The 55,601-nt window shown below is 72.5% G+C and carries 55 protein-coding genes (1 of these 55 cut by a window edge); 31 read left to right on the top strand and 24 right to left on the bottom strand.

The annotated features are described in order from the left end of the window. The first annotated feature begins 55 nt into the window (after positions 1-55). Positions 56-1,087, top strand: coding sequence for a terpene synthase family protein (locus ACZ51I_RS06930; protein ID WP_468872074.1), 1,032 nt, complete (start codon positions 56-58; stop codon positions 1,085-1,087). Positions 1,088-1,114: 27 nt separating this feature from the next. On the opposite strand, the gene ACZ51I_RS06935 is transcribed toward ACZ51I_RS06930, so the two are convergent. The 6 genes from ACZ51I_RS06935 to ACZ51I_RS06960 all read right to left on the bottom strand — a co-directional run bounded on the left by ACZ51I_RS06935 (position 1,115) and on the right by ACZ51I_RS06960 (position 6,439). After that, on the bottom strand, positions 1,115-2,563 hold the full coding sequence (locus ACZ51I_RS06935) for a cytochrome P450 (RefSeq protein ID WP_468872075.1): 1,449 nt from the start codon (positions 2,561-2,563) through the stop codon (positions 1,115-1,117). Continuing rightward, positions 2,560-3,183 (bottom strand): GTP-binding protein, encoded by a 624-nt coding sequence (locus ACZ51I_RS06940; RefSeq protein ID WP_468872076.1) that lies wholly within the window; start codon positions 3,181-3,183, stop codon positions 2,560-2,562. The genes ACZ51I_RS06935 and ACZ51I_RS06940 overlap by 4 nt, the downstream gene beginning before the upstream one ends. After that, on the bottom strand, positions 3,164-3,520 hold the full coding sequence (locus ACZ51I_RS06945; protein WP_468872077.1) for a DUF742 domain-containing protein: 357 nt from the start codon (positions 3,518-3,520) through the stop codon (positions 3,164-3,166). The genes ACZ51I_RS06940 and ACZ51I_RS06945 overlap by 20 nt, the downstream gene beginning before the upstream one ends. Then, a complete protein-coding gene (locus ACZ51I_RS06950) occupies positions 3,517-3,924 on the bottom strand; it encodes a roadblock/LC7 domain-containing protein (RefSeq protein WP_468872079.1) in 408 nt (135 codons plus the stop codon). Before ACZ51I_RS06950 ends, ACZ51I_RS06945 begins: the two co-directional genes overlap by 4 nt. Position 3,925: 1 nt before the next feature. Next, positions 3,926-5,422 carry an ATP-binding protein gene (locus ACZ51I_RS06955; protein ID WP_468872080.1) on the bottom strand — a complete coding sequence of 499 codons (1,497 nt, stop codon included), beginning with the start codon at positions 5,420-5,422 and terminating at the stop codon, positions 3,926-3,928. A 411-nt stretch (positions 5,423-5,833) separates the two neighbouring features. Then, entirely contained in the window at positions 5,834-6,439 is a 606-nt protein-coding gene (locus ACZ51I_RS06960) for a sortase (RefSeq protein ID WP_468872081.1), read from the bottom strand. A 321-nt stretch (positions 6,440-6,760) separates the two neighbouring features. Here ACZ51I_RS06960 and ACZ51I_RS06965 point away from each other — a divergent pair, with 321 nt between their 5' ends. Continuing rightward, on the top strand, positions 6,761-7,825 hold the full coding sequence (locus ACZ51I_RS06965) for a right-handed parallel beta-helix repeat-containing protein (protein WP_468872082.1): 1,065 nt from the start codon (positions 6,761-6,763) through the stop codon (positions 7,823-7,825). A gap of 50 nt (positions 7,826-7,875) precedes the next feature. Continuing rightward, positions 7,876-8,904: a methyltransferase gene (locus ACZ51I_RS06970; protein WP_468872084.1), complete on the top strand. Its 1,029-nt coding sequence runs from the start codon at positions 7,876-7,878 to the stop codon at positions 8,902-8,904. Positions 8,905-8,986: 82 nt separating this feature from the next. On the opposite strand, the gene ACZ51I_RS06975 is transcribed toward ACZ51I_RS06970, so the two are convergent. The 7 genes from ACZ51I_RS06975 to ACZ51I_RS07005 form a co-directional block, all read right to left on the bottom strand. Next, positions 8,987-9,319 carry a TcmI family type II polyketide cyclase gene (locus ACZ51I_RS06975; RefSeq protein ID WP_468872086.1) on the bottom strand — a complete coding sequence of 111 codons (333 nt, stop codon included), beginning with the start codon at positions 9,317-9,319 and terminating at the stop codon, positions 8,987-8,989. Positions 9,320-9,356: 37 nt separating this feature from the next. Beyond that, entirely contained in the window at positions 9,357-9,836 is a 480-nt protein-coding gene (locus ACZ51I_RS06980) for an SRPBCC family protein (RefSeq protein ID WP_468872087.1), read from the bottom strand. A gap of 1 nt (position 9,837) precedes the next feature. Continuing rightward, positions 9,838-10,095, bottom strand: a complete 258-nt coding sequence (locus ACZ51I_RS06985; RefSeq protein WP_468872089.1) for an acyl carrier protein — start codon at positions 10,093-10,095, stop codon at positions 9,838-9,840. Between the two features lie 25 nt (positions 10,096-10,120). After that, a complete protein-coding gene (locus tag ACZ51I_RS06990) occupies positions 10,121-11,374 on the bottom strand; it encodes a ketosynthase chain-length factor (RefSeq protein WP_468872090.1) in 1,254 nt (417 codons plus the stop codon). Then, positions 11,371-12,639: a beta-ketoacyl-[acyl-carrier-protein] synthase family protein gene (locus ACZ51I_RS06995; RefSeq protein WP_468872092.1), complete on the bottom strand. Its 1,269-nt coding sequence runs from the start codon at positions 12,637-12,639 to the stop codon at positions 11,371-11,373. Before ACZ51I_RS06995 ends, ACZ51I_RS06990 begins: the two co-directional genes overlap by 4 nt. Next, positions 12,636-13,061, bottom strand: coding sequence for a cupin domain-containing protein (locus tag ACZ51I_RS07000; RefSeq protein ID WP_468872094.1), 426 nt, complete (start codon positions 13,059-13,061; stop codon positions 12,636-12,638). Before ACZ51I_RS07000 ends, ACZ51I_RS06995 begins: the two co-directional genes overlap by 4 nt. Before the next feature lie 140 nt (positions 13,062-13,201). Beyond that, complete coding sequence (locus ACZ51I_RS07005; RefSeq protein ID WP_468872096.1) at positions 13,202-14,323, bottom strand: SchA/CurD-like domain-containing protein; 1,122 nt, start codon at positions 14,321-14,323, stop codon at positions 13,202-13,204. Between the two features lie 231 nt (positions 14,324-14,554). Between ACZ51I_RS07005 and ACZ51I_RS07010 the strand changes: the two genes are divergently transcribed. Next, on the top strand, positions 14,555-16,246 hold the full coding sequence (locus tag ACZ51I_RS07010) for an FAD-dependent oxidoreductase (RefSeq protein ID WP_468872097.1): 1,692 nt from the start codon (positions 14,555-14,557) through the stop codon (positions 16,244-16,246). 135 nt (positions 16,247-16,381) lie between these two features. Here ACZ51I_RS07010 and ACZ51I_RS07015 read toward each other — a convergent pair whose 3' ends face one another. Together ACZ51I_RS07015 and ACZ51I_RS07020 are read right to left on the bottom strand one after the other, a co-directional pair. Next, positions 16,382-17,029: an alpha/beta fold hydrolase gene (locus tag ACZ51I_RS07015; RefSeq protein ID WP_468872099.1), complete on the bottom strand. Its 648-nt coding sequence runs from the start codon at positions 17,027-17,029 to the stop codon at positions 16,382-16,384. Between the two features lie 214 nt (positions 17,030-17,243). Continuing rightward, entirely contained in the window at positions 17,244-18,614 is a 1,371-nt protein-coding gene (locus ACZ51I_RS07020; RefSeq protein WP_468872100.1) for a cryptochrome/photolyase family protein, read from the bottom strand. A gap of 270 nt (positions 18,615-18,884) precedes the next feature. Between ACZ51I_RS07020 and ACZ51I_RS07025 the strand changes: the two genes are divergently transcribed. The 4 genes from ACZ51I_RS07025 to ACZ51I_RS07040 all read left to right on the top strand — a co-directional run bounded on the left by ACZ51I_RS07025 (position 18,885) and on the right by ACZ51I_RS07040 (position 26,139). After that, positions 18,885-21,107: an alpha-N-acetylglucosaminidase gene (locus tag ACZ51I_RS07025; protein WP_468872102.1), complete on the top strand. Its 2,223-nt coding sequence runs from the start codon at positions 18,885-18,887 to the stop codon at positions 21,105-21,107. Positions 21,108-21,151: 44 nt separating this feature from the next. Next, positions 21,152-23,227: a DUF4139 domain-containing protein gene (locus ACZ51I_RS07030; RefSeq protein ID WP_468872103.1), complete on the top strand. Its 2,076-nt coding sequence runs from the start codon at positions 21,152-21,154 to the stop codon at positions 23,225-23,227. An 8-nt stretch (positions 23,228-23,235) separates the two neighbouring features. Beyond that, positions 23,236-24,798 carry a DUF4139 domain-containing protein gene (locus ACZ51I_RS07035; RefSeq protein ID WP_468872105.1) on the top strand — a complete coding sequence of 521 codons (1,563 nt, stop codon included), beginning with the start codon at positions 23,236-23,238 and terminating at the stop codon, positions 24,796-24,798. A 159-nt stretch (positions 24,799-24,957) separates the two neighbouring features. Further along, positions 24,958-26,139, top strand: coding sequence for a nitric oxide synthase oxygenase (locus ACZ51I_RS07040; protein ID WP_468873788.1), 1,182 nt, complete (start codon positions 24,958-24,960; stop codon positions 26,137-26,139). A 49-nt stretch (positions 26,140-26,188) separates the two neighbouring features. Here ACZ51I_RS07040 and ACZ51I_RS07045 read toward each other — a convergent pair whose 3' ends face one another. Continuing rightward, a complete protein-coding gene (locus ACZ51I_RS07045; RefSeq protein WP_468872107.1) occupies positions 26,189-26,767 on the bottom strand; it encodes a helix-turn-helix domain-containing protein in 579 nt (192 codons plus the stop codon). A 116-nt stretch (positions 26,768-26,883) separates the two neighbouring features. Between ACZ51I_RS07045 and ACZ51I_RS07050 the strand changes: the two genes are divergently transcribed. From ACZ51I_RS07050 to ACZ51I_RS07060, 3 genes are all read left to right on the top strand, one after another. Beyond that, complete coding sequence (locus ACZ51I_RS07050) at positions 26,884-27,720, top strand: EamA family transporter (protein ID WP_468872109.1); 837 nt, start codon at positions 26,884-26,886, stop codon at positions 27,718-27,720. 49 nt (positions 27,721-27,769) lie between these two features. Then, the gene (locus tag ACZ51I_RS07055) at positions 27,770-28,480 is read left to right on the top strand and encodes a B3/B4 domain-containing protein (RefSeq protein WP_468872110.1); all 711 of its coding nucleotides are present in this window, start codon (positions 27,770-27,772) and stop codon (positions 28,478-28,480) included. Positions 28,481-28,628: 148 nt separating this feature from the next. Next, positions 28,629-28,919 (top strand): hypothetical protein, encoded by a 291-nt coding sequence (locus tag ACZ51I_RS07060; RefSeq protein ID WP_468872111.1) that lies wholly within the window; start codon positions 28,629-28,631, stop codon positions 28,917-28,919. An 89-nt stretch (positions 28,920-29,008) separates the two neighbouring features. Here the strand turns inward: ACZ51I_RS07060 and ACZ51I_RS07065 are convergent, their stop codons facing one another. The 3 genes from ACZ51I_RS07065 to ACZ51I_RS07075 all read right to left on the bottom strand — a co-directional run bounded on the left by ACZ51I_RS07065 (position 29,009) and on the right by ACZ51I_RS07075 (position 29,907). Beyond that, positions 29,009-29,224 carry a hypothetical protein gene (locus ACZ51I_RS07065; RefSeq protein ID WP_468872112.1) on the bottom strand — a complete coding sequence of 72 codons (216 nt, stop codon included), beginning with the start codon at positions 29,222-29,224 and terminating at the stop codon, positions 29,009-29,011. Between the two features lie 80 nt (positions 29,225-29,304). Further along, on the bottom strand, positions 29,305-29,508 hold the full coding sequence (locus ACZ51I_RS07070) for a hypothetical protein (protein ID WP_468872113.1): 204 nt from the start codon (positions 29,506-29,508) through the stop codon (positions 29,305-29,307). A gap of 51 nt (positions 29,509-29,559) precedes the next feature. Beyond that, the gene (locus ACZ51I_RS07075) at positions 29,560-29,907 is read right to left on the bottom strand and encodes a DUF190 domain-containing protein (RefSeq protein WP_468872115.1); all 348 of its coding nucleotides are present in this window, start codon (positions 29,905-29,907) and stop codon (positions 29,560-29,562) included. A 482-nt stretch (positions 29,908-30,389) separates the two neighbouring features. Between ACZ51I_RS07075 and ACZ51I_RS07080 the strand changes: the two genes are divergently transcribed. The 7 genes from ACZ51I_RS07080 to trpS all read left to right on the top strand — a co-directional run bounded on the left by ACZ51I_RS07080 (position 30,390) and on the right by trpS (position 37,222). Further along, complete coding sequence (locus ACZ51I_RS07080; protein WP_468872116.1) at positions 30,390-32,081, top strand: sensor histidine kinase; 1,692 nt, start codon at positions 30,390-30,392, stop codon at positions 32,079-32,081. Then, positions 32,078-32,479, top strand: coding sequence for a roadblock/LC7 domain-containing protein (locus ACZ51I_RS07085; protein WP_356905399.1), 402 nt, complete (start codon positions 32,078-32,080; stop codon positions 32,477-32,479). Before ACZ51I_RS07080 ends, ACZ51I_RS07085 begins: the two co-directional genes overlap by 4 nt. Further along, positions 32,476-32,829 (top strand): DUF742 domain-containing protein, encoded by a 354-nt coding sequence (locus tag ACZ51I_RS07090; protein ID WP_468872118.1) that lies wholly within the window; start codon positions 32,476-32,478, stop codon positions 32,827-32,829. Before ACZ51I_RS07085 ends, ACZ51I_RS07090 begins: the two co-directional genes overlap by 4 nt. Next, positions 32,810-33,436 (top strand): GTP-binding protein, encoded by a 627-nt coding sequence (locus ACZ51I_RS07095; protein WP_468872119.1) that lies wholly within the window; start codon positions 32,810-32,812, stop codon positions 33,434-33,436. The genes ACZ51I_RS07090 and ACZ51I_RS07095 overlap by 20 nt, the downstream gene beginning before the upstream one ends. Further along, positions 33,433-34,662 carry a cytochrome P450 gene (locus ACZ51I_RS07100; RefSeq protein WP_468872121.1) on the top strand — a complete coding sequence of 410 codons (1,230 nt, stop codon included), beginning with the start codon at positions 33,433-33,435 and terminating at the stop codon, positions 34,660-34,662. The genes ACZ51I_RS07095 and ACZ51I_RS07100 overlap by 4 nt, the downstream gene beginning before the upstream one ends. Further along, positions 34,659-35,903, top strand: coding sequence for a cytochrome P450 family protein (locus tag ACZ51I_RS07105; protein ID WP_468872123.1), 1,245 nt, complete (start codon positions 34,659-34,661; stop codon positions 35,901-35,903). Before ACZ51I_RS07100 ends, ACZ51I_RS07105 begins: the two co-directional genes overlap by 4 nt. A 230-nt stretch (positions 35,904-36,133) precedes the next feature. Further along, a complete protein-coding gene (gene trpS, locus ACZ51I_RS07110) occupies positions 36,134-37,222 on the top strand; it encodes a tryptophan--tRNA ligase (protein ID WP_468872124.1) in 1,089 nt (362 codons plus the stop codon). A 136-nt stretch (positions 37,223-37,358) separates the two neighbouring features. Here the strand turns inward: trpS and ACZ51I_RS07115 are convergent, their stop codons facing one another. Next, positions 37,359-37,811, bottom strand: a complete 453-nt coding sequence (locus ACZ51I_RS07115; protein WP_468872126.1) for an SRPBCC family protein — start codon at positions 37,809-37,811, stop codon at positions 37,359-37,361. 296 nt (positions 37,812-38,107) lie between these two features. Here ACZ51I_RS07115 and ACZ51I_RS07120 point away from each other — a divergent pair, with 296 nt between their 5' ends. From ACZ51I_RS07120 to ACZ51I_RS07135, 4 genes are read left to right on the top strand one after another with little or no spacing between them, the layout of a single operon-like run. Further along, complete coding sequence (locus ACZ51I_RS07120) at positions 38,108-39,196, top strand: substrate-binding domain-containing protein (protein ID WP_468872128.1); 1,089 nt, start codon at positions 38,108-38,110, stop codon at positions 39,194-39,196. 59 nt (positions 39,197-39,255) lie between these two features. Then, positions 39,256-40,032, top strand: coding sequence for an ATP-binding cassette domain-containing protein (locus tag ACZ51I_RS07125; RefSeq protein ID WP_468872130.1), 777 nt, complete (start codon positions 39,256-39,258; stop codon positions 40,030-40,032). After that, positions 40,029-41,306, top strand: a complete 1,278-nt coding sequence (locus ACZ51I_RS07130; RefSeq protein WP_468872131.1) for a sugar ABC transporter permease — start codon at positions 40,029-40,031, stop codon at positions 41,304-41,306. The genes ACZ51I_RS07125 and ACZ51I_RS07130 overlap by 4 nt, the downstream gene beginning before the upstream one ends. A gap of 27 nt (positions 41,307-41,333) precedes the next feature. After that, on the top strand, positions 41,334-41,837 hold the full coding sequence (locus ACZ51I_RS07135; protein ID WP_468872133.1) for a DUF6328 family protein: 504 nt from the start codon (positions 41,334-41,336) through the stop codon (positions 41,835-41,837). A gap of 18 nt (positions 41,838-41,855) precedes the next feature. On the opposite strand, the gene ACZ51I_RS07140 is transcribed toward ACZ51I_RS07135, so the two are convergent. The 3 genes from ACZ51I_RS07140 to ACZ51I_RS07150 all read right to left on the bottom strand — a co-directional run bounded on the left by ACZ51I_RS07140 (position 41,856) and on the right by ACZ51I_RS07150 (position 45,513). Continuing rightward, positions 41,856-43,592, bottom strand: coding sequence for a BCCT family transporter (locus ACZ51I_RS07140; RefSeq protein ID WP_468872135.1), 1,737 nt, complete (start codon positions 43,590-43,592; stop codon positions 41,856-41,858). 134 nt (positions 43,593-43,726) lie between these two features. Then, positions 43,727-44,734 (bottom strand): aminoglycoside phosphotransferase family protein, encoded by a 1,008-nt coding sequence (locus tag ACZ51I_RS07145; RefSeq protein ID WP_468872136.1) that lies wholly within the window; start codon positions 44,732-44,734, stop codon positions 43,727-43,729. A 404-nt stretch (positions 44,735-45,138) separates the two neighbouring features. Then, positions 45,139-45,513, bottom strand: a complete 375-nt coding sequence (locus ACZ51I_RS07150; protein ID WP_468872137.1) for a VOC family protein — start codon at positions 45,511-45,513, stop codon at positions 45,139-45,141. A 407-nt stretch (positions 45,514-45,920) separates the two neighbouring features. Between ACZ51I_RS07150 and ACZ51I_RS07155 the strand changes: the two genes are divergently transcribed. The 7 genes from ACZ51I_RS07155 to ACZ51I_RS07185 all read left to right on the top strand — a co-directional run bounded on the left by ACZ51I_RS07155 (position 45,921) and on the right by ACZ51I_RS07185 (position 53,793). Then, a complete protein-coding gene (locus tag ACZ51I_RS07155; RefSeq protein ID WP_468872139.1) occupies positions 45,921-47,483 on the top strand; it encodes a pectate lyase family protein in 1,563 nt (520 codons plus the stop codon). A 398-nt stretch (positions 47,484-47,881) separates the two neighbouring features. Further along, complete coding sequence (locus ACZ51I_RS07160) at positions 47,882-48,598, top strand: DUF6882 domain-containing protein (protein WP_468872140.1); 717 nt, start codon at positions 47,882-47,884, stop codon at positions 48,596-48,598. A gap of 242 nt (positions 48,599-48,840) precedes the next feature. After that, positions 48,841-49,566 (top strand): beta-glucanase, encoded by a 726-nt coding sequence (locus ACZ51I_RS07165; RefSeq protein WP_468872141.1) that lies wholly within the window; start codon positions 48,841-48,843, stop codon positions 49,564-49,566. Between the two features lie 136 nt (positions 49,567-49,702). Then, positions 49,703-50,434 (top strand): hypothetical protein, encoded by a 732-nt coding sequence (locus ACZ51I_RS07170; RefSeq protein WP_468872142.1) that lies wholly within the window; start codon positions 49,703-49,705, stop codon positions 50,432-50,434. Between the two features lie 171 nt (positions 50,435-50,605). After that, on the top strand, positions 50,606-51,658 hold the full coding sequence (locus tag ACZ51I_RS07175) for an iron-siderophore ABC transporter substrate-binding protein (protein WP_468872144.1): 1,053 nt from the start codon (positions 50,606-50,608) through the stop codon (positions 51,656-51,658). 15 nt (positions 51,659-51,673) lie between these two features. After that, on the top strand, positions 51,674-52,708 hold the full coding sequence (locus ACZ51I_RS07180; RefSeq protein WP_468872146.1) for a FecCD family ABC transporter permease: 1,035 nt from the start codon (positions 51,674-51,676) through the stop codon (positions 52,706-52,708). Then, complete coding sequence (locus ACZ51I_RS07185; RefSeq protein WP_468872148.1) at positions 52,705-53,793, top strand: FecCD family ABC transporter permease; 1,089 nt, start codon at positions 52,705-52,707, stop codon at positions 53,791-53,793. The genes ACZ51I_RS07180 and ACZ51I_RS07185 overlap by 4 nt, the downstream gene beginning before the upstream one ends. 54 nt (positions 53,794-53,847) lie before the next feature. On the opposite strand, the gene ACZ51I_RS07190 is transcribed toward ACZ51I_RS07185, so the two are convergent. Further along, on the bottom strand, positions 53,848-54,423 hold the full coding sequence (locus ACZ51I_RS07190) for a histidine phosphatase family protein (protein WP_468872149.1): 576 nt from the start codon (positions 54,421-54,423) through the stop codon (positions 53,848-53,850). A 317-nt stretch (positions 54,424-54,740) separates the two neighbouring features. Here ACZ51I_RS07190 and ACZ51I_RS07195 point away from each other — a divergent pair, with 317 nt between their 5' ends. Together ACZ51I_RS07195 and ACZ51I_RS07200 are read left to right on the top strand one after the other, a co-directional pair. Further along, entirely contained in the window at positions 54,741-54,968 is a 228-nt protein-coding gene (locus ACZ51I_RS07195) for a CbtB domain-containing protein (RefSeq protein WP_356904422.1), read from the top strand. A gap of 14 nt (positions 54,969-54,982) precedes the next feature. After that, positions 54,983-55,601, top strand: the 5' portion of a protein-coding gene (locus tag ACZ51I_RS07200) for a CbtA family protein (RefSeq protein WP_468872151.1). Its footprint extends 209 nt past the window's final position; only the first 619 of its 828 coding nucleotides appear in the window; its start codon is at positions 54,983-54,985; the stop codon falls past the right edge of the window.

The following is a 55,601-nucleotide window of genomic DNA, read 5'->3' on the forward strand; positions in this document are numbered from 1 at the left end:
CGTCCGGCCTCACGGCGCACCGGTGCGGGTCCAGGACAGAAGGAGGTCGGCCCCCATGACAGTGCGTGCCGTCGAAGCGCCCCTGCTGTGGATGCCCTACGCGCTGCGGGTGAACCCACATCTGCCGGCCCTGCACGAGGAGAGCGAGTCCTGGGCGCGCGCCATGGGGATGCTGGACGGCCGCTCGGGGCCGTCGGTCCGCCCCGCGATCTGGAGCCGCTCGAAGTTCCACGCCATGACGGTCGACCAGCTGACCGCCTGGACGCTTCCCGACGCCTCGCTCGCCGACCTCCGGCTCAACCACCGGTTCAACGTCTGGGCCCTGGCCTGGGACGACTACTTCGCCTCCGCCTTCAAACAGACCGGCGACCTTCCCGCGGCGCGGGCCTTCACCACCCGGCTGCACGCCTTCCTGCGGCCCGAGCCCGGCGCCCGGCTACCCGAGCCCACGAACGCCGTGGAGCGGGGGATCGCCGATCTGCAGCAGCAGCTGTTTCCGCCGAGACTGGCGCACTGGCGGGCGGAGTTCAACCGGGCCCTGGCGCGGTACATCGACGCGGGAGTCGAGGAACTGGCCAACAGCCTCAGCGGCCGCATTCCCCACCTGATCGATTACGCGCCGTTCCGCCGGGAGAGCTTCGCCGCCTATACGGCTCCCTACTCCGTCGAACTGGCCACCGGCGCGCGCATACCCGAACAGATACGGCACACCCGGACCGTCCGTGCCCTGCTCGACGCCTTCATGGATTTCATGGGTCTTGCGAACGACATCGCGTCCTACGAGAGGGAGGTGCACGAGGAGAATGACGTCAACAATCTGGTTCTGGTCGTCGGAACGTCCCTGGGCATCACCCTCCACGACGCCGTGCCCGCCGCGCTGCATCTGGTGAACGCCCGTCTGCGGGACTTCGAGCATCTGAGACGGAGCGAACTGCCGCCGCTCGTCCGGCTGTCCGGGCTCGACCGCGAGGAGCGGGCCGATCTGGAGACCTGGCTCCGGGGAGCGTGCGGATTCCTTTCCGGCCTCCACGCCTGGTACACCGGAGCACCCCGCTACGCCTCGCCGGACGTCTCGTCACCGGAGTGAGCGCAGCGGGGTCGTCCCGGTGCGGGTCTATCCCCCGCGCAGGAACCGCTTCAGGCGCGTCAGCCAGGAGGCTCGGGGCCCGGGTTCGGGTCGGGGTGCCGTCCCCGGCTCGGTCACCGGCGGCGCAGGCACGGCCCTCCCGTCGCTCTGCGGCGGCGGGGCCGGGAGCGGGTCCGGGACCTGCTCGCCCAGGGGCGGACGCGCGGCGAACGTCACGGGCAGGGCGGTGAGATGCCGGGCCCAGGTGGAGGAGCGCCAGCTGAGGCTCTCCTCGGGGACGGCCAGGGCGACGTCGGGAAGCCGGGTGAGCAGCATGTCGATGCCCCCGTCGGCGATGATGCGGCCGATGTCCTGGCCCGGGCACTCGTGCGTTCCGGCGCTGAAGGACAGGTGCGCGCGGTTGTGGTGCACGGTGGTCGAGGCGTCCGGCCGGATCGTCTTGTCGACGTTGCCCGCGGCCAGACCGAGGAGGAGCATGTCCCCCGCCTTGATCTGCTGGCCCCCGAGGGTGGTGTCCCCGTTCGCCCAGCGGCCCGGGCACACCATGAGCGGCGGCTCGTCCCAGAGGACCTGCTCCACCGCCTCCGGCAGGGTCATCTGGCCGCCTGCCAGGGAACCGCGGAACCGGGGGTCGGTGACGACCATCCGGAGGACGTTGGACATGAGGTTCGCGGTCGTCTCGTAGCCGGCGAGCAGGATGAGCCGCAGGTGGTGCTGGACCTCCTCGTCCGTGAGGCCCGCGGGGTGGGCCATCAGCGCGGAGGCGATGTCGTGCCCCGGGCTGGCGCGCTTCTGGACGACGAGCTGTTCGAGGCACTCGAGCACGAAGGCGTTGCTGGCGAGCGAGGTCTCGGTGGCCTTGAAGAGGTCACGGGCGGCGCGCACGAGCGCGGGGGCGGACTCGTCCGACATCCCGAGCAGATGGGTGAGGGTGAGCATGGGCAGGTGTTCGGCGAACTGCTCCACCAGCTCCGCCTCGCCGTTCTCGCAGAACGTGTCGATCACCTGGTGGGCGAAGCGCGTGATGACACGCCGGACGCCCCGGTGGTCGAACTGGCCGAGGGCGGCCGTGACCGCGCCGCGCAGTCGCTGGTGCTCCTCGCCGTCCGCACAGACGCAGTCCGGGCGCCAGCCGATCATCGGGACGAGGGGGGAGGTGGCGGGGTCGATCTCCCCGCTCCGCCAGCCGTGCCAGACGCGGGGGTCGCGGGAGAACTGGGTCGGACGGCTGGCCACGTCGCGGTTCTCCATGTACCCCAGGACGAGCCAGGCCCGTACGTCGCCGTCGAGCAGGACGGGCGCCACGGGACCGTGGGCGGCACGCAGCTCCTCGTACAGACCCATCGGGTCCGTCTCCGCCGCGGGGCCGTAGAGCCGGGTGGCTCCGCCGGGGCCATTCCCGATGTGGGCCGGACAGCCCGGGGGCGGGATCGGCCCGGGCTGTGCGGTGGCGTGTTCGGTGGGTGGGACGGTCATGCGGTCTCCTGGGCGGCGGCGAGGGTGCACAGGTAGTCCATCAGCGAGAGCAGGGCGTCGCGGCAGGACGCCCGGTCCCTTGCGTCACAGGTGACGAGGGGCACGGATTCGCTGAGGGCCAGAGCGGTGCGCAGGTCTGCTACGGGATACTGCGGGGCCTCGGGGAAGGCGTTGACGGCCACGACGAACGGGACGCGGCGGTCCTCGAGACGGGTGATGACCTCGAAGGAGACCTCGATCCTGCGGGTGTCGACGAGGACGACGGCGCCGAGCGCTCCCTCGAAGATGCCGTTCCACAGGAACCAGAAGCGTTCCTGTCCGGGCGTCCCGAACAGATACAGGATCAGCTCGTGGTTGATGCTGATCCGTCCGAAGTCCATCGCGACGGTCGTGGTCTTCTTCCCCCGGGCGCCGGGATTGTGGTCGATCCCGACGCCCGCCTGCGTCATGGTCTCCTCGGTGGTCAGGGGCGGGATCTCGCTCACCGCCCCGACCATGGTCGTCTTGCCGACGCCGAAGCCGCCGACGATCACGACCTTGACTCCCCTTGCACCGTGGGGCAGCAGCAGGTCGGTGTCATGTCGGCCGGCGGCGATGACGTCAGAGTTTGCGTAGTCCATGGATCACCGCCTCCAGAAGGCCGCGTTCGGGATAGGCCGCCACCGGCACGGGTGCGATGGCCTCGACCTGTTCCTCTTCGACGAGTTGGGCGAGCAGCGTGGTGACGACGCTGAACGGAAGGCTGAGGTGCGCCGAGAGTTCGGCCACCGACAGCGGGTACGCGCAGAGGGTGAGGACGGCCGCCTGCTCGGGCTGCATGGCGGGGTCGGGCTCGGCCCTCGTCGCGATGAGGGTGACGAGATTGAAGCCTTTGGCCGAGGAGTCGGGGCCTCCGGTGATGACGTAGAGCGGGACGTGCGGGCCTTCGTTCCAGGGGGCCTGGTTCTCCGATGTCACATCGCCTGCCCGACGTCCTCACGAGGAGGGCTGGCCATGTGGTGGCCGATCCGGCCGACCAGTGCCCGCATGCGGTGGCCGAGGAGTCCGGCGTCCACTTCCGGGTCGGCGAGGACCGCGAGATAGGAGCCGGGGCCGGCCGCCATCAGGGAGAAGTAGCCGCCGTCGGCCTCGATCCCGACCAACCGCGTCGATCCGTCCCCCTCGGGGAACATCTGCGCGATGGCCCGCGCCAGGCTCTGGATGCCGGAGCAGGCGGCGGCGATCGCGTCGGCGGTGTCGGGGGCGGTGTTCGCCTGCCCGATGCACAGGCCGTCCGACGACAGGACGACCACGTGTCGCACGTACGGGACTTCACCCACGAGGTCCGTGAGCATCCAGTCCATGTTCGGCAGTGGCTGCATGTTACTCGTCCTCATCTGACGGATCGCTGGAAGAAGGGGAAGGTTCGGCGACGGCTCGCCCGTGATCGCTGTTGAGGCCGTTGAAGGCCTCCCACATCAGTCCCGGCTCCGGGGACTTGCGGGAGGCGCCCCGGGAGTCCGCCGGGTCGGCGGGCGCGGGCCCGGTCTGGACGACCGGGGTCGGGACGGGCGACTCGCGTCGACGCTGCGGGAGCACGGGCGACTCCCGTCGTCGTTGCGGGAGCCCGTTGGCGGTCTTCGCGACCTCACCGGAGCCCGCGGGGGCGTCGAGCGCCTGCGCGGGGCGGGGCAGGACGGGGCCGCCCGTACGCCTGCGAAGGTGGTCCGGGATCCGCACGGTGGACGGCGGCATGGTGGTGATCAGATTCCGGGGCACCAGCACCACGGCCCGTACGCCTCCGTAGGCGGAGGTGCGCAGGTCGATCTCGCAGCCGTGCTGGCGTGCCAGCCGACTGACGACCGGGAGGCCGAGCTGGGTGAGCTCGCCCAGGCTGGAGAGGTCGACCCCGTTCTGCGACTGCGCCATGACACGCTCGACGCGCTGGCGGACCTCTTCGGTGAGTCCTACCCCGCGGTCTTCGATCTCGACCGCGACCCCGGAGGGCACCTCCCTCGCGGTCACCTCCACGGGGGCCTGGGGCGGCGAGTACGTCGTGGAGTTGTCGAGGAGCTCGGCGAAGAGGTGCATGAGCGGCTCGGCGCCGGGGCCGACCACCCCCACCTGCGCGATCGACGTCAGTTTCACCCGGGGGAAGTCCACGATGCGGGACATGGCCCCGCGCAGGATGTCGTAGAGCGAGATGGTCTTCTGCCACTGGCGCCCGGGCCGGGCGTCGCCGAGGACCGCGACGTTGGCCGCGAGACGGCCGATCAGGGCGTTGCGGTGGTCGACGTTCCGCAGGCCGCGCGAGACCACGAGGTCGTTGCCGTGCAGGATCTGCATGGCGTGGAGGTCCTTGGCGAGCTGGTGCACGATCGCCTGGACGCGGCGCGCGATCGCCACGAGGGCCCGCTGGGTGGCGTCCCGGCTGTGCTCGACGGCCTCCACGGCCTCCAGGCAGCCGCGCAGTGCCTTTCTGAGCGCCTCGGTGTACTCGGGGTCCAGGTGCGGGCCGAAGGTGGCGGCCCTGAGGACCTCGGAGGAGGAGTCTCCCCTGTGCATACGGGCGATGGCGGCGGGGAGGAGTTCCTCGGCGAGCCAGACGACGCCGGCGTGCTGATCGGCCAGGCGCCTGAGCAGCGCGGCCTCGCGCTGGGCGTGCTGCTCCGCCGCCTCGGCCCTCGCCCGCGTGTGCCGTTCCGCCTCCACCGCGCGAGTTCGGCGCGCGGCCGTGGCCGAGGTGACGGCCGTCAGAAGGACCGCGGCGATTCCGCACCAGGCGACCGGTGTCCGTATCTGCGCGGTGGAGAAGAGCAGCGCTATTGCGGAGGCGACGGCCAGGGCCCCTGAAGGGAGGAGCCATACCCGGGCGGCCACGGTGGGCCGGGATCTGGAAATTGAACCTGCACGAACCATCAGGGGGTCCCTAAACCGTCTGAAACGAACGGACTGAGGTGATGCGATGCGCCGACGGGTCGCTTTCGAGAGCGCGCCGAAGGTCGCTTCCCTGTGCAGCCGCGGTCCGCCCGCGCGCCCCCAGCGTTCATGACTCGCTGTGAGCGCGCCGCAACACATCGGGGAGCATAGTCAGTTCGGGTTCGCCATGTGACCTTGCTGGAAGGACAGCCTCCACCGGTCATTCCGTGCCTATAAAAACGACCAACTGCCGCAGCGAATATGAAATAAACCGATCACGTTCTGGCTTCGTTGCGTCAGCGACCGCGAAAGCGCGTACGACCGGGGCGCGCGGGGCGTCCCGGTCGTACGCGGCTGATCAGAGATGGGTGATCAGGCAGGGGTACGGGCTCCTCTCGTACGCCGGCGCAGGTGGGCCGCCCCGCCCGCCACGGCACCGGCGAGCAGGACACCGCCGACCGCGAGCGGGGTGCCCAGCGATTCCGTCGTGGGGTCGGCGGCCGCCTTGACGGACCCCGGGGCGGCCCTATCGGGCTCGGCGGCGGTCCTGGCGGCGCCCGCCGCGGTCCCGGGCCGCCCCGCGGCGCCGGCGGCCCAGCCGAATCCGGCCTCCACTCCACCGTGGGGTCGGCCCGAGATGCGATAGGTGACGGTCTGCTTGATCCGGGGCGGGCACTTCAGGACGACCGTGTCGGTGCCGGACGAGGCGCCGTCCGGCACCACGAACTCACCGACGAGGACGCCCTTGCGGGTGCCCGGCAGGAGGTGGAACTTGCCGCCCGCGTCCGACTCCCCCTTGCCGTAGGTCTCCTTGCCGCACGCGGTGGTGCTGACGGTGACGGTGGTGCCGGGAGCCGCGTTCTGCGGGGTGACCCGGACATCGGGTTCCCCGGCGGCGGCGAGAGCCGTCGGGGCGGCGGACAGGACGACGGCGCCGACGATCAGGGCGAGCTGCAGACCGGTACGTGCGCGACGCATGCTTCTCTCCTTCGGTGGAGCTTCCCGGCCGGCTCCTTCGCGCGGCACCTGTGCTGTGCTCCATGCACGAGGCAAAGGCCGGCGCGTGGCCCCCGCAACGCGAGGAGCGCGTTCGGCCGCCCGCCGGCCGGACCACGACCACCTCGGCCCGCGCCCATCACAGCAGGTCACCGCCGTGGTGATACCGCCTCACGGGTGATCTCACCCCGCACGCGAACGGAGCAGGGCCCGTACGGCCGTCCCGCACGGCCCCCGGTCGGCCCCTGCCCGCCCGGGGGATCAGCGGTGGCGGGCCGGTACGGGCGCTCATAGCTTCGCGATATGACGAAACGACAGATCGCCCTCCTCGCGTGCACCGCGGCCCTCACGGCCTCGGGGCTCGGCGCCACCGCCCCGTCGGCCGTCAGCCGGACGGTGCACCGGGTGAAACCGGGCGAATCCATCCAGAAGGCCGTGGACGCCGCGCGCCCCGGCGACACGGTCCTCCTCGCCCCCGGCACGTACCGGGAGAGCGTCCGCATCACCACCTCGCGCCTGACCCTCCGCGGTTCGAGCGCCTCCCTCACCGTCATCGTGCCGCCGGAGACCCCCGGCGCCGACCCCTGCGCCCGTGCGGGCAACGGCGTCTGCGTCACCGGCACCAAGGACCGTCCCGTCGAGGACGTGCGCGTGCGCTCGCTGACCCTCAGGGGCTTCGCCAAGAACGGCCTGTGGGCCAAGTGGACCGACCGCCTGGAGGTCCAGCGGGTCACCGCCGAGTCCAACGGCACCTGGGGCATCGCCCAGGAGCGCTCCGTACGCGGCGTGCTGCGTCACAACGTCGCCCGGGGCAACGGGGACGCCGGGCTGTTCCTGGCCAACACCACCACCGAGGAGGGAGGGGCCACCGACACCCACGGCACGGTCGTCAGCGGCAACCACGTGTCCGGCAACCGCATCGGCATCACGGTCCGCCGTCTGCGGAACCTGACCGTCGACCACAACGAGGCGACGGGCAACTGCGCCGCCGTGTTCGTGGTGGGCGACGAGTCCACGCCGCGCGCCGGGGCGATCAGCGTGCGCCGGAACCACATCCACGACAACAACAAGCTGTGCCCGAAGACCCCGCGCCTGCCCGCCCTGCAGGGCTCGGGCATCGTGCTCACCGGCGCCGAGGACACGGTCGTCGCCCACAACAGGGTCGAGGACAACGTGGGCGGCTCGCCGCTCTCGGGCGGCATCGTGCTGTTCAAGAGCTTCGTCGGCGTCCCCAACGAGCGGATCGAGGTCCGCGACAACGTGGCACTGCGCAACGGCACCGCCGACCTGGCCGACCGGGACACCGGCAGGACCAACACCTTCCGCGGCAACACCTGCGGCGTCTCCGAGCCCGCGGGCATGTGCTGACCCTCCCCTCCCCCACCCGTACGGCACGACAGCAGAGACAAGGCGAACAGATGACGACCGTCGATTCCGCTCCCCCGCCGCCCATGCGGCTGAGAGAACTCGTCTTCGGCGCGGCATGCGCCGCCGCCGTGCGCGCGGCCGCCCGCCTGGGCGTGGCCGACGCGCTGGGAGACACCCCCATGACCGCGGAGGACCTCGCGGCCGCGGTGAAGACCGAACCGCGCACCCTGCGGCGGCTGTTGCGCGCCCTGTCCTGCCAGGGCGTCTTCACCGAGCGGCCCGACGGCACCTTCGCCCACACGGAGATGTCCCGGCTGCTGCGCGAGGACGACCCGCACAGCCTGCGCTACATCGCGCTGTGGTGCACCGAGCCCTGGACCTGGGACGTGTGGCCCAAGCTCGACGAGGCCGTGCGCTCCGGCCGCAACGTCTTCGAGGACGTCTACGAACGGGAGTTCTTCTCGTACCTCAACGAGGAGGCACCCGAGTCCGCGTACGTGTTCAACCGGGCCATGACGACGTCGAGCAGGCAGTCGGCCGAGGACGTCGCCGAACTGCTCGACCTGCGCGGGGCGTCCTCGGTCGCGGACATCGGCGGCGGGCAGGGCCACGTCCTGGCGAGCCTCCTCGAGAAGCACCCCGCGCTCCACGGCACCCTGCTCGACCTGCCGGCGGTGGTCGGCAACGCCGATCCGCGGCTGCGGGAGGGCGGCTCGCTGGCCTCCCGGGTCCGGATCGAGCCCGGTGACTGCCGGGAGTCCATCCCGGTCCGCGCCGACGTCTACATCATCAAGAACATCCTCGAGTGGGACGACGACAGCACCCGCAGGTGCCTGGCGAACGTCCGGAAGGCCGCGAAGCCCGGCGCCCGCGTCGTCGTCATCGAGAACCTCGTGGACGACACCCCGTCGATGCGGTTCACGACGGCCATGGACCTGCTGCTGCTGCTCAACGTCGGCGGTGCGAAGCACACCCGGCAGAGCATGGTGGACCGGATCACGGCCGCCGGGCTGGTCATCGGCGAGATCCGTCCGGTCAACGCGTACCTCCACGCCTTCGAGTGCACCGTGCCCGGCTGACCGGCAGAACCCCGGCGAACCGAGGCCGCCCGCTCCGCGTCTTGCGCGGGGCGGGCGGCCTCGGTTTCACCGGATTCCCGGCTCAGGAGCCGGCGTCCCGCTCCCAGCGGTAGAAGCAGTGCGCCATGGCGTCCTTGGGGCTGCGCCAGGTCGTCGGGTCGTACGCGCTGACGTACGCCGACAGGCGCTCGCTGACGTCGCGGAACTCGGGGTGGCCGGCCAGCCTGGCGACGTTGGGCGCCGGGTCCTGCTCGGACTCGATGAGGTGCAGGTAGACGTCGCCGAACTGGAAGAGACTGCGCCGGGCGACCCCGACCAGGTGCGGCAGCTCACCGCGGTCGGAGTCGGCGAACACGTCCGCGATCGCGGGCGCCGAGCCGGGCGCCATCCGGGCGACGATCAGTGCGTGGTGCATCGGTTTCCTTCCTGGGGTGGACCTTCCCGGGCGCCCGTCAGGCGGGCGTGACCGGCGCGCTCCGGCGCCGGCGCGCGGCCTGGACGATCCGGTCCCGGATGAGGGCCATCTGGGTGCGGGAGTTGCGGTTGATGTTGTCCGTCATCCACGCGTCGTCCACGGGGGCGTCGGGCTTCATGGCGAAGTCCTGGATCCACCGCATCTGGACGCCGCCGGGCAGCTCCTCGTACTCCCAGACGATGTTCATGTGCGCGAACGGCCCGGTCTCGACGCGGCGGGCCCGGACCTTGCGGTTCTCCCGGTCCATGGTGCGCTCCGACACCCAGCTCCAGACCGTCCCGTTCTCGTCGGGGTGCATGGTCAGGCGGAAGGTGGTCGTGTCGCCGTCTCGTTCGAGGATCTCGACGGAGGCGTACTCACTGAAGAGCCGCGGCCAGTTCTCGATGTCGTTGGTGATGTCCCAGACGAGGTCGAAGGGGGCGTCGATGGTGATGCTGTTGTCGGTGTGTCCGGACACGTCAGACTCCTGCGAGGGTGTGGTTGACGAGGGCGACGAACTCGGCCGGCGTCTTGCAGCGCTCGGCGTCGGTGGGCAGTGCCACCCCGTGGCGGTTCTCCAGCTCACCGACGATGCCGAGCAGGCCGAGCGAGTCGACGCCGAGGCTGCTGAAGGGGGTCTCGGGGTCCCCTTCGAGCTGTGCGGGGTCGACGGTGACGCCGGCCGACTGCTTCATCAGCGCGGCCAGGTCGCCGAAGGTGAGTTCCGTGGTGATCATTGCGTTTCTCCTTCCTCGCCCGGTCCTAGCGGGCGAGTCCGCCACCGCGGCGCACGACGAGCGCCGCGTTGGATCCCATGAGTCCCCTGCTGAGGACGAGGGCCGTGCGCAGCTCGGCGGGCCGGGCTGCGGACATGACGACGTCGAGGTCGCAGTCGACGTCGAACACGTTGGGGGTCGGGGGCACCAGGCCGTGTTCCATGGCGAGCACGGCGGCCGCGGTGTCGAGGACGGGTGCCCCGCAGTAGGCCCGGCCATAGCCGGTCTTGGGTGCCGTCACCGGGACGCGCGTGGCGTGCGAGCCCAGGGCGTCGGCGATGGCCAGGGCTTCGGCGCGGTCCGCCTCCGGTACGCCGAGGGCGTCGGGGAAGACGACGTCGATCTCCTCCGGGGCGCAGCCGGCCTCGTCGAGGGCGACCCGGATGGCGCGGGCGAGTCCCTCCCGGGACTCCTTCCAGCGGGAGGCGCCGGTGAAGGTGGCGCCGTGGCCGGCGACGGTGGCCCGTACCGTCGCGCCCCGGTCGAGGGCGCGGGTCTCGTCCTCGACGACGAGCATGGCGCCGCCCTCGGCGGGGACGAAGCCGGAGGCCTTCGCGGTGAAGGGACGGTAGGCGCGGTCCGGGTCGTCGACGGTGCTCAGCTCCCGGTAACCGAGCTGGCACACCATCGAGTACGGGGCGAGGGGCGCCTCCGCGGCTCCGACGACCACCGCGCCGGTCCCCCGCCGGACGGCGCGGGCGGCGTGGGCGATCGAGTCCAGGCCGCCGGCCTCGTCGCTGGCGACCACTCCGCACGGGCCCTTGAAGCCGTGCCGGATGGAGATCTGGCCGGTGCTCGCGGCGTAGAACCAGGCGATGGACTGGTACGGGCCGACGAACTTGGAGCCCTGTCCCCACAGTTTCTGCAGCTCGCGCTGGCCGAACTCGCCCCCGCCCGATCCGGCGGCGGTGACGACGCCGATGGAGAAGGGCTCCTCGGGTCCGTCCTCGTGGCCGCTGAGCCCGGCCTCGTCGAGGGCGAGCGCCGCCGCGGCCATGGCGTAGTGGGTGAACCGGTCGGTCTGGACGAGGAAGCGCTCGTCGATGAGGGCCGAGGCGTCGAAGCCCTCGACCTGGCCCGCGACCTTGAGGGGCAGGTGTTCGCAGCCCTCGCGGGTGATCCGGTCCAGGACGCCGAGGCCTTCCCGGACGGACTTCCAGTACGCGTCGGAGCGCAGTCCGTTGGGGGCGATCACACCGATGCCGGTGACGACCGCCCGTGGTGGACGCTGTGTGCTCATCGTGTCCTCCCGCCCGGCCCGGTCAGGAGCACGGCGGACTGGAAGCCGCCGAAGCCGCTGCCGACGGAGAGCACGTTCCTCAGCTTCCGGGGGCGGGCGGTGCGCGGCACGTAGTCCAGGTCGCACTCGGGGTCGGGGATCTCGTAGTTGGCGGTCGGGGGCACCACCTGGTGCTTCAGGGCGAGTACGCAGGCGGCGACCTCTATCGCGCCGATCGCGCCGAGCGAGTGGCCCACCATGGATTTGATGGAGCTCATGGGCGTGTCGTACGCGTGGGCGCCCAGGGACCGCTTGACGGCGGCGGTCTCGTGCCGGTCGTTCTGGCGGGTGCCCGAGCCGTGCGCGTTGACGTAGTCGATCGACGTGGGATCGAGCCTGGCCTGGGCGAGCGCGGTGTCGATCGCCCGGGCCATCTCCACTCCCTCCCCGGTCAGGCCGGTCATGTGGTAGGCGTTGCCGTACGTGGCGTAGCCGCTGATCTCGCAGTAGATGTGCGCGTCGCGGGCCCTGGCGTGCTCGTACTCCTCCAGGACGAGGACCGCCGCGCCTTCTCCCATGACGAAGCCGTTGCGGCGGTTGTCGAAGGGTTTGGAGGCGTGCTCGGGGTCGTCGTTGTCGGGCGACGTGGCCTTGATCGCGTCGAAGCAGGCCATGGTGATCGGGGAGATCGGGGAGTCCGACGCACCGGCTATGACGACGTCCGCCCGGCCCTCCTCGATGGTGTGGAAGGCGTAGCCGACGGCGTCGAGGCCGGAGGTGCAGCCGGTGGAGACGGTCTGCACCGGGCCGCGGGCCCCGAACTGCTCGGCGACCACGGAGGCGAGCGTGCTGGGCGCGAACGCCAGGTGCAGCTTCGGGTCGGCGGCGCGGTGGTCGACGTCCCAGCGCTGTCCGCGCTCGCTCACCAGGACGTAGTCGTGCTCCAGGCGGGTGGTGCCGCCGACGGCGCTGCCGAGGCTGACGCCGACGCGCCAGGGGTCCTCGGTGGCGGAGTCGAGCCCGGAGTCGCGTACGGCTTCGTCCGCCGCGACGGCGGCGAACTGGATGTACCGGTCGGCGTGCCGGCTCAGTTCCGGGGAGAGGCCGTGGGCGTCCGGGTCGAAGTCGCACTCGGCGGCGATGCGGGAGCGCAGGCCGGCGGGGTCGAACAGGGTGATGCCACGGGTCGCCGTACGTCCCTGGGCGAGGAGGTCCCAGAAGGCCGCGGTGCCGGCGCCGCCCGGGGCGACCACGCCGATGCCGGTGACGGCCACGCGCCGGGTCACTCGAGGGCCCCCTCCCGCTCGAGCGCCCGATCGGCTCCGGTGGCCTCGGTGTCGACGTGGCCGAGACTGGGGTGCGGAGCGAGGGGGCCCAGGTGGAAGACCATGCGGGCCTCCACGTCACCGACGTTGCGGAAGCGGTGGCGGACGTCGATCGGGATCAGCAGGCCCTGGTCCGGCACGAGGGTGTGCGTCTCGCCGTCCAGGTCCACTTCGAGCAGGCCCTGGACGACGTACACGAACTCCTCGGAGTACGGGTGGTAGTGCTCGCCGATGCGGTCACCCGGCTGGACGATGGCCAGCCCCATGAACCCGCTGGTGGAGCCCACGGTGGCGGGCGTGAGCATGGCCCGCAGGTCACCTCCGCGTCTGCGGTTGGGTTCCGTGTCGCTCAGGTTCACGATGCGCGGTGGCTGCTGGAGCATGGTTGATACCTCCGGGTGTGGCGGTGACGTGTGACGGACGTGCGGGGGCCGGAGGCCCGGGGTCCGCTCCCGAGGAGCGGTCGAGCCGGAGGCCCGGGGCCGGCTCCGGAGAGTCGAGCCGGTGGCCCGGGGCGCTCCTCTCAGGAGCCGGCCGAGCGGCGGTCGGTGACGGGCAGCATGTCGGCGTGCGACAGGAGCCGGTTGAGGTTGCGCTCGGTCTCCAGCGATCCCTCGACGCCGATCGCGGCGCCGTCGAGGAGACGCTCGAGTTCCCGGGCCTTTCCGGCGCCCTTGACGCCGAGAGCGGCGGCCGGGTCCAGATCGAGTTCGCCCTCGACGTCGACGAGCCGCACCACGACGTCGTCGCGCTGGAAGACGGTGCTGCCGTACACGGGGCTGGCGGGGTCGTCGGCCGCCGCCGCGTCCTGCTGGGCGAGGAGCCGCGCCAGGTCCGTGCCGCGGCCCTTCTCCGCCGGGTAGTACAGGGCGTGGCGCCGCAGTACGGCCGGCTCGGGGCGGGCCGAGACCACGTGGTGCACGGCCGGGAGGGCCGCGCGGGTGAAGAAGACGCGGGCCGACTCGGGGTCGGTGAGGTCCCGGTCCTGCTCCAGGTAGGGGTTGATGGCCTCCTCGACGGCCCGGACGCCGGGCTGGCGGGCGACGTGCCGCAGCGCGGAGAGGAGGTCGCCCTCCACCTCGACGGCCCGCACGACACGGTTGCCGTGCATGAACAGCGAGGTCCGGCGCAGCCGGGTGTTCTCGTCGACCTGGGCCTCGGGCGACTCGTACCCGGCGAGGAGCTCCGCGACCTTGGACTCGGAGCCGGGCTTGACGGTGAACGTGAGCGCGTGGCGTGTCACGCCGTCGCCGACGCGGGCCGCCACCTGCTCGGCCGTGGCCTTCTCGGGTGTGTGCGGCCGCTGGCCGCCGGTCTCCCGGAGGATGCTGTAGCGCATGGACCGGGTGTCCCGGACGCAGCTGTGCATGGGCTTGACCATCTCGACGTGCTCCTCGCTGTTCACCCAGGCGAGGAAGGGCGGGGCGCTCTCCCACTCACTGGTGATGAGCCACTGCGAGGGGTTCTCGATGGACTGGCAGAGCTGGTCGCTGATGTGGCCGGGGACGCCGGCCACCTGCTTGCGCATGACCTCGTACGCTTCGAGGAACTGCTGCTGGGCTCCGTCGTACAGGTCGAGCAGCAGGATCACCCGCAGCCTGGAACCGTCGAACACCGACTGTGAAATGCGTGCCGCGCTGGTCATACGGCGCACCTCTTCTCGTCTGCGAGAGCGGGGAGGGACCGCCTGGCTCGGTAGGCCGGGGTCGTCATGTACCGAACGTTGGCGCGGGCCCGCGTTTCCCGCGAGCCCCACGGGGCGGATGAGTGAACCGCGCGTCATTCGGGTGCCTCTCGCGCACGGTCCGGGGCTCGGGAGGGCAGGCATCTGCATCCCATCCCCGACCCGCGTCACCGGTGACGCTGGAGGCCATCGATGAACCGAAGCGAAGCGACCGGTGAGCTCGGACACCGCACGCCCGTCCTCATCGTGGGCGGCTCCCTGGTGGGCCTGTCCACCTCGCTCTTCCTGGGGCGGCTCGGTGTGCCGCACATGCTCGTGGAGCGCCATGCGGGCACGTCGATCCACCCGCGGGGACGCGGGAACAACGTGCGGACCATGGAGGTGTTCCGCGGCGCCGGTGTCCGGCAGCGCATCCACGAGGCCGCGAAGGTCCTGTCGTCGAACAACGGGATCCTGCAGGCGCCGAGCCTGGTGGGCGATGCCGGCGAGTGGCTGTTCAGGGAGATCGACCCCGGCGGCGGCCTGGCGCGGTTCAGCCCCGCCGAATGGTGTCTGTGCAGCCAGAACGATCTCGAACCGGTGCTGCTGGAGAGCGCGCGGGCGCTGGGAGGCGATCTGCGGTACTCGACCGAGCTGATGTCGTTCGAGCAGGACGCCGAGGGGGTGACCGCGCGGATCAAGAGCCGGGAGACCGGTGAGCACACCACCGTGCTGGCGGACTACCTCGTCGCGGCGGACGGACCGCGCAGCCCCGTGCGCGAGCAGCTGGGCATCGGGCAGACCGGCCCCGGGGACCTGTTCCACAACGTGAGCATCACGTTCGTGTCGCGCGAGCTCGCGGCCGTGGTCGGCGACCGGCGCTTCATCGTCTGCTACCTCACGTCCCCGGAGGGGGACGGCGCTCTTCTCCCGGTGGACAACGGCGAGCGGTGGGTGTTCCACGCCCCGTGGCACCCCGAACTCGGCGAGACGCTGGAGGAGTTCACGGACGAGCGGTGCAGGGAGCACATCCGGCGGGCCGTGGGAGTGCCGGATCTGCACGTCGAGATCACGGGCAGGGCGCCGTGGCACGCGGCCGAGCGGATCGCCGAGCGGTACGCGGACGGGCGGGTGTTCCTGGTCGGCGACTCGGCGCACGAGATGCCGCCGACGGGGGCCTTCGGCTCCAACACCGGCATCCAGGACGCGCACAACCTGGCCTGGAAGCTCTCGGCGGTGCTGGGCGGCTGGGCCGGTCCCGACCTGCTCGCGTCCTACGACGCGGAGCGCCGCCCGGTCGCGGAGGCGACGAGCGCCCGTGCCTCGTCGCGGTCGGTCGAGCACAGTCACCCCGGGTACGCTCCCGAGCCGGGGGCGGGCGGTCCGGGCGGGAAGCGGGGCGGGATCCTCAACGTCGCGCTGGGCTACCGCTATCCGCGTGGCGCGGTCGTGGGCGCGGACCCGGCGGTGCCGGTCGTCCCGGACGCGCTGCGGCTGACGGGCGAGCCCGGCAGCCGGGCGCCGCATCTGTGGCTGAGCCGGGCGGGTGAGCGGATCTCCACCCTGGACCTGTACGAGCGGACTCCGGTGCTGCTGAGTTCGGCGGGGGCCATCGGCGGCTGGCACACGGCGGCGGCGCGCGTCGCCGAGCGGCTCGGGGTGCCCCTGGAGTCGTACCGGATCGGCGACGGGCCGGACGCGGAGCTCTCGCCCGTGGATGGCGGGGACTGGGCGGAAGCCCATGGCGTCACCGTGAACGGTGCGGTCCTCGTCCGCCCGGACGGGTTCGTCGCCTGGCGGTCCGAGGGGACGTCGGAGGACCCGGAGTCGGCCGTGCGGGCCGCCCTCACGGCCGTTCTCGGCCTGGACTCCCGGCCGGATCCGCGCGGCCGCCACGCCCGCTGAGCCGGGCGGGGGGGCGATCCGCGGCCTTCGGGAGCGGACCGCCCCCGCCGGCGGGGACTGATCGCGTCGGCCAGGACTGATCGAGTCGGGTCGGAAGTCGCGCGTCGGGATCCGGGGGTCCGTGCGACCCCGGACTCAGCCGTGCGCGAGCAGCGCCGCGGTGAGTTCGGCCGCGCGCCGGTGCCACAGGTCGGCGCCCCGGAGCATGGCGTGGCCGCCGGTCGGCATGGGAATGCCCGCCGCGTCGGCGCCCGCCGCCCGGGCCCGCCGGACGAACTCCCAGGACTGCCGGGCCGAGGTGACCCGGTCGGTCTCGTCGTGGAGCAGGTAGAGCCGGCGGCCGCCGAGGTGGTCCACGGGCTCCTCGGCGGGGCACCAGGGCGCGAGGGCGACGACGCCGCGCACGGCGGGGTCGCCCGCCGCGCGGAGGGCGGCCCGGCCTCCCATGGAGTGGCCGATGAGCACGACGGGCACGGGCCCGGCCTGTTCCCGGAGCTGCCCGAGGGCGGCCTCGGCGTCCCGGGCGGCGTCGGCGCGCGCGCCGTTCCAGCCGCGGTGGCGGTAGCGCACCTCGGCGATCAGCACGCCCCGGCCCCGGACGGCCCGGGACACGGCGCCCGCGAAGGGGCGCATGCGCAGGGCCGGCAGGTTGAGGGAGGGCGGCGGCTCGGGCCCCTCGGCGCGGCCGCCGTGGAGCAGCAGCACGGCGGCCGTGGGCACGGCGGGCGCACTGCGGACCAGGAGCGCGGTCGGATCCGCCCGCCGGGTGGGGCACCGGCTCATCGCGCGGCCTTCCCGCTCGCGCACCGGCGCGCCGGCCGGGGGTGGTACCTCGTGCGGGCGGCGTGACCGGGCCGCTGCGCCATGGGGGCCTCCTGGAGTCGCGAGGGCGGGACGAGAGTGAGGCCCGCAGTCTGCCAGGCGTACGGGGTGTCAGATACACCGCCGTCGCCCTCGCGCCGCCCGGCCGCCCGCTGCCCCGGACTCGCAGGGCCGCCTATCTGCCGCGGGCCAGCCGGAAGCGGGCGAGGCCCTCGGCCAGGTCCACGAGGGGTTCGGGGTAGTCGTACGCGGCCCGGTCCGGGCCCTTGAACCGCCAGGGTTCGTGGATCGACGCGCCGGGAAGCGCGGCGAGCTCCGGGACCCAGCGGCGGACGTAGGCGCCGGCGGGGTCGTACCGCTTGGCCTGGAGGACGGGGTTGAGGACCCGGTGGGGGCGGGTGTCGGTGCCCGTCCCGGCCACCCACTGCCAGTTCAGCTGGTTCTCGGCGACGTCACCGTCGACGAGGAGGTCGAGGAAGTGCCGGGCGCCCTCCCGCCAGTCGATGTAGAGCGTCTTGGTCAGGAAGGAGGCGGCGAGGAGGCGGCCCCGGTTGTGCGTCCAGCCCTCGTGGAGGAGTTGCCGCATGGCGGCGTCCACGACGGGGTAGCCGGTCCGGCCGTCCCGCCAGGCCCGCAGGTCCGCCTCGGCCTCCGCGCCGCGCCGCCAGCGGTCGTTCCGGGTCCGGTAGTCCTCGTGTGCGGTCTCGGGTCGCGCGGCGAGCACCTGCTGGTGGAAGTCCCGCCAGCACAGCTGCCGCACGAAGGCCTCGGCGCCGGCGCCGCCGCGGGCCCGCGCCCGGTGGACGGCCTCGGTCGCCGAGACGGCACCGAAGTGGAGGTACGGGGAGAGGCGCGAGGTCGTGTCACCCGCGAGGTCGTCGTGGCCCGTCCCGTACGCGTCGGCGTGACGGGAGAGCCAGGTCGCGAGCCTCCGTCGTCCCTCGGTCTCCCCGCCCGTGGCGAGGCCGGCGGAGACGTTCGCCACGGAGGCCCGGGCGGGCAGCGCCTCGGAGCGCAGCCCGGAGGGCACCCGTACCGAGCGCGGGGTCGCGAGGGGAGTGCGGAGCGGCGGGGCGGACCAGCGCCTGAAGTAGGGGGTGAAGACGGCGAAGTGGTCGGAGCCCTGTGGGGTGACGTCGCCCGGCGGCACGACGGTGGTCACCGCGTCGTGCACGCGCAGGTGGCGCCCGTCGGCTTCCAGGGCGCGCCGCAGCCGGTCCTCCCGGGCGCGGGCGAACGCCGAGTGACCGGCGGCCAGGTGCACCTCGGCGGCCCCGGTCCGCCGTGCCACGGCGCACACCTCGGTCACGGTGTCGCCGGTGTGGACGACGAGGCGGCCGCCGCGCTCGCGCAGCCCGGCGTCGAGGTCGGTCAGGCAGTCCGCGAGGAAGGCGAGCCGGTTGGGTGCCGCGAATCCCGCGCGGTCCACGGCGGGGTCGCGGACGAACAGCGGCACGGTCTCGTGCGCGGACTCCAGAGCGGCGCGCAGGACCGGCTGGTCGTGCAGGCGGAGGTCGGAGGTGAAGAGGACGACGGAGACGGTCAAGGCGTCACTCCCGTGGATCGGTCACTTCGGGTGTGGGCAGCCCACCACACGGAGCGCGGATCGGCTCGCACCCTCGACTCGAACGCGCGCACCCACAAGGATGAGCCTCGTGGTTCTCCCGGCTCCGCTTGCGTGGCCGGGGGCGCGGGGCGTCGGAGAGTGGTCGCCCCAGGACCTGTCTTCCGGACCAGGCCGGATCAGGGCCCCGCGCTCCCGGCATGGTCCGAGAGTCAGGCCCTGTGTCGTCGTCCTGTTCGAGCAGGGAGTCAGATGGGCAGCAGCCTGATCCGTCGTTGCCGCAACACCCTCGTCGTCACGGTGCTCGCCGTCGTGACCGCCGCCGCGCCCGGTGTGCCGGTCCCGCCGGGGGCCGCCGCCTCCGCCGCCGCGCCCGCCTTCGATCCGGGGCCCGCCCGGGCGAGCCTGGAGCGCCTGCTGCCCTCCCGGGCGGCGCAGTTCACGCTGATCCCGGTCGGGGAAACCGATTCCGGGGACTACTTCTCGGTCTCCGGCAGGGCGGGCGCGATCCAGGTGAGGGGCACCTCCCCGGCCACACTGCTCACCGGCGTGGGCTGGTATCTGGAGCGGGTCGCGGGGGTGGACATCGGCTGGCCGGGCGAGAGCGTCGGCCGCCTGCCGGTCACGCTCCCCGCGGTGCCCGGCACGATCACCCGGTCGGCGGCCGTGCCCCACCGGTACGCACTGAACGACACCGACGAGGGCTATTCCGGCCCTTACCGCGACTTCGCCTCGTACCGGCGCGACATCGATCTGATGGCGCTGCACGGCGTGAACGAGGTCTTCGTGCCGACGGGAGCCGAATATCCGTACTACCGGGCACTTCAGAGCTTCGGCTATGACGCGGCGGAGTTGCGCGCCTGGATCCCCGGCCCCGCGCACCAGGCCTGGTGGCTGCTGCAGAACATGTCGGGCTACGGCGGGCCGGTGTCCGAGGGGCTGATCGAGGCCCGGGCGGCGCTGGGGAGCAGGATCGCGGGACACCTGCGTTCGCTGGGGATGACGCCTGTCCTTCCGGGGTTCTTCGGCACGGTGCCGCCGGGTTTCGCCGCCCGGAACCCCGGTGCGGTCACCGTCCCGCAGGGCTCGTGGGTCGGATTCGCGCGGCCCGACTGGCTGGATCCGACCGGACCGGTCTTCGAGGAACTGGCCGCCGTCTACTACCGGCTGCAGCGGAACCGGTTCGGTGACAGCGACATGTTCAAGATGGACCTGCTGCACGAGGGCGGCACGCCCGGTCCCGTCGATGTCGCGCGGGCGGCGGAGGCGGTCCAACGGGCGCTGGACGCCGCGCATCCCGGCGCCACCTGGGTCATGCTCGGCTGGCAGAAGAACCCTTCCGCGACGCTTCTCAGCGGCGTGGACCGGAGCCGGGTGCTGATCGTCGACGGCCTCTCCGACCGCTACGAGGGGCTCGACCGCGAGACGCAGTGGGGCGGTACGCCCTACGCGTTCGGGTCGATCGCCAACTTCGGCGGCCACACCACCCTGGGCGCCAACACCGGTGTGTGGACGGACCGCTTCCACGCCTGGCTGACCAGGTCCGACAGCGCGCTGCGCGGCATCGCCTACCTCCCGGAGGGGACCGGCGGGAACCCCGCCGCGTTCGACCTGTTCACCGAGCTCGCCTGGCAACCTGGCCCGGTGGACCAGCGCGCCTGGTTCGCGGCCTACGCGGCCCGGCGCTACGGCGGGGCCGACCCGCACGCGGCCGCCGCGTGGGAGCAGCTGCGGCTCGGCCCGTACAGCGGTGCCTCGGGGACGTGGAGCGAGCCGCAGGACAGCCTCTTCACCGCGCGCCCGAGCCTGACGGCGTCCAGGGCGGCGCGCTGGAGCCCGGCCGCCATGCGGTACGAGGCCGTGACGGTGGAGCGCGCCCTGGCGGAGCTGCTCAAGGTGGCTCCGGCGCTGCGCAGCACGGACGCGTACCGCTTCGACGTGGTGGACGTGGCACGGCAGGCGCTCACGAACCGCGGCCGTGCCCTGCTGCCGCGCGTCAGAGCCGCGTACGAGGCACGGGATCTGGAGGGCTTCCGGGCGCTGGTGCGCGAGTGGAACTCCGACGAGGAGCTGCTCGGGCGACTCGTCGCCTCCGACCGCCGTCTGCTGCTCGGTCCGTGGCTCGCCGACGCCCGCTCCTGGGGCGCGGACGGGGCCGAGCGCGACCGGCTCGAGTACGACGCCCGCTCGATCCTCACCACCTGGGCCGACCGGGGGCCGAGCGAGTCCGGCGGCCTGCGCGACTACGCCAACCGTGAGTGGTCGGGTCTCGTCCAGGACGTGTACGCGCCGCGCTGGGCCGCGTACTTCGCGAGCCTCGACACCGCGCTCGTACGGGGCACGGCGCCGGTCGCCATCGACTGGTTCGCGCGGGACGACGCCTGGGCACGCGGGCACCAGACCTACCCGACGGCACCGGTCGGCGACCCGGTCGCGCTGGCGGGCGAGGTCGGAGCGGCTCTGGCGCTGTCGTAGCCGGGGCGTAGGCTTCGGCCGACGACGACAGGGCGGGGGCGCACATGGCAGCGGGGACGGCGCGCAGGTGGGAGTCGGCTCTCGACTCGGTCGTGGTGTACGCGCAGGGCGCGCTCTGCCGACGCCTGGCCCGGGGCACCGTGCCGCCGGACGGCCGGGTGCGGGTGACGGGTCTGCCCCGCTCGCTCGACCCCGGTTCGCTGCGGGCCCGGGTCGTGGGCGCCTCCGGCGCGCGGGTCACGGAGGCGCGCGTGGAGGTCGAGGCGGAGCCCGGCGCCGACGGCGCGGCCGACGCCTCGCGGGGCGAGGTGGACCGGCTGCGTGGGGCGTACGCGGCGGCGCGGGCGCGCCGTGACCGGCAGCTGGCCCTGATCGAGGAGGTCGGCGGCCTGCGGCCGGTTCCGCCGGCCCGCAAGCGCGAGGACCCGCACCGGCGTACCCCGGTCGACGCGTGGCTGGAGCTGGCCGACTTCGTCGACGAGCGGCTGACGGCGCTCCACGCCCGCCTCACCGAGCTCGACGAGGCGCTGCGGCTCGCCGAGCACGAGCTCGACGTCGCCTCGGACCGGTTCGACCGCGCCTCCCCCGCCGCGCCGTCGGCTCATGTCGAGACGCGGGTCTTGGCCGCCCTGACCCTCGACGGCGCCGGCGCGGCGCAGGAGGTGAAGCTGGAGCTGGAGTACGGCGTTCCGGGCGCCGTCTGGGTGCCGACGTACCGCCTCGGCCACCGTCAGGGCGACGGCAGCGGCCGACTGGTGCTGCGTGCCTCGGTCGCCCAGCGCACCGGTGAGGACTGGACCGGGGTGCGCATCGCCCTGGCCACCGCCGACCTGCGGCGCCGCACCGACCTGCCGGCACTCCGCTCGATCCGGATCGGACGCCGGCAGGCCGCGCCCGCGCCGTCCGGCTGGCGCGAACCCCCGGTGGGGCTCGCCGACCTGTTCAGCGGGTACGAGGCGGCCGGCCCGGCACCGCAGCCCTTCGGGGCCGCGGTCGCCGGAGGCTCCGTGCCGCCCCCTGTGGCGGCGCCCGCTCCCGTATCGACTCCGGGACCGCCACCGCCTCCTCCTCCGCCGCCGCCGAGCGTCGGCGGTCCCTTCACGGGGCTTCCGCAGCCCGGTGGGGGGTACGGTTCCGCTCCAGCGGCCTTCGCCGGCGCTCCGGCCCCACAACCGGCCGGCCGGCCGCGGGGCGGGGGCGCGGCCTTCCCCGGCGCCCCCGCCGCCCTGGCCCCCGCGGCTCCGGGCGCGGCGCCGCCACCGCCGCAGCCGCCCCCCGCCGGTCCGCCGCGGCCGAGCGGCGCCGAACTCGACTACGCGGCCCTCGTCCTGTCCGGCCCCGAGGAGCCGGAAGGCCGCCGCGGGCGGCTGTTCCCCGGCTCCCCCTTCGACGCCGTGGCGGCCGAGTACCGCCGCCGCGCCGAGACGGTGGCCGCGCTGCCGCTGCCCGAACACGCCGTGCGCCCCCGGGAGTCGGCGGGCTCGTTCGACCACCGCTTCGACGCCGCCGCCCGTGCCGACGTCCCCTCGGACGGCACCTGGCACACCGTCACCGTCGGCGAGATCCCGGTCGGTCTGCGCGCCGAGCACCTCTGCGTACCGTCCGTGGAGCCCACGGTGTACGCGACGCTCGCTGTCTGCAACGCCACCGATCAGGCGCTCCTCGCCGGCCCGGTCGAGGTCACCGTCGACGACGACTTCCTGCTGACCGCCGCCCTGCCGACGCTCGCGCCCGGCGGCGTCCGCCGGCTGGGGCTCGGGCCGGCCGAGGGCATCCGCGTCACCCGCCGCACGCACCTGAGGGAGTCGACGGCGGGCCTGCGCAACAACGTCACCGTGCTCGACCACCGCGTCCACGTGGAACTGGCCAACCGCCTCGCGGCCCCTGTCACCGTCGAGGTCCACGAGCGGGTGCCGGTCACCTCCGACGCGGACGTCCGCATCGAGGAGCGCGCCGACTGGACGGCGCCCGAGGACGGCGCCGCGCCGGAGCGCCACGCCCCCGGCACCCGCGTCTGGCGGGTGGAGCTGCCCGCCGGGGGCACCGCCGCGCTCGACGGCGGTTACGAGATCCGCATCCCGGCCGGCAAGGCCCTGGTCGACGGCAACCGCAGGAGCTGACGCACGCCATGTCCACGGAACCGAGGCCGATCGCCCTTCCCGTCACCGCCGTCACCTGCCTGGAGGACCGCGCCCACGTCGAGCGCACCGCCGAGCTCGATCTCGGGGCCGGCGTCCAGCGCCTGCGCCTCGGTCCGGTCAGCGCGCTGGCCGTCGACCGCACCCTCCACGCCGAGTTGACCTCCGGCCGTCAGGCCACCGTCCTCGACGTGCGGATCGTCCGCACCTGGACACCGCGCGGGCCGCTGCCGCCCACCGGTGACGACTCGCCCCTCCGCCGGCGCGAGCACGCCCTCGAAGAGGAGCGCCTCGCCGAGGAGCAGCGCCGCGACCGTGTTCGAGTCCGCCTCGACCTGCTCGGCCGGCTCACCGCCGACCTGCTGCGGGAGATAGGCGAGGGCGCCGGTTCCGGTGAGTCCGAAAGGGCGCGCTGGGGCCGCGAACTGGACCGCGTGGACGCCGAACGTGACACGTACGGCGAGGAACTGCGCGCCGTGGAAGCCCGGTTGACCACGCTCACCGCCGCACTCGCCGAGACCCGGCGGGCCATGGAACTCGCCGAGGAGGAGCCCGCCGAACTCGTCGCCCATGTCGAGCTGACCGTGGATTCCTCGGAGGCCGGGCCCGCCCGCCTGCGGCTCAGCCACCTCACCCCGTGCGCGCTGTGGCGGCCCGCCTACCGAGCCGTACTCGACGGGGACTCCCTGACCCTGGAGACCGACGCCGTGGTCTGGCAGCGCACCGGCGAGGACTGGTCGGACGTCCGGCTGACGCTGTCGACGGCCCGGTCGGCGCACGCCTCGGATCCGCCACGGCTGGTCGAGGACCGGCTGACGCTCAAGGACCGCACAGCGGCGGAGCGCCGCACGATCGACGTCGAACTGCGCGAGGAGGAGATCTCGACCCTCGGACCGGCCCCCGTGCTGGGGCTTCCGGGCGTGGACGACGGCGGCGAGGCGAGGGTCCTCCACTCCCCCGCCCCGGTCTCCGTGCGCGGGGACGGCCGGGCCCACCGGGTGCCGGTCTCGGCGTTCACGACGGCCGCGAGCAGCGAGTACACCTGCTCGCCCGAACTGTCCCCGCTGGTCACCCAGGTGGTGCGGTGCGACAACCTGTCCGGCCACGCGCTGCTCGCCGGGCCCGTGGACCTGGTCCGGGGCAGCGGGTTCACCGGCCGCGGCACGCTGGACTTCACGGCCCCCGGAGCCGCCGTCGAGCTCGCCTTCGGAAGCCGCGACGACCACCGGGTGGTGCGGTACGCCGAGGAGTCCCGCGACACCACCGGCCTCACGCAGCGGACCGTGGTCACCCGGACGGTCCGGCTGCACCTGTCCCGGTTCTCGGCGCCCGGGGAGCGGGACGACCGGGTGGTGGTCCTGCGGGAGCGGATCCCGGTCTCCGAGGTCTCGGCGGTGGAGGTACGCCTGCGCAAGGAGGCCTGCTCCCCGCCGCCCGACACGCTCGACGCCGAGGGCATCGCCCGCTGGGACGTCTCCCTGCCGCCCGGCGGCCGGCGCACGGTCACCCTGGTGTACGAGCTCTCGGCGACGGGAAAGGTGGCGGGGCTCTGAGGTCCTGCGGCGTCGGAGGCCCGGGGATCCGAGGTCGTCGGAGTGGCCGGGCACCTTATCAGCACGAGGCCTCCCTGCACCCCAACTCCTTCTACTCTCCACAGTCGTGCGGACCCGTGCGGTAGTCCTGTGGGCGGGAGGAACACCTTGGTCTTCAGTCTGAGGCGCCGCCGCAAGGCCGCCGTTGCCGGCACCTGTCCGTTCACCTCCGCGCCCGACGAGTCGCGGAGCCGAAATCCCCTGCCTGCACCGCATGTGACGGACCATCGGGAAGCGGAGGCGTTCCTCCGGCAGTTCCATCGCGAGCAACCCGAGGCCTGCGCCGGGGGTGTGGAGCGCAGGATCCGCGAGGTGCTGGCCGAGATCGAGCGGACCGGCACGTACGAGCACACTCCGGCCGAGCTCTCCTTCGGCGCCCGTGTCGCGTGGCGCAACGCGGCCCGCTGCATCGGCAGGCTCTACTGGCGCAGCCTCGTGGTGCGCGACCTGCGGCACGTCACGTCGGCCGACGACATCGCCGCGCACTGCTTCGAGCACCTGCGGACCGCTGGGAACGGCGGCCGGATACGCCCGGTGATCTCGGTGTTCGCACCCGACCGGCCGGGCCGTCCGGCGCCGCGTATCGTCAACGACCAACTGGTGCGTTACGCGGGGCACCTCACCCCCGAGGGCCGCTGGATCGGCGACCCGCGCGCCGCCGCGTCGACCGCCCGCGCCCGCGACCTTGGGTGGAAGCGCGACGAAGAGGCCTTCCAGGTGCTGCCGTTGATGGTGGAGGAGCGTCCGGGCGCGCGACCGGAGTGGTACGAACTGCCGGACGGCGCCGTGCTGGAGGTGCCGCTCGGACATCCGGACCACCCGTGGTTCGCGGAGCTGGGGCTGCGCTGGTACGCGGTGCCGGCGATCAGCGACATGACGCTGGAGATCGGCGGGGTGCGTTATCCGGCGGCGCCGTTCAACGGCTGGTACATGGGGACGGAGATAGGCGCCCGCAACCTCGCCGACGCCGGGCGGTACGACCTCCTGCCGGTGGTCGCCGACCGGCTGGGGCTCGACCGCTCCTCGGAGCGCACGCTGTGGCGGGACCGGGCCCTCGTCGAGCTCAACGTGGCGGTGCTGCACTCCTTCCAGGTGGCGGGGGTGACGATGGCGGACCATCACACCGAGTCGGAGCGGTTCCTGCGGCACATCGCGCGGGAGAGCCGGCACGGGAGGCCCACGCCCGCCGACTGGAGCTGGATCGTCCCGCCGGTGTCCGGCTCCACGACGCCGGTCTTCCACCGGTACTACGACCCGGTGGACGCGTCCCTGCGGCCCGCCTTCCTCGCCCGGGAGCGCTGAGGCGGCTCCGCGTCAGGCGGCGGGATCGCGCGGCGGTGGTCGGTCATGTTCAGGCGGCGGGACCGGGCGGCAGGTGGACGGTCATGATCAGGTGGCAGGTCGACTCGCCCGCGCCGCGGTAGGCGTGGGCGACGTCGCCGTCGAAGCTCGCGGTCTGTCCGGCCTCGACGGGGTGTTCCGTGCCGTCGACGACCAGGGTCATCCGGCCGGAGGTGACGCTGACGGTCTCGACGACACCGGCCTGGTGCGGATGGCTGGGGTACTCCTCGCCCGGTTCCAGCGTCCAGCGCCACACCTCGACCGGGGCCGGGCCCGAGGTCGTGAGCATGAGCCGGGCCTCGCTACCGAGCCTTCCGGTCCAGAGGGGCGCGACGGCGTCGGCGGTCACGACCCGGACGCGTCCTTCGGCCGGGCCCTCCAGCAGGGCGGAGACGGAGACGCCGAGGGTGTCGGCCAGCCGGACGAGGGTGGCGAAGTTCGGGTTTCCCTGGGCCTTCTCCAGGCCCACCAGGGCGCCCTTGCTGACCTGGGCGCGCCTGCCGAGTTCGTCCAGGGAGAGCCCTGCCCGGGTGCGGGCCGACCTCACGTTGCGGGCGAGGGTCCGCAGGGCCGCCTCTGTCTCGGTCATCCGATCACCGTTCTCGCCAGGGGGAGCAATGGAATGCACCGGCCGGTCGTTTGGTTGCATGACCCGGTCGGTTCGCTGTACGGTCTGGTCGTTCCATTGATAGTAAGGGATGTGCCGTGATCGCTCTGCTGCTGGCCCTGTGCAGCTCCCTCGCCTACGGGTGCGCCGACTTCCTCGGCGGTCTCGGGGCCCGCAAGGCCCATGTGCTGCGGACGGTGATGATCGCGGCCCCGGCCTCTCTCGCGGTGGAGCTGCTGCTCTGGCCCTTCCTCGGCGCCTCCTTCAGCAGCGGCGCGCTGGCCTGGGGAGCGGCGTCGGGCGTCGCCTCGGCCGCCGCCTTCACCCTGCTCTACCGCACCCTGGCGATCGGACCGATGAACGTCCTCTCGCCCGTGACCGCCCTCGTCTCCGCCATGCTGCCCGTCGGCGTGGGCCTGTTCCAGGGCGAGCGCCTGGGCGTCGCCGGTCTGGTGGGGCTGCCGCTGGCCCTGGCGGCGGTGGTCCTGGTCAGCGCCGGACACGGCTCCGGTACGGCACGCCCGTCCCGTACGGCCCTGCTGCTGGCCCTGGGGGCGGGCGCCGCGATCGCCCTCCAACTGGTCTTCCTGCACCAGGCCCCCGCGGACAGCGGGGTGGCACCGCTGATCGCCGGCCGGACGGTCTCCTCGGCCGTGACCCTCGCGGCGGCGGCGGCGCTCCACCGCAGGCTCGGCTCCGAGCGGCCGGCATACGCAGTGTCGGCGGCCGCGGGCGTGCTGGACTCGCTGGCGAACCTGCTCTTCCTGCTCGCCTCCCGCAACGGGGACCTCGCCGTCGTCGCCGTGATCACCGCCCTCTACCCGGCCGGCACGGTCCTGCTCGCCCGTGGCGTGCTCGCCGAACGCATCCACCGCGGTCAGCTCGTCGGTCTCGGCACGGCGGCGGTGGCCGTCAGCCTCCTGGCGCTGACCTGACGCCGCCTCGCCCACCCCGCACACGCACACGCACAGGAACGGATCCCCCATGGCCCCCGCCTTCCACCTCGCCCCCGCCGTCGCGGAGGCCTTCCCCGGCACTCTCATCGCCCTGGTCACCGCCACGGGCCTGCGGGGGCACGAGCCCTGGCCCCGGACCACGGCCGCCCTGGCCGAACTGGAGCGGCAGGTCGCCGACGGGACCTGGCTGCCCGCCGACGAGACCGATCCCCGCATCGGGACGTGGCACACCGCCTACCGCTCCTTCGGCACAAACCCGCGCCGCGTCCGCCCCAGCGTCGACGCACTCGGCCGCCGCCTGGCGAAGAGGGGCGCCCTGCCGCGCATCAACCCGGCCGTCGACTCCTACAACGCCGTCTCCGTGCGCCACGGCCTGCCGGCCGGCGCCTTCGACCTGGCACACGTCACCGGCGACGTCACCATCCGGCACGCGGACGGCACCGAGACCTTCACCCCGCTCGGCGAACCGGACGTCGTGGAGAACCCGAGGCCGGGTGAGATCGTCTACGCCGACGCGGCGGGCGTCCTGACCCGCCACTGGAACCACCGCGACGCGCACCGCACCCGTGTCACCGAGGACTCGACCCGTGTCACCTTCATCCTCGAAACCGTCGACGCCGACGGCGACGGCCCGCTCCTCAAGACCGCCGCGACCGAACTCCAGGACCTCCTGGCCCCGCACGCCGACACGACGACCGTCCACTTCCTCGCCCCCTCGGGCCTGACCGACGGGGCGTAGGCCTGCCTTCCGTGCGCGAACACCCCGCCGCCACCTCCGCCGAGTGGTCCCTCCGGGAGGGAAGGAGGACGCTGGAACTGAGCGCGTCCGGGGTTCCGGGCGCCCCGAACGGAGCGCCCGCCCGGCCGGGAAAGGCCGCGTCATGCGCATGCTGTTGAAGGTTCAGATGGACACCCCGGCCTCCAACGAGGCCATCAAGCGGGGCGACCTGCTGAAGATCATTGAGAAGACGCTCCAGGAACTCAGCGCCGAGGCCGCGTACTTCACCGTCGAGAACGGCTGCCGGACCGGCTACTTCTTCTTCGACCTGGCGGACTCCTCCCAGTTGCCGAAGATCTCGGAGCCGTTCTTCATGGAGACCGGCGCCAAGGTCCACTACTCGCCGGCCATGAACCCGGACGACCTCCGCAAGGGGCTCGCGGCGATCATGCCCTCGTGACAGGCTTCCGCCAGGTCAGGGAGTATTGACGGAGCACGTGCCGGGCGGTAGCGCACGCCGTCGCGCCTCGGCGCGCACCTGCCCGTTGCTCATCCCGCCTCGGCCACCGGCATGCCCGCCGGGACGCGCGCGCCCCGCAGCAGCTTGGTGATCCGGACGACCGGGGCGGCGGCGACCCCGTCCGTCCACTCCGCGACGCTCGCGTCCCGGGCGAGCCCGACGACCACCAACGCAGCCCCGGGCCGGAGCAGTTCGCGTATCCGCGTGAGAGCCGTCCCGAAGCCCATGTGGTGGGTCGTGGTCACCGAGGGTGAAGTTGTTGCCGAGGGCGGGCAGTTCGGCGGTCATGAAGTCGCCCTCGGCGAAGGTGAGTCCGGGCCGGCCGTCAGCGGCCCCGGGCGCGCGGGCGATCATGCCAGGGACAGGTCGATGCCGGTGACGCGCCCGCCCGCCCTGCGAGCTTCCGCGCGAGCGGCTCGCCGCACCCGACGACGAGGGCGTCGCCGCAGCCCTCCGGGACTGCCCGCAGGATGCCCGCGTGGCGGGCGACGTCGGTGTTCCAGTACGGCTCCGTGACGGGCTCGCGCATCGGACCGTCGTGGGCCCGGAGGCGGATGGTCGCGGAGTCGGGCGAGCGGGCTCAGGCGGCCGTCTGGCGGCCGGCGTACCGGATGACCTCGCAGTCGTCGACGATCACCAGGCCCTCGCCGACGAGTTCGTCGAGCTGGGGCAGGAAGGCGCGGATCTTCTGCTCGGTGTCGACGATGACCACGGCCACGGGGAGGTCCTCGCTCAGCGACAGCAGTCGCTGGGTGTGGATCAGCGAGGAGGCGCCGAAGCCCTCGATGCCGCGGAACACGCTCGCGCCCGCGAGACCGGCCTCGCGCGCCCGGCCGACGATCTGGGTGTACAGCGGCTTGTGGTGCCACAGATCGGCCTCCCCCACGAAGACCGTCACCCGCAGGGCCCTGCCCGTCAGCCTGGTCATCGCCGCCTCCCTGCCGTACGCGGCGCCTCTCGCGCGACAGCGAGGCACGCCCGCACTCCGAGTCTACGGTCGCCTCCGCCTGGAGGGAGCGGCGGCAAGCGGCCGCTTCCAACGGCAGCGCACCGGTGGAGCGCGCCGGGCTCACGGACACGGAGGTCACGCGACGACCGCCCCGCCGGCCGCACCGGTCGGGTACTCCCCGAGGGCGCCGTCCACGCCGCCCGGGTAGTACGGGCCATCTCGGTCTGCTCACCGTCAAGTCTTCTCCCCGGAGGACCCCCGAGCACCTACATGACGCTCGATCCGACGGTCTGGCGCGACGCCGCGCCCTCCTCGTCGACGAGTTGACCGCTCTCGGCGAGATATTCCGTGATCTGAATACCGATCCGATCAACAGAGGTTCCGAATCGATCAAGATCGGATCTATAGTGCCGACGTTACGACTCCCCACCCCCGCGTGCCTGTTCTCGAGAGTCTGGTTGATGTCGGCGCCGTCCACCCCCTTCCGCCCCGCCCTGCTCGCCTCGTTGCTGACAGCCGCCGCGGGGGGCGCGCTCGCCGTCGCGGCGACCGCCGCGGCGCCGGCCGGGATCCGTCCAGCACTCGGCTGGTTCGCCGGCGGCGGTGTCCTGCTGCTGACGGCCGCGGCCTTCGCCGTCAGCTGGTACGGGCGGACCTCGCGCTCGCTGAGCCGGAGGGTCGAGACCCTCACCGCCGAACTCACCTCCCGGGAGGCGTACGTCGCCCGGCGCACGGCCGAGGCCGAGCGCCAGGCGGCTGCCTCCCTACAGCGGTACGAGACGGAGTCCGCCGCCTCGGCAGCGGCCCACGCGGCGCGGGCCGAGGAGCTGATCCGCTCCCACACGGCCCGTACCGACGAGCTGACCCGGGCTCACGCCGCCGAGATCGCGCGCCTGGAGGCCGAGCTGCGCCGCGCCGAGTCCGGCCGGTCCGCCGCCATGGCCGCCGCGGCGAACGCGGCCGGCCGCATGCAGGCCCTCGCCACGAGCATGCTCGCCGACCTGCGGGAGATGGAGCACCGGCACGCCGACGAGGGCGTCCTGGCCGACCTGCTCCACCTCGACCACCGCACCGCCCAGGCCGGCCGCCTGGCCGACTCCGTCGCCGTGCTGACCGGCGCCCGGTCCGGCCGGCGCTGGGCCCGCCCCATCGTCATGGAGTCGATCCTGCGGGGCGCCATGGGGCGGATCGGCGGCTACCAGCGGGTGCGCCTGCACTCCAGCAGCGACGCGGCCGTCGCCGGGCACGCGGCGGAGGGCGTCATGCACGCCCTGGCCGAACTCATGGACAACGCGGCGAACTTCTCGCCGCCCACCGCCGAGGTCCACGTCTACGTGGAGGAGGTCCCGGCCGGGGTCGTCATCGCGGTCGAGGACAGCGGCCTGGTGATGAGCGAGGTGCAACTGCGCCGCGCGGAGGCCGCGGTCGGTTCGACGGCGCAGGACCTGGCCGGCCTCTCCGGCACCCGGCTCGGCCTGGCCGTCGTCGGGCGGCTGGCCCGCAAGCACGGTCTGACCGTGTCGTTCCGCCCTTCGGCGCGCGGTGGCACGAGCGCCCTGCTGATGGTGCCTCAGGAGCTGATCAGTCACGCGCCGGTCGAGCCGCCGGCCAAGCCCGCCGCCGTCCTGCCGCCCGTGACGGGCCGCGGACCGGCGGCTCCGGAGCCGGCCCCCGCCGCGGCCGCCGAGCCCGAGGCGCGGCACGAGAGCGCGGCCGAGAGCACCGGGGAGCATCCCCGGTTCGGCGAGAGCGGTCTGCCGCGTCGCCGTCGCGGCAAGGCGATGGCCGCAGCGCACCCCGAGGGCCCGGAGGCCGGCGAGAAGCCGCGCGCGGCGGGCCCTCGCACCGGGGCGGCGGCCGGCGCGGCCACGCGCTTCGGCAGTTTCCGCCAGGCGGTCCGCGGCACCGGCACCCCGGCGCCCGGGACACCTCCGGCGACCGGCGACCGGCCGGCCCCCGCCCCGGCCACCGCCGAGCCGACCGCCGAACAGCCCGCAGCGACCGGTCCTGACACCACCGCGCCGAGCGCCCGGCAGCCCGCCGCCACCGCGCCGAACAGCACGGAGGCGAGCGCCAGGCCGCCCGCAGACACCGGCCCCGGCACCACCGAGCCGTCCTCGAACTCCCCGCACCCGGAAGGCACCCCGTCATGACCGGCACCACCACCGACGAGAAGCTCAGCTGGCTCCTGGAGGGCCTGCTGGAACGCACCCCGGGCACCCGTCACGCCCTGGTGCTCTCCCGTGACGGCCTCAAGCTCTGCCGTACCCCCGAGCTCTCCGTCGACCAAGCCGACCAGCTCGCCGCGATCGCCGCCGGCATCCAGAGCCTGTCGCACGGTGCCTCCGTGGAGTTCGGCGACGGGACGGGCGGGGTCCGCTCCGCGATGGCCGAGTTCTACGGCGGCACCCTGTTCATCGTGGAGGCGGGCGAGGGGGCTCACCTCGCGCTGGTCGCCGACGAGGACGCCGACGCGGGACTCGTGGGCCACAACATGTCCGAGCTGGTGGAGCAGTTGGGCGAGTACCTGGTCGCGAGGCCCCGGGGATGAGCCGCGGCAGACCGGGCCGGGACGACTCACCGGACCGGCTCTACACCCTGACCGGCGGTCGCAGCAGCGCCGGGTCGGACGCCTTCGACCTGGTGACGCTCGTGGTCTCCGAGAGCGATCCGGTCGTCGGCATGCAGTCCGAACACGCCGCGATCCTGCGCATGTGCCGCTTCCCCACGGCCGTGGTGGAGGTGGCGGCGGGGCTCGGTCTGCCGGTGTCGATCACCCGGATCCTCCTCGCCGACCTGCACGACACCGGCCGGATCAGCGCACGGCACCCCCGCGCCTCGTACCGTCTTCCCGATCACGACATCCTGGAGCAGGTGCTCGTTGGACTCCGTAACCTCTGAACAGCGCCGGACCCTGCACAGCACCGCCGACAACGGACTGAAGATCGTCGTCGTCGGCGGTTTCGGAGTCGGCAAGACCACTCTGGTCCGCTCGGTCAGCGAGATCCGTCCGCTGAACACCGAGGAGACCATGACCCAGGCCGGCGTGGGCGTCGATGACACCGGCGGCGTCGCCACGAAGACGGCCACCACGGTCGCCTTCGACTTCGGCCGGATCTCGCTGGACGCGCACAACGTCCTGTACCTGTTCGGGGCGCCCGGCCAGGAGCGGTTCTGGTTCCTGTGGGACCGGCTGTTCTCGGGGACGCTCGGCGCGGTCGTCCTCGTCGACACCCGGCGGCTCGCCGACTCCTGGTACGCGATCGACCGCCTGGAGCACCACGGCACGCCCTTCGTCGTCGCCTGCAACGACTTCGGCGGCCCCGCCCACACCCCCGCCCAGATCCGCGAGGCCCTCGACCTCGCCGACGAGGTGCCGCTGGTCTTCTGCGACGCCCGGTCGCGCGAGTCCAGCAAGCAGGTGCTGATCTCGCTCGTGGAACACCTGCGGACCGTCGTCGCGGCCTCCCGGCCGGCCCCCCACCCCCTCCCGGAGCCCACCCCGTGACCCTCCCCGAGCCCCAGCCCGTCCCGCTGAGCGGGCCCCGGTTCCAGACCGACCCCACCGAGCTGTACCGGCAGATGCGACGTGAGCACGGGGCCGTCGCCCCCGTCGTGCTCGACGGGGGCGTGCCCGCCTGGCTGGTCCTCGGCTACCGCGAACTGCACCAGGTCACCAGCGACCCGGTCCTCTTCTCCCGCGACTCCGAGCTGTGGAACCAGTGGGACGCCATCCCGGCGGACTGGCCGCTGTTGCCCATGATCGGCCGCAAGCAGCCGTCCATCCTCTACACGGTCGGCGAGCGGCACCGCGAGCGCGCCGGGGTCATCTCCGCCGCGCTGGAGGCGATCGACCCGTTCGTCCTCAGGGAGCGCGCCGAGCGCTTCGCCGACGAGCTCATCGACGCGCTGTGCGGCAAGGGCTCCTGCGACATCATCGCCGAGTACGCGATGCTCCTGCCGGTACGGGTCCTCGCCAGCTGCTACGGCTTCGCCGACGCGCAGGGGCCCGGCCTCGTCACCGCCCTGAACGACATGATCAACGGCCAGGAGGGCGCCCTGGAGGGCCAGCGCCACCTGGCCGAGTCGATGTTCGCGCTGCTCGCCGCGAAGGCCGAGACGCCGGGCGACGACGTCGCCTCCCGGATGCTCGCCAACACCGCCGGGTTCACCGTCGAGGAGGTCGCCCAGGACCTCATGGTGATGCTGGCCGCGGGCCACCAGCCGACCGCGGACTGGATCGGGAACTCGCTGCGCCTGATGCTCACCGACGACCGGTTCGCGGCCTCGCTCGCCGGCGGCCGGCACAGCGTCGGCGAGGCCATGAACGAGGTCCTGTGGGAGGACACCCCGACCCAGAACGTCGCCGGGCGGTGGGCCTCGCGCGACACCCACCTCGGCGGGCGCCGGATCGACCGCGGCGACCTGCTGCTGCTCGGCCTGGCCGCCGCCAACTCCGACCCGCACGTGCGCACCGACTCCGGCGCGTTCACCGGCGGGAACAACGCCCACCTGTCCTTCGGCCACGGCGAGCACCGCTGCCCGTTCCCCGCCCAGGAGGTCGCCGAGACGATCGCCCGGACGGGGATCGAGGTGCTGCTCGACCGGCTGCCGGACGTGGATCTCGCGGTCGCCGAGGGCGACCTCGCCCGCCGCCCCTCCCCCTGGCTGCGCGGCCTGACCGCGCTCCCCGTGACGTACACCCCGACCCCCGCCCTTGGAGCCCTCGGATGAGCTGCCCGTACGACCACACCGCCGCGTCCGGTACCGATGTGATCGCCCTGGACCCCTTCGTCGCCGATCTCGACGGCGAGAGTGCCCGGCTGCGCGCCGCCGGTCCGCTCGCCCGGGTCGTCCTGCCGGGCGGGGTGGCCTGCTGGGCCGTCACCCGGCACGCCGAGGCGCGCAAGCTGCTCACCGACGCGCGGCTCGTCAAGGACATCGGCGTCTGGGGTGCGTGGCAGCGCGGCGAGATACCCCAGGACTGGCCGCTGATCGGTCTCGCGAACCCCGGCCGTTCGATGCTGACCGTCGACGGCGAGGAGCACCGGCGGCTGCGCACGCTGGTCGCGCAGGCGCTGACGGCGCGCCGGGTGGAGCGGCTGCGCGCGGGCATCGAGTCGCTCACCGAGGGGATGCTGGACCGGCTGGCCGAGCGCCCGCCGGGCGAGGTCGTGGATCTGAAGGCGGAGTTCGCGTACCCGTTGCCGATGCGTGTGGTGGGCGAGCTGATGGGCGTCGACCCGGCCGACCACCCGCGGATGAAGGCGTTGTTCGACAAGTTCTTCTCGACGCAGACGCCGCCCGAGGAGGTCCCGCGGATGATGGCGGACCTGGGCGCGCTGTTCGCGGGGATCGTGGCGGGGAAGACGGAGAAGCCCGGCGACGACCTCACGAGTGCGCTGATCGAGGCGTCGGAGGGCGGCGACCGGCTCACCACGGAGGAGATCACCAACACCCTCCAGCTGATGGTGGCGGCGGGGCACGAGACGACGATCAGCCTGATCGTGAACGCCGTGGTCGCCCTGGAGACCCACCCGGAGCAGCGGGCCCTGGTGCTCGAGGGCGGGGTGCCGTGGGAGAACGTGATCGAGGAGACCCTGCGCTGGTCGACGCCCACCTCGCACGTGCTGATCCGGTTCGCCACGGAGGACATCCCGGTCGGGGACCGCGTCCTGCCCCAGGGCGAGGCCCTGATCGTGTCGTTCGGCGCGATCGGCCGGGACGAGGAGCAGCACGGTCCGACGGCGGGCGAGTTCGACGTGACCCGGACGCCGAACCGGCACATCTCCTTCGGTCACGGGCCGCATGTGTGTCCGGGCGCGGCGCTCTCCCGTCTGGAGGCGTCGGTGGCGCTCCCCGCGCTCTACGAGCGCTTCCCGGGGCTGCGGCTGGCGGTGCCCCGCGAGGAGCTCCGGAACAAGCCGGTCGTCACCCAGAACGACCTCTTCGACCTCCCGGTCCTGCTGGGCTGACGGTCCCGGCGGCTTCCCCTGCCGACCGGCATGGCGCCCCGGGGCCTCGTCCCCCGGGCGCTATGCTGGGCGCATGCATCTGTCGTCGTGCCTCAGCTGGTGGCGCTCCCCTTAGGAGCGGCCACCATTCGCGCACGACCGGGCCGTTCGGACGAACGGCCCTTTCGCTTTCCCTGGCTCATGGGTCCTGTCCGTCCCGACGGCGCCACCCACCCGGACCAGGAGAAGCCATGACCACCACGCTCGCCCCCGCCCCCTCCACCGACGCTCTCGGGACCACCGCCGCGCAGGCCCGCAGCCTGGTCTTGGAGGAACAGATCCGTGAAGATTGCGGCCGGTTCCGGGTCCTGACCGGCGACCGCCCCACCGGGCGGCTGCACCTGGGCCACTACTTCGGCACGCTGCACAACCGGGTCCGGCTCCAGGACCTCGGCGTGGAGCTGTTCGTGATCATCGCGGACTACCAGGTCCTGACCGACCGCGATCTGGCGGACAATCTCACCGAGCACGTCGAGGAGCTGGTGCTCGACCACCTCGCGGTCGGCGTGGACCCGGAGCGGAGCACGATCTTCACCCACAGTGCCGTCCCCGCCCTGAACCAGCTGCTGCTGCCCTTCCTCAGTCTGGTGTCCGTCGCCGAGCTGAACCGCAACCCGACCGTCAAGGACGAGATCGCGCACTCCCGGCAGTCCTCGGTCAGCGGCCTGATGTTCACCTATCCCGTCCACCAGGCCGCCGACATCCTGTTCTGCAAGGCCAATCTCGTCCCCGTCGGCCAGGACCAGCTTCCGCACCTGGAGATGACCCGGACCGTCGCCCGACGGTTCAACGACCGCTACGGCAGCGGCGCCGCCGTCTTCCCCGAGCCCGACGCCCTGCTGTCCGACGCACCGCTGCTGCTCGGCACGGACGGCACCAAGATGAGCAAGAGCCGCGGCAACGCCGTCAGCCTGGCCGCCGGCGCCGACGAGACCGCCCGGCTGATCAAGGGCGCGAAGACCGATTCCGAGCGTCATATCGTGTACGACCCGGCCGGCCGCCCCGAGGTGGCGTCCCTCCTCCTGCTCGCGGCCCTCTGCCAGGGCCGTACCCCCGAGGAGATCGCCGACGGCATCGGCTCCGCCGGGGCCGCCGCGCTGAAGCGGACCGTGGCGGAGTCGGTCAACGAGTACCTGGCGCCGATCCGGGCCCGCCGCGCGGAGTACGCGCGGGACCGCGGGTACGTCCGCCGGATCCTGCGCGAGGGGAACGAGCGGGCGCGGGCCGTGGCGGACGCGACCCTCGCCGAGGTCCGCACGGCGATGAACAGTCACTACTGACGCATGCTTCCGGCACGGGCACGACCGAGGAAACCGGGATCGTGGACGCCATCGACCGAGCAGTGCTCGCCGTCCCTGGAGACCTTCTTCGAGCGTCCGGTCTCCACGGAACTGACGGACCGGCCGGGAGGGCCTGTCAGCCGGCCGTGCCGCTCTCCAGGATGCCCTTGAGGGTCAGTTCGTCTCTGGGCATCTCCCTCCGCACCTGCGGACGGACGACGAGCGGGACGAGGGCCTTGCCGACGCCGTGCCCCTCGAAGTCGAAGGAGAGCGTCAGCCGGGAGCGCTCGCCGTCGTCCAGCGGCTCGATGGTGCCCCGCACGTCTCCGCGTACGGGGCCGTCGATGCCGTGCACATGCCAGTGCCGCGGCGGCTCCAGCTCGATGACCTGCATGGTCGAGGTGAACTCCCGCCTGCCGAGGCGCCGGGTGACGGCGACCTTGGAGCCGACCGCGAGGGGAGCGTCGCTGATCCTCCGCACCGAGACGGCGCTCTCCTGCCACTCGGGCAGGTGCGTCGGGTCGGTCACGTAGGAGAAGACCTCCGCGGGCTTGCGGGCGATGTCGATGGTTTCCGTGATCACAGGCATGTCGCCTTCTTCGTTCGACCGGGGGCCTCGCGGGAAGCCCTGGCGCCGACGCGGGCCCGTTGTCGCTTCGTACAAATCGTCCCACTCCCGACGACGCCCCGCCAGCCTCGATCCGGATTCCGGGCGGTGCCGGCGCCCACGCCGTACCTGAGCGGGGCAACACGGGCCGCCGGCCTACGGTGGCACCCGCTTGCCGGTCCTCAGGTTGCGGCTAATGTCGATATGTAGGCCATATGTACATCCTCATTCCCGCGCTCACGAGGTGAGGGACAGGGGGCGTACGAAAGGAGCCTCCCATGACCCGTACATTGCGGAGCGCGATCGCCCTGGCCGGAGCCGCGGCCCTCTCCCTGGGAATGGTGGCGACGAGCGCGACAGCCCTCGGAGCGGGGAGCGAGAAACAGGGGGACATCAAGATCGGGCTGCTGCTGCCGGAGAGCAAGACCACCCGGTACGAGAAGTTCGACCGGCCCTACATCGAGCAGAAGATCAAGGAACTGGCGCCCGACGCCCAGATCGACTACTACAACGCCGCGGAGAACGCCACGACCCAGCAACAGCAGGTCAACACCGCGCTCGCCAAGGGCGACCAGGTCCTCATCCTCGACGCCGTGGACGCCAAGTCCATCCAGTCCTCCGTGCAGAAGGCCCATGACGCGGGCGTCAAGGTCGTCGCGTACGACCGCCTCGCGCAGGGACCCGTAGACGCCTACGTCTCGTACGACAACCACAAGGTGGGCGAGTTGCAGGGCAAGGCGCTCCTCGCCGCGCTCGGCGACAAGGCCGAAAGCGGTCAGATCGTCATGCACAACGGGTCGCCGACGGACCCGAACGCGGCCGAGTTCAAAGCCGGCGCGCACTCCGTGCTCGACGGCAAGGTGAAGATCGGCAAGGAGTACGACACCCCCAACTGGGACCCGAACAACGCCAACCAGCAGATGTCCGGCGCCATCAGCTCTCTCGGCAAGGACAAGATCGTCGGCGTCTACTCCGCCAACGACGGGCTGGCCGCCGGCATCGCCACCGCCCTCAAGGCAGCCGGCATGAACGTGCCGCTGACCGGCCAGGACGCTCAACTCGACGCGATCCAGCGGATCCTGCTCGGCACGCAGACCATCACGGTCGAGAAGCCGTACAAGCCGGAGGCCGACATCGCCGCCACCATGGCCGTCGACCTGGCCGAGGGCAAGAAGCTGCCGTCGGACCTGATTCCCACCACCGTCACCAGCGGCAGTGACCACAAGGTCTCGGCCACCCTGCTCGGCCCGGTCGTGGTCAACAAGGACAACATCAAGGACACCGTCGTCAAGGACGGCCTCTACACGGTCAAGGAGATCTGCACTCCGACCTATGCGGCGGCCTGCAAGGACGCCGGTCTCGAATAGCCGCGGACAAACGGCGGACGGCCGGGGAGCGGTTCGCCCGAGCGGAGGAGGCGGTTTCCTTGCCGGAGCCCGTGCTCACACTGCGGGGGATCTCCAAACGGTTCGGCGCGGTACAGGCGTTGAAGGACTTCGACCTGGAGGTCCACGCCGGCGAGGTCGTCGCGCTCGTCGGCGACAACGGCGCCGGCAAGTCCACCGCCGTCAAGGCGATCGCCGGGGTGAACCCACCGGACGAGGGCGTCATCGAATGGGAGGGCCGAGCGGTCACCATCGACCGCCCCCACGACGCCCAGCACCTCGGCATCGCCACCGTATACCAGGACCTCGCCCTGTGCGACAACCTCGACGTGGTCGGCAATCTCTTCCTCGGCCGCGAGCTGCGCCGCTTCGGCGTCCTGAACGAGGTCCGGATGGAGCAGCGCTCGCGCGAGCTCCTCGACACCCTCTCCATCCGGATCCCGAGCGTGCGGATTCCGGTGGCCTCCCTCTCGGGCGGCCAGCGCCAGACCGTCGCGATCGCCCGCTCCCTCGTCGGCGAACCCCGGGTCGTCATCCTGGACGAGCCCACCGCCGCCCTGGGCGTAGAGCAGACCGCCGAGGTCCTCGACCTGGTCGAGCGGCTCCGTGAACACGGCCTCGGCACCATCCTGATCAGCCACAACATGGTGGACGTGATGGCGGTCGCGGACCGGATCGCCGTCATGCGCCTCGGCCGGAACAACGGCTTCTTCGACAAGCGCTCCACGACCACCGAGGAGATCATCTCCGCCATCACCGGTGCCAGCGACAGTGCCGTCACCCGCCGCCAGGCCCGCAAGCGGGAGGAGGAGCGATGAGACGGGACCGAGCCCCCGGCGACGGCGCCGGCCAGGAAGCGGCGCCCGAGGCCACGCCGGCGGTCGACACCCGGCTGCTCGTCCGCGAGGAGGGTCTGCGGGGCTATCTCGGGGAGTTCCGCCGCAAGGTGCGCAGCGGAGAACTGGGTTCACTGCCCGTCGTCATCGCCGTGATCATCATCTGGACGGTGTTCGGCAGCCTCGACAGCACCTTCCTGTCCGCGCAGAACCTCTCCGACCTCAGCCAGCAGATCGTCGGCACCGGCATGATCGCCGTCGGTATCGTCTTCGTCCTGCTGCTCGGCGAGATCGACCTCTCCGTCGGCTCCGTCAGCGGTCTGTGCGCCGCCATCTTCGCCGTACTGAACGTCCTGAACGGCATGAACGACTGGCTGGCGCTGCTCGTCGCCATCGCGGGCGGAGCGGTCGTCGGGCTCATCCAGGGCTTCTTCTTCGCGAAGGTCGGCGTGCCCGCGTTCGTGGTCACCCTGGCGGGCAACCTCGCCTGGAACGGTCTGATGCTCCAGGTCCTGGGCACGAGCGGCACGGTCAACATCCCGAGCGAGAGCATCGTCTCCAAGCTCTACTCGACGATCTTCCACAGCCCGGTAACGGCCTATGTGACCGCGGCCGTCGGGGTCGGGCTCTTCCTCGCGGCCTCGCTTCTGGACGCCAGGCGCCGCCGGACCGCCCGCGTGCCGTTCCGTCCCATCGCCGAGATCGTGCTCCGTACGGTCGTGATCGCGGCGATCGCGTTCGCCGCGGCGTACATCCTCAACCAGTACCAGGGGCTCCCGCTCGCGCTCCTCATCTTCCTGATCGTGCTGGTGGTCCTGGACTTCGTGCTGCGCCGGACGACGTACGGGCGACGGATCTTCGCCGTCGGCGGCAACATCGAGGGCGCGCGCCGGGCCGGCATCAGCGTGCCGTTCGTCCGGATGACCGTGTTCTCGATCGCCGGGACCATGGCGGCGGTCGGCGGCATCTTCCTGGCCGGGCAGATCCAGTCCGCGAGCCAGACCTCCGGCGGCGGCAACCTGCTGATGAACGTCATCGCCGCCGCCGTCATCGGCGGAACGAGCCTCTTCGGCGGGCGCGGCTCGGTCTGGTCCGCTCTTCTCGGCGCGCTGGTCATTGGATCGATCCAATCGGGTATGAACATCATGGGCGTCAGCAATGCCGTCCAGTTCATGATCACCGGTTCGGTCCTGCTCGCCGCGGTGGTCGTCGACTCGCTGTCCCGCCGGAGCCAGAAGGCGGCGGGCCGCGCCTGAGTCATCGGGCACCGAAGGGAGAACTACATGCAGGCGGAGCGGAAGCCGCACGAGGAGCCGCGCCACGGCCGCGACGAGACCGAGGAGGAGCGGGCCGACCGGCGCTGGCAGGAGCTCATCCAGGAGATACGCGTGGCGCAGACCGGCGTGCAGATCCTCCTCGGCTTCCTCCTCACCGTGGTTTTCACCCCGAAGTTCGCGGGCCTTCCCCAGACCGACAGGACTATCTACATCATCACGGTCGTCGTCGGATCGCTGGCGACGGGGGCGCTCATCGGCCCCGTCGCCCTCCACCGGATCGTGGCGGGACGCCGCGTGAAGCCCCGGGCGGTCGCCTGGGCGTCCCGGCTCACCTTCGTCGGACTCGTCCTCCTCCTCGTGACCCTGACGTCGGCCCTCTTCCTCGTCCTGCGGGTGGCCACGCACGACGCGTATGTGCCCTGGCTCGTCTCCGGCGTCCTCGCCTGGTACCTGCTGTGCTGGTTCGTGCTGCCCCTGTGGGTACGGTTCCGCCACACCAGTCACGAGTGACACCGGCGCTCTCGGCCCTCAGGGGCGGTCGCCCGGGTCCGACGAGCCGGGACCGATCCGCAGCTCGAAGTCCCCGTCGTACTTGGCGTGTCCCGCGATCACGGCGAGCTCGACGGCCTCCTCCCCCATCTCGCCCCGGACGATGAGCGGGTCATGGCGCAGGTCCCGCATGAGCGCCATGCACATCCCGATCATCACGAGCACGAACGGTGCCGCCACCAGGATGGTGAGGTTCTGGAGGCCGGCGAGCGCGTCGCCCTGCCCGTCGCCGATGAGCAGCATGATCGCGGCGACCGCGCCGGTCACCACCCCCCAGAAGACCACGACGAGGCGGGTGGGTTCGAAGGCGCCGCGCTGGGAGAGCGTGCCCATGACGATGGACGCGGCGTCCGCGCCCGAGACGAAGAAGATGCCGACCAGGATCATCACGAGCAGGCTCATGGCGCCGGCGATCGGGAACTCCTGGAGGACGCCGAAGAGTTGCCCCTCGGGCGTGGTCTTCCCCGCCAGCTCGCCCTGCTCGCTGAGCTTCATCGCCGTGCCGCCGAAGACGGCGAACCAGACGAGGCTGACGGTGCTGGGGACCAGGATGACGCCGCCGACGAACTGGCGGATGGTCCGGCCCCGGCTGATGCGGGCGATGAACATGCCGACGAAGGGCGTCCAGGAGATCCACCACGCCCAGTAGAAGACGGTCCAGCTGCCCAGCCAGACATGGATCTGGTCACCGCTGGTGGCCTCGGTGCGGCCGGCCAGTTGCGGCAGGTCACCGAAGTAGGCGGCGAGGGAGGTGGGCAGCAGGTCGAGCACGATGACGGTGGGACCGGCCACGAAGACGAAGACGGCGAGCACCGCCGCGAGCACCATGTTGATGTTGGAGAGCCACTGGATGCCCTTCTCCACACCGGAGACGGCCGACACGACGAAGGCGACGGTCAGGACGGCGATGATGGCGACGAGCAGTCCGGTGCCGGTCTTCTCCATCCAGCCCAGCTCCTCGAAACCGCTGCCGATCTGGAGCGCGCCGAGGCCGAGGGAGGCGGCGGAGCCGAAGAGGGTGGCGAAGATGGCCAGGATGTCGATGAAACGGCCGGGACCCCCGTACGCCCGCTTCTCGCCCATCAGCGGGACGAAGACGGCGCTGATGGTCTGCCGGCGCCTGCGCCGGAACGTGGAGTACGCGATGGCGAGTCCCACGACGGCGTAGATCGCCCACGGGTGGAGCGTCCAGTGGAAGAGCGTCGTGGCCATGGCGGTCTGCATCCGCTCGGCCGAGTCGACGGGGTGGGTGCCCGGGGGCGGGGTGCCGTAGTGGGCGAGCGGTTCGCTCACTCCGTAGAACATCAGGCCGATGCCCATGCCGGCGCTGAACATCATGGCGATCCACGACACGGTACGGAACTCGGGGCCCTCGTTCTCCTGACCGAGGGTGATCCGGCCGTAGCGGCTGACGGCGAGCCACAGGGCGAAGACGACGAACCCGGAGGCCGCCAGCATGAACGCCCAGCCGCCGTTGCGGATGAGCCCGTCGAGGAGACTGGTGGAGGCGTCCTCCAGGCTCTCGGTGGCCGTGGCTCCCCAGACGACGAAGGCCACGGTGAGGACGGCGGTGACACCGAACACGATGCGGTCGGTGCGGGCGCGATGGTGGTGCTCGGGCCGACCGGGAAGGTCCGCGGTCACCGGACGCACTTCCCGCCCGGCCCGTTCGGCGCCCCCTCGACGGCCTTCCGGCCTCTGATCTTCCTGCGACACAGGCGGCACCTTTCACGGCATTACGGGACAAGCGACACAATGTCTCCGTAAGGCAGTACCACAGTGGGGACCGAACTGCGGGGAGCGACGACCGAGTCCCGCACCCTTGGTTCAGGTGGGGACGGAGGGTCGGCTCAGAACACCGGCGTTCCGGCGAAGAGTTCCTTCACCCAGTGGGCGCTCGCCTCGGCGCATCCCGTGGTGGGCGTCCCCGGGAAGAGGCGGAACCAGGAGACCGCACGCCCCACAGCGGCGAGCCGGGTGGCGAGCGCCGCGGCCCGGCGCAGTTCCGGGAGGGACGGCCCCAGATCGGTCCAGGGTTCCAGGTAGGCGTCGCGCAGCCGGTGCACGTGCTCGGGGCCGTGCCGCTCCCGGACGGCGCGGGCGGGGACGAGGAGACTGGTGAAGGGGTGGGCGATGTTGGCGTCGCCCCAGTCGAAGAAGGTGAAGCGGCCGGCGGCGGGGGCGAGGAGCTGGGCGTCGTGGAGGTCGCAGTGGTCGAGCGAGTCCGGGATCCCGTACGCGTCGAGCTCGCCGCACCAGTCGAGAAGGCGGGGGCGCCGGTTCCGGAGGGCACGGCGGGTGTCCGGTGCGAGGGTGGCGTTGCCCTCGACGAGACCGTCGAAGATGTCCGGCAGCTGACCGGTGCGGCCGCCGGGCACGCCCAGGGCGGTCATGCGATCCGTGTACGGGGTCAGGGCCCGCTGCATGCGCGCATACTGCCCGAGCGCCTGCGCCCACGAGTCCGGCCCGGCGTCGCCGGCGTCGAGGACGTCCCGGAAGAGGGGCCCGCCGTCGGGGAGGAGCGTCCAGCCGCGCTCGGCGTCCACCGCGAGGGGCGTCACGACATGCTCGGGCACCCAGTCGGCGAGGACACCTCCGAGTGCGGCCTCGAACGCGGCGTCGGGGGCACTCGCCTTGAACCACACGGCCTCGCGCTCCCCGGCTCCGGTGCGGAACCGCACGAGCACCGACCAGGGCCGGACCCTGACCTCCCGGGGCCCCGTCTCCACGAGCCCGTGCCGGGCGAGGGCCCGCTCGGACCAGCCGAGGGCGGCGGCCCGCCAGGATTCGTCCTCCCAAGGGGTGACCGCGTCGGCGAACTGCCCGCGGTCGACGGTCATGGATGTCGCGTGCGCCATCGGGCGATTGGACCACCGCGCCCGGGAGGGGCGCACGCGAATATCCACAGGGCACGACGCGAGAGGACTCGAAGCCGATCGGGGGACCCGCCGCGGCGTCATCGCCGGTGCGGCCGCGCTCGCCGCAACCGTGGCCGCGTCCGGAACGGCGGCCGCCGTCACAGCGGGCGCCACGCCTCCGCCCAGGCGGCGGCCCCCGCCGGAAGCGCGGCGCACGACCCGGCCGGGCGCCGTGCCAGGACCGTCGTGTTCCGCGACGTGCGCCCGTTCGGCGCGGCGACCGCGGACCTCGTGGTCACCGACGGCCGGATATCGGACAGCCCCGCGCCGCACGGCGCGAAGGTCGTCGACGACGGCGGCCGCATCACCCTGCCGTCCCTCGTCGACGCGCACTGCGCGCCGATCTACAGGTACGGCCGCGTGATCAGCTCGATCGCGTGGCCTGAGGGGTCCTTGAAGTAGACCCCGCGCCCGCCGTGTTCGGTGTTCGTCTCGCCGGGGCGCCGCATCTGCGGGTCCGCCCAGTGCTCGACGCCGCCCTCACACAGGCGCTGGTACGCCCGGTCGAAGAGCTCGTCGTCGACCATGAACGCGTAGTGCTGCATCTGGATGTCCACCGGGGGTTCGGCGAACTGCAGCAGGACGCCGTCGGTGAGCTGGATGTTGAGGAAGGGGCCCCAGGACGGTGCCTCGGGGAGTTCCAGCAACTCGCGGAAGAACCGCGCCGATTCGTCGCGCTTCTTGGACGCGATGATGGTGTGGTTGAACGTGACTGCCATGTGGATGACCTCGCTGTTGATTCGACACGTGGAAGGGACTCGCAGTGCTGCCGCACTGGGGAGGCCCGCGTGCCGAACCGTCGGGGCGCCTGTCGGGCACCCGCCGAGCGATCAGTCGTCCACCGGATGGCCCGTCTGTGTGTGGCGTGTCGCCGGTCCGGTGTTCACGTCGGGCGACGCTACTTGATCACCCCGCGCCGCGACAAGGCAGGCCGCCCGGTTCCGCCCCGGAAATGACCGAAAACGCATGGCACCCGCACGCGAATCCGGCGTGCCCCGGAGCCTTGCCACCCCCGTGAAGGCCGCTTTACTCTCACGGCAGAAAGCGCTTTCTGTTCCTCCTTGCACGACCCTTCCACGGCCTTTCACGGCCCTCCCAGCACGCGAACGCGAAAGGGAAGACGAGCATGAGACGAGCAGTCGCACGACGATTCCAGGCGGCACTGACCGCGACGGCACTGGCGGCCGCCGCCGGCGCGGTCCTGTCGCTGCCCGAGGCGGCGGCGGCGACCGGCGGAGCCACCGGTTACGCGAGCCAGAACGGCGGGACCACCGGCGGCGCGGGCGGGCGGACGGTGCGAGCCACTACGGGAACCGCGATCCACGCCGCCCTGTGCGCCCGACCCACCAGCAGCACGCCGCTCACCATCGAGGTCGAGGGCACGATCAACCACGCCAACACCGCGAAGGTGTCCGGCACCGGTTGCAACACCGCCGATGGCGTGATCGAACTCAAGCAGATCAGCAACGTGACGCTCATCGGCGTCGGCAGCGGAGCCGTCTTCGACCAACTCGGCATCCACATCCGCGAGTCGAGCAACATCATCGTCCAGAACGTGACGGTCCGGAACGTCAAGAAGTCGGGCTCCCCCACCTCCAACGGCGGTGACGCGATCGGAATGGAGAGCGACGTCCGCAACGTCTGGGTCGACCACGTCACCCTGGAGGCGTCCGGCGGCGAGTCGGAAGGGTACGACGGCCTCTTCGACATGAAGGACAACACCCAGTATGTGACGCTGTCCTACAGCATCCTGCGCAACTCCGGCCGCGGCGGCCTCGTCGGCTCCAGCGAGACGGAGCTCTCGAACGGCTTCATCACGTACCACCACAACCTGTACGAGAACATCGACTCCCGCGTACCTCTGCTGCGCGGCGGCACCGCCCACATGTACGACAACCACTATCTGCACCTGAACGAGTCGGGCATCAACTCCCGTGCCGGCGCGCACGCCAAGGTGGACAACAACTACTTCGAGGACTCCAAGGACGTCCTCGGCACCTTCTACACCGACGCGGCCGGGTACTGGCAGGTGAGCGGCAACGTCTTCGACAACGTCACCTGGTCGAGCCCCGCGAGCGAGTACCGCCCGGCCGGGCCGAACCCGCAGTCGAACACCACGGTGAGCATCCCGTACGCCTACACCCTCGACGCCGCGGCCTGCGTACCGAGCGTCGTGAGCCGGACGGCGGGGGCCGGCAAGGGCCTCCTGGTGTCGGACGGCAGCTGCTCACCCCAGACGCCGGCACCCACACCGACCACACCCACCCCCACACCGACCACCCCCGCACCCACGCCGACCACGCCCGGACCCACCCCGCCCACCGGGACCAACCTCAGCATCGGGGCGGGATCGGACGGCTCCAGCAAGGCCACCGGCACGAGTTACGGCAACGTCCGTGACGGCGACGCGAACACCTACTGGTCGCCGGCCGGCACGACCGGCTCCGTATCGATCAAGTGGGGCACCGCCACCGCCGTCTCCGTGATCAACATCCGGGAGACTGCCGGTGCCACCGGCCGCATCGGGTCCTGGCGCGTCGTCAACGGTGACACCGGCGCCGTCCTGGCCTCCGGAACCGGGGCCCGCGTCATCACGTTCCCCCGGACCTCGCTGAGCAAGCTCACCTTCGAGATCACCGGCTCGAACGGGACGCCGCAGGTCGCCGAGTTCGAGACGTACGCCGGGTAGGGCCGCCCCGGCTCACTCCGAACCGGTCACGAACTCCCGGTCGCCGTAGCGCACGTCCGCCCGGTCCCGGTCGGCGCCGAGGGCGGCCGTGGACCTGCGGGCCGGCGGCAGATCGTCGACCGGCGCGACGAGGACGAGCCTGCCGTCGAGGGTGACGGAGCCGCCGCCCAGCTCGTCGCGGACCTCCGGGTCCGCGACGAGCGCCTCGCGCAGGCCACTCGCGCGGACGCCGGGGACCTCGATCTCGGCAAGACGACGGTCGAGGGAGAAGACGGGCGCGTCGCCCGGCGGTGACGTTCTTCATGGCGTGATCAACGGATCGAGGCGGCGATCGTCGCACCGCGGCGGCCGGCCCCCTGCCCCTCGACCCACCGACCGTGGCACATAGGGTCGGGCCCATGGTGAGTGGATTCAGTGAGGCGTTCCTGCTGGAGGCCGAGCGGCATGCCGCCTGGGGCGCGGCCCAACTCGACGCCCTGGGGGCGTTCCTGCCCGACGGACCGTGGACCGCGGACCTCCCGTCGTGCCTCTACCGGCAGGGGGAGCTGGAGCTGCGCGTGGCCGTGCTCGGCTCGTACGACACGGAGGAACGGTCCTGGATGTGGGGCTGGGCGAATCCGGGGCTGCGGGGCACCGAGGTGGTGGAGCTGCCCGCCGCGGTCGCCCGGTACGGACGGGCGCACGGCATTCCCGAGCTGACCGAGGAGGTCGTCGACCTCTCCGGGTTCGACGACCCCCGGCGCGCCGCGGAGATGCTGGCGTTCGCCGGAATGGGGGTGGCGGAGACCCCCGGGTACATCGGGGTGGCCGCCGGCCCCGGGACCCGGGTCTACTTCCTGCCGGACGACGCCCAGGTGCCCTGCGCCGGGCTCGACCCGGTCGCGCTTCCCCGGCTGCTGCTCACGGGCGCCGGGCTGATCGGGCACTCGGCGCGGCAGGTCGTCCGCGGGTACTTCGACCACCACGGAGTGCCCCTGCGGGTCGAGGGCGACCGGATCGTCGCCGAACTCCCGGGCGGGAACGTCGCCGAGGTCGGCTTCGACGAGCTCGGGCGCATCGCGGGCATCGACGTCAAGGTGCTGCCCGGAGGGGTCCCCGCCGGGGCGCTCGGCTGATTCCGCGACCCGTTCGCGACACCCGGCGGCTCCTGCGGGCCGCCGGGCAGGCCGCGTACCCCTGCGGGCGGGCGGCGAGCGCTTCACTGGTGCGGCTGCGGCCGGCGCGGGTGCCGCCGGGGATGCCCCGTTGCGCCAGATTGACGACTTGTCGCCAATCGCCCACGCCTCCCCTCCACTCCGGGCAAGGTGGGACGGATCGCCCACGGGCCGGTGGCGGCCCGCGCGAAAGGAGTGGTGCCATGCTCTCCGACTTCTTCGACCGGTTCCGACGGGGCGGAGGTGGTTCCGGCGGGCGCCGCCCGGTGCCGGCCCCCGGGAACCTCGTCCTCGACGCGGACTTCTCCTCCGCCGAGCAGTGGGTCGCCGGCCACTCGTGGGCCTATCCCGACGGCGGACCGACGAACCCCGGCGACAACAAGCTCGACCACCTCGTGGAGGACCCCTCCTACAGCCGAACGGGGACCTTCCGGGCCACCCGCAGGACCGACGGCCTCTGGGACGCCGGACTGCTCACGACGGAGGGCAGCGCGGAGGGATTCCTGGTGCGCGCGGGCGACGTCCTGGAGGCACGGGTGCGGCTGCCCGTGGAGACGGGCGCCTGGCCGGCGATCTGGACCTGGCTCGACGGCGGCCAGGAGGTCGACGTCTTCGAGTACCACCCCGACAACCCGGACCTCCTGGAGCTGTCGAACCGGGTGCGGGGCCGGCACCTCTACTTCCGGGACCCGGCCGTCCGGCCCGGGGAGTGGGTCGACCTCCGGGTCGAGTTCGGCGCGCGCTCCGTGGTGTGGTGGGTCAACGGCGCCCGTGTCTTCGACGACCGCCGCGGGGTGGGGCGCTCCTGGCGGGCCCATCTCATCGTGAACCTCTCGGTCTGCGCGGGCCGGTACCACCCGGCGCCCGAGCCGGACGCGTCGGAGATGTCGTACGAGGTGGCGGCGTTGCGCGTGTACCGGCCGTCCTGAGGCGCTGTCAGCCGTCAGGCGTCGACGCGCGGGACGGAGGGGGAAGGGTGCGTCGGGGCGACGCGTGTTGCGTAGGCTCGAACGGAGCGTTCCGCGTAGCCGCGCACCGCGCCGTCCCTACGACGAGGAGGACCCTGTGAGCACCGCCGGAGAAGGACGGCAGCAGCTGGACGAGGCCAGTGTTCTCAACGCGAAGAGGACGCTTCTGCAGCTGCTCGCCCGCGCGGGGGTCTGGTCCGGCGACGCCGAGGAGCTGATCGGTTTCGTCGAGGCGGGCGCGCTGGCCCTCGCGTACGAGGAGATCAGCGGGGCCCGGCGGAGCGCCCCGGAGGAGAAGGGTGAGCCGTACGTCTCCGGCTGGCTGGACGGGGCGCGGGCCGTCACCGACGAGCTGGGCGCGCTCGCCGAGCGGGCGCTGAGGCACGCCGTCGCCTCGGATCCGTCGGCGGCCTCTCCGGACGACCGTCCTCCCGTCGGGCGGACGGAGCTGGAGCGGACCAAGGTGGCGGTCACTCCGCTGTACCTCTCCTTCGCCGATGTCTCCGATCTCGATCCGGAAGTCACCGAGCAGGTGCTCCGGGCGCTCCTCGGCACGATGAGCTCGCGTCAGCGAGCGGGGTACGCGGGCAGGCTCACGGAGTTCACGTCGGCCCACCGCGCGCGTCTGGAGCGGCTGTACGCCGAGTACGGGCCCGGCAGCGCGATCGCGATCCACGGCCGGTACTCCCTGATCCACTCCCCCACCAGCGTCGCCGTCCTGGAACGGCTCGCCACGGCACCGTCGGACCTGCACGAGGAATGGGACGCCGCCGAGCTACCCCCCGCATGGCTGGACGGCCTGACGACGGCGTGGGAGGCCTCCGGGTGACGTCCGCTCACGCGGCGGACGGGTGGCGGGGCCCTGGCACTCCCGACTCGATCGGGATAGGTTAGGCTCACCTAACAAGCGCCTCGCGATGGCCGCTGCCCCGGCATCCCATGTCTGGAGGGGTGGCGGGCGAGTCGTCAGCACACCTCTGCCCGGAGACAAGGATCCGCCATGCCTTCTGTGTTCACCCCCCTTCGCCGCCGCGTTCTCGTGGCGGGTGCCGCCGCGGTCTCGCTCGGCCTCATGGTGACCGGGTGCGGCTCGGACGACAAAAAGGACGGTGCGAAGGACTCGGCGGCCAAGGCTCCGGCGGGGGCGTTCCCCGTCACCATCAAGAGCGCGCTCGGCGAGGCCGTCATCAAGGAGCAGCCGAAGCGCGTGGTCACCCTCGGCCAGGGTTCCGCGGAGACCGCCATCGCCCTCGGCAACGTCCCCGTCGGCATCGAGAGCTACCCCTGGGGCAGCGACAAGACCGGCTACCTTCCCTGGATCCACGACGCCGTGAAGAAGTCCGGCGCCACGCTGCCCAAGCAGTTCGACGGCGGCGAGGAGCTCGACATCGAGGCCATCACCGAGCTCGAGCCCGACGTCATCCTCGCCCCCTGGTCGGGCATCACGCAGAAGCAGTACGACCTCCTCAAGGACATCGCGCCGACCGTCGCCTACCCCGACAAGGCGTGGAGCACCGACTGGGACCAGCAGATCGAGATCGTCGCCAAGGCGCTCGGCCGGCCGGAGAAGGCCAAGGAGCTCACCGCCAAGATCGACAAGCAGCTCGCCGACGCCGCCGCCACGCGGCCGAACTACAAGAACGTCACGTTCTCGTACATCTACAACACCGGCCCCGGCACCCTCGGCGTGTTCAAGCCCGAGGAGCAGCGCGTCGCGATGGTCTCCAAGCTGGGGCTCAAGGTCGACCCGGTCGTGAACACCTTCAAGGAGACCGAGGGCACCGACTCCGCCCTCATCGGCCTGGAGAACGCCAACAAGCTCGCCAAGAGCGACATCGCCTTCACGTTCTACATGGACGACAAGTCCCGCAAGGAGATCGAGGCGCAGCCGCTGTACGCGGCCATCCCCGCGGTCAAGAAGGGCGCGCTCGTCTACAGCAACGACCAGCCCTTCGTCACCGCCTCGTCGATGATCAACCCGCTGACGGTGCCGTACAGCATCGAGCGGTACCTGCCGATGATCGACAAGGCCGTCGCCAAGGCCGGGAAGTAACAGCGGGTTCCCGGCGTGACCACACTCTCCCGGATCGGCCAGGGCCCCGCCGTCGTACGGCGGGGCCCTGCCCGGCACTTCGCGGCCGCCGCCCTGTGCCTGATCCTGCTCGCCCTGGCGGTCCTCGCCAGCGTCATGTTCGGCAGCAAGCCGACGTCGGCGGCCGACGTCCTCCGGGTCGTCACCGGTGACGGCGACGGCTACGTCCGTACCGTCGTCGAGAGCCGCTATCCGCGCACGGCGCTGGGCCTGCTCGCGGGCCTGTGCCTCGGGGTCGCCGGCACGCTGATGCAGGGCATCACCCGTAATCCGCTCGCCGAGCCGGGACTTCTCGGGATCAACGCGGGCGCGTCCGCCGCCATCGTCGCGGCGACCGCGTTCCTCGGGGCCGCGGGACAGCGCGAGACCATCTGGTGGGCCCTGGCCGGCGCCCTGGTGACCGGTGTGGTGGTCCACCTGGTCGGCACGGCGGGCGGCGGCGGCGGGCCGGTCCGCCTGGTGCTCGCGGGGGCGGTGCTCTCCGCCGTCCTCGCCGCGTTCATCCAGGCCGTCGCGCTGTCCCGGCCGCGGGTCTTCGACACGTACCGCTACTGGGTGGTCGGTTCGCTGGGCGGGCGCGGCTTCGACGCCTTCTGGGCCGTCCTGCCGTTCGCCGCCGTCGGTTTCGTCCTCGCCGTACTCCTCGCACCGGGGCTCAACGCGATGGCGATGGGCGACGACAAGGCCGCCTCCCTCGGCATCAGCCCCGCGCGCGTGAAGGGCGCCGGGCTCCTCGCGGCGACGCTGCTCAGCGCCGCCGCGACGGCCGCCGTCGGCCCCATCGCCTTCGTCGGGCTCGCCGTCCCGCACCTCGTCCGGGCGCTCGTGGGCGCCGACTTCCGCCTGCAGATCCTCTTCACCTCGCTCGCGGGGCCCGCGCTGCTGCTGTTCGCCGACGTCATCGGCCGGGTGCTGCTCCGCCCGCAGGAGCTCATGGTCGGCGTCGTCACGGCCTTCGTGGGCGCGCCCGCGCTGCTGTTCGCCGTCCGTCGTATGAAGGGAGCGGCATGAAGACCGCCGAGCGGATCGACACTCCGGCCGTGGCGGCGTCGCGGCCGCTGCGCCCCAAGGGCCGATGCCTCCTGCGGATCGGACCGTGGGTCTCGATCCCCGTCCGCCGGCCCACCGTCGTCGCCGCCGTGGTGACGCTGCTGCTGCTCCTGGCGGCGGCCGTGGCGACCCTGTCGATGGGGAGGCTCGGCATCGACCCGGCCGACCTTCCGTCGGCGCTCATGGGCGAGGCCACCGGCAAGAACGCCTTCGTACTGAACCGGCTGCGCGGCCCGCGGCTCGTGGTCGCCATCGCCTCCGGCGCGGCCTTCGGACTCTCCGGGGCGCTCTTCCAGTCGGTCACCCGCAACCCGCTGGGCAGTCCCGACGTGATCGGGCTCGGCGCGGGTTCCGGGGCGGGTGCGGCGGCCGCCGCGCTGTTCTTTCCCGACCTGGTGCCGGTGCCCCTCGGCGCGCTGCTCGGCGCGGTGGTCGCGATGGCCGTCGTCTACGTCTCCACCGGGACCGGCTTCCGCAATCCCGGGCGCCTGGTCGTGGCCGGGATCGGCGTCGCCGCGATGTCGACGGCCCTCACCCAGTACGTCGTCTACGCGGTCGAGCGGGACAAGGCCAGCGCCCTGACCGCCTACATCAACGGCAGCCTCGCCGCCCGCTCCTGGGACGACGCGACGACGATCTGGCTGGTGCTGGTCGTCTGTCTGCCGCTCGCGGCGCTCCTGGCCAGGCCGCTGAGCGTCGGCGAGATGGGCGACGACCTCGCGACCGGGCTGGGCGCCCGCCCGGCGCGCACGGCGACCGGGGCGGTCGTGCTGTCGATCGTCCTGTCCGCCGGCGCGGTCAGCGTCGCCGGACCGATCGCCTTCATCTCCCTGACGGCGCCGCAGATCGCCAAGCGCGTCACCCGCAGCGGCGGCCCGCACCTGGTCATGTCGACCCTGCTCGGCGCTCTGCTCCTGGTCCTCGCCGACCTCACCGCCCAGCAGTTGCCGCTCTTCGACAATCTGCCGGTCGGCCTGTACACGATGGCCGTCGGCGGGGCGTACCTCGGTTATCTGCTGCTGCGGGAGTGGAAGCGCCCCGCCTGATCCGTACCTCCGTACGTCCGCAGGGGGACCGCCACGGTGCGGTCCCCCTGTCTTCTACCGCTGTCGGTCCAGCGGCTCTCCCGCGCGCAGGTTCCAGCGGCCGGCGCGGCCGCTGAGGTGGACGGCGGTCAGGGGGCGGACGTCCAGGCGCCAGGCCGTCGCGTCCGGTGCCCCGAGCGCGTGGACCATCGCGGCGCGGATCACGTCCGGTTCGGCGACCGCTGTGACGCGGCCGGAGCCGGCCTGGAGCCCGTCGATCCAGGTGCCGACCCGGACGCGCAGGTCGCGCAGGGACTCCCCGCCGTGCGGGGCCGCCGTCGGATCGGACAGCCATGCGGCGACCCCCGCCTCCTCGGCGGCGGCCACAGCCACCAGGGACTGTCCGCGCCACCGTCCCATCGCGCAGCCGGCGAGTTCCTCCCGGGGCTCCGCGCGCAGGCCCAGGGCCTCCGCCGTGCGGCGGCAGCGCCGGGACGGCGAGGTGTACGCGCGCGGGGACGGGTCGACGGCCGACGCTACGGCCTCGGCCCGGGCGATCCCCGCCGGGTCGAGAGGACCGTCGTCGTCGAACCGGACCTCGCGCAGCGCTTCGCTCGTCGCGGGCGAGATCAGCGTCAGCCGGACTGTCATCGGAATCCTTTGCGGCGGCCTGAAGGCGGGCGGAGGAGGGTGGGTGGGGGCGTTCCCGGAGGGGCGCGCGACTCTACCCGGGGGCGTACGAAGGTGATCCAGGCCTCACGCCCTTGGCGGCGGTCCTCGCGCGCGGTACGGTCGGGCGACATTTCAACAGCGTGACGACGGCGAGACGGAAGTCCGGTGAGAATCCGGCACGGTCGCGCCACTGTATGCCGCGGCGTCCCCAGGGGGTGACGTCACGGCGAGTCAGACCCGTGGACCGTCGTCCTGCACCACCGTCTGGGACGCGAGTTCCCACAGGAGGTTCCATCATGGCCGAGGCCGTCGTCTCCGCTGCCGTTTCCACCCCTTCCGTCGCCGTCCCGGCTCCGCTGCCCGTGCGGGCCGTGCTGCCCTGGGCCTTCTTCGTCGGGCTCCTCGCGCTGATCGCGCTGTACTTCGTGGGCGCCGAGCAGGGCGCCACCTCCCTGATCGCGGGCACCGACGTGCACGAGTGGGTGCACGACGGTCGCCACCTGCTCGGCTTCCCCTGCCACTGAGAGGCGAGCGGTTCATGCATGCCTCAACCGTCAGATCCCTGCTGGTCCGCGGCATGCTCGCGGGCCTGATCGCCGGGCTCTTCGCCTTCGCCGTGGCCTACGCGGTCGGTGAACCGCCCGTGAACGGCGCGATCGCCGTGGAGGAGGCCCAGGCCGCCGCCCAGGAAGCCCCGCATGCCCACGGGGCACACGCGGGTCACGGGGGCACGGCCGCCACGGAGACCGCCGAAGAAGAGGAGGGGATCAGCCGCTCCACCCAGTCGACCTTCGGCCTCGCCACCGGGGTCCTCGTCTACGGGGTGGCGCTCGGTGGCATCGCGTCGCTGGCGTTCTCCTTCGCGCTGGGCCGCGTCGGCCGCTTCAGCCCCCGCGCGACGGCGGCGCTCACCGCCGCCGCGGCGTTCACCACCGTCTACCTGGTGCCGTTCCTCAAGTACCCGGCGACCCCACCGGCCGTCGGCAATCCGGACACCATCGGGAAGCGCACCACCCTGTTCTTCCTGATGATCCTGCTCAGCGTGCTCCTGGGCATCGCCGCCCTGATCGCCGGGCGCCGGCTCGCGCCGCGCCTGGGGAACTGGAACGCCACCCTGGCGGCCGGTGCCGGGTTCGTCCTCGTGACGGCGGTCGCCT

The organism is Streptomyces sp. NPDC034084, from assembly GCF_055575535.1.

Excerpts from the sequence above, each read along its gene's own strand:
- ACZ51I_RS07015 (WP_468872099.1), bottom strand. The coding sequence starts at position 17,029 with ATGAGCCGGTGCCCCACCCGGCGGGCGGATCCGACCGCGCTCCTGGTC.
- ACZ51I_RS07000 (WP_468872094.1), bottom strand. The coding sequence starts at position 13,061 with ATGCTCCAGCAGCCACCGCGCATCGTGAACCTGAGCGACACGGAACCC.
- ACZ51I_RS07085 (WP_356905399.1), top strand. The coding sequence starts at position 32,078 with ATGACCGGCACCACCACCGACGAGAAGCTCAGCTGGCTCCTGGAGGGC.
- ACZ51I_RS07030 (WP_468872103.1), top strand. The coding sequence starts at position 21,152 with ATGGCAGCGGGGACGGCGCGCAGGTGGGAGTCGGCTCTCGACTCGGTC.
- ACZ51I_RS07155 (WP_468872139.1), top strand. The coding sequence starts at position 45,921 with ATGAGACGAGCAGTCGCACGACGATTCCAGGCGGCACTGACCGCGACG.
- ACZ51I_RS07130 (WP_468872131.1), top strand. The coding sequence starts at position 40,029 with ATGAGACGGGACCGAGCCCCCGGCGACGGCGCCGGCCAGGAAGCGGCG.
- ACZ51I_RS06940 (WP_468872076.1), bottom strand. The coding sequence starts at position 3,183 with ATGGACTACGCAAACTCTGACGTCATCGCCGCCGGCCGACATGACACC.
- ACZ51I_RS06935 (WP_468872075.1), bottom strand. The coding sequence starts at position 2,563 with ATGACCGTCCCACCCACCGAACACGCCACCGCACAGCCCGGGCCGATC.
- ACZ51I_RS07055 (WP_468872110.1), top strand. The coding sequence starts at position 27,770 with ATGGCCCCCGCCTTCCACCTCGCCCCCGCCGTCGCGGAGGCCTTCCCC.
- ACZ51I_RS06965 (WP_468872082.1), top strand. The coding sequence starts at position 6,761 with ATGACGAAACGACAGATCGCCCTCCTCGCGTGCACCGCGGCCCTCACG.
- ACZ51I_RS07025 (WP_468872102.1), top strand. The coding sequence starts at position 18,885 with ATGGGCAGCAGCCTGATCCGTCGTTGCCGCAACACCCTCGTCGTCACG.
- ACZ51I_RS07010 (WP_468872097.1), top strand. The coding sequence starts at position 14,555 with ATGAACCGAAGCGAAGCGACCGGTGAGCTCGGACACCGCACGCCCGTC.
- ACZ51I_RS07190 (WP_468872149.1), bottom strand. The coding sequence starts at position 54,423 with ATGACAGTCCGGCTGACGCTGATCTCGCCCGCGACGAGCGAAGCGCTG.
- ACZ51I_RS07120 (WP_468872128.1), top strand. The coding sequence starts at position 38,108 with ATGACCCGTACATTGCGGAGCGCGATCGCCCTGGCCGGAGCCGCGGCC.
- ACZ51I_RS07135 (WP_468872133.1), top strand. The coding sequence starts at position 41,334 with ATGCAGGCGGAGCGGAAGCCGCACGAGGAGCCGCGCCACGGCCGCGAC.
- ACZ51I_RS07165 (WP_468872141.1), top strand. The coding sequence starts at position 48,841 with ATGCTCTCCGACTTCTTCGACCGGTTCCGACGGGGCGGAGGTGGTTCC.
- ACZ51I_RS07115 (WP_468872126.1), bottom strand. The coding sequence starts at position 37,811 with ATGCCTGTGATCACGGAAACCATCGACATCGCCCGCAAGCCCGCGGAG.
- ACZ51I_RS07195 (WP_356904422.1), top strand. The coding sequence starts at position 54,741 with ATGGCCGAGGCCGTCGTCTCCGCTGCCGTTTCCACCCCTTCCGTCGCC.
- ACZ51I_RS07185 (WP_468872148.1), top strand. The coding sequence starts at position 52,705 with ATGAAGACCGCCGAGCGGATCGACACTCCGGCCGTGGCGGCGTCGCGG.
- ACZ51I_RS06990 (WP_468872090.1), bottom strand. The coding sequence starts at position 11,374 with ATGAGCACACAGCGTCCACCACGGGCGGTCGTCACCGGCATCGGTGTG.
- ACZ51I_RS07150 (WP_468872137.1), bottom strand. The coding sequence starts at position 45,513 with ATGGCAGTCACGTTCAACCACACCATCATCGCGTCCAAGAAGCGCGAC.
- ACZ51I_RS07090 (WP_468872118.1), top strand. The coding sequence starts at position 32,476 with ATGAGCCGCGGCAGACCGGGCCGGGACGACTCACCGGACCGGCTCTAC.
- ACZ51I_RS07060 (WP_468872111.1), top strand. The coding sequence starts at position 28,629 with ATGCTGTTGAAGGTTCAGATGGACACCCCGGCCTCCAACGAGGCCATC.
- ACZ51I_RS07035 (WP_468872105.1), top strand. The coding sequence starts at position 23,236 with ATGTCCACGGAACCGAGGCCGATCGCCCTTCCCGTCACCGCCGTCACC.
- trpS (WP_468872124.1), top strand. The coding sequence starts at position 36,134 with ATGACCACCACGCTCGCCCCCGCCCCCTCCACCGACGCTCTCGGGACC.
- ACZ51I_RS06960 (WP_468872081.1), bottom strand. The coding sequence starts at position 6,439 with ATGCGTCGCGCACGTACCGGTCTGCAGCTCGCCCTGATCGTCGGCGCC.
- ACZ51I_RS07175 (WP_468872144.1), top strand. The coding sequence starts at position 50,606 with ATGCCTTCTGTGTTCACCCCCCTTCGCCGCCGCGTTCTCGTGGCGGGT.
- ACZ51I_RS07075 (WP_468872115.1), bottom strand. The coding sequence starts at position 29,907 with ATGACCAGGCTGACGGGCAGGGCCCTGCGGGTGACGGTCTTCGTGGGG.
- ACZ51I_RS07070 (WP_468872113.1), bottom strand. The coding sequence starts at position 29,508 with ATGCGCGAGCCCGTCACGGAGCCGTACTGGAACACCGACGTCGCCCGC.
- ACZ51I_RS06930 (WP_468872074.1), top strand. The coding sequence starts at position 56 with ATGACAGTGCGTGCCGTCGAAGCGCCCCTGCTGTGGATGCCCTACGCG.
- ACZ51I_RS06970 (WP_468872084.1), top strand. The coding sequence starts at position 7,876 with ATGACGACCGTCGATTCCGCTCCCCCGCCGCCCATGCGGCTGAGAGAA.
- ACZ51I_RS07045 (WP_468872107.1), bottom strand. The coding sequence starts at position 26,767 with ATGACCGAGACAGAGGCGGCCCTGCGGACCCTCGCCCGCAACGTGAGG.
- ACZ51I_RS06950 (WP_468872079.1), bottom strand. The coding sequence starts at position 3,924 with ATGCAGCCACTGCCGAACATGGACTGGATGCTCACGGACCTCGTGGGT.
- ACZ51I_RS07145 (WP_468872136.1), bottom strand. The coding sequence starts at position 44,734 with ATGGCGCACGCGACATCCATGACCGTCGACCGCGGGCAGTTCGCCGAC.
- ACZ51I_RS06975 (WP_468872086.1), bottom strand. The coding sequence starts at position 9,319 with ATGCACCACGCACTGATCGTCGCCCGGATGGCGCCCGGCTCGGCGCCC.
- ACZ51I_RS07105 (WP_468872123.1), top strand. The coding sequence starts at position 34,659 with ATGAGCTGCCCGTACGACCACACCGCCGCGTCCGGTACCGATGTGATC.
- ACZ51I_RS06985 (WP_468872089.1), bottom strand. The coding sequence starts at position 10,095 with ATGATCACCACGGAACTCACCTTCGGCGACCTGGCCGCGCTGATGAAG.
- ACZ51I_RS07005 (WP_468872096.1), bottom strand. The coding sequence starts at position 14,323 with ATGACCAGCGCGGCACGCATTTCACAGTCGGTGTTCGACGGTTCCAGG.
- ACZ51I_RS07160 (WP_468872140.1), top strand. The coding sequence starts at position 47,882 with ATGGTGAGTGGATTCAGTGAGGCGTTCCTGCTGGAGGCCGAGCGGCAT.
- ACZ51I_RS07080 (WP_468872116.1), top strand. The coding sequence starts at position 30,390 with ATGTCGGCGCCGTCCACCCCCTTCCGCCCCGCCCTGCTCGCCTCGTTG.